Origin of the sequence: Hymenobacter glaciei (assembly GCF_039539585.1) — a bacterium.
GTDB lineage: Bacteria > Bacteroidota > Bacteroidia > Cytophagales > Hymenobacteraceae > Hymenobacter > Hymenobacter glaciei.
This window is the reverse complement of the sequence record NZ_BAABDK010000023.1, coordinates 57672-114186: the sequence shown is the minus strand read 5'-3', so window position 1 is coordinate 114186 and position 56515 is coordinate 57672. Positions and strand designations below refer to the sequence as shown.

The window sequence follows — 56515 nt, the reverse complement described above, 5'->3', positions numbered from 1 at the left end:
TGCCAAAAATCAGGCTGAGGCCGGTGAGCACGACGGCCACAATGAGCCGGTTTATGTTGAGGCGTTGGAGCATATGTTTGTTGAATGAGGAACGAGGAAGGAAGAATGAGGAACCGAAGGAAGGCGTCAGCCAATTGAGTTCGGCTAACGCATCAGCCTATTCTTCATTCCTCATTCTTCATTCAAATTAAGTGCCCCGCGCTACCACCGTGCCGAGCAGCGCGGCCAGTTCGTTGTCGAGCTCCTTGAGGCGCTTGATGTCGCCCAGGATTTCGAACATCTCCACGTCTTCGAGTGGGTGGCGCAGCTTTTCGAGGCATTGGTCGAGCTCGCGCTGCACGTGCACCTTGTTGAGGCGCAGCACGGCATTGTCGCAGGCCAACTGGGGCAAATCAACCTCGTTGAAGACGTATATTTCCTTGGTGCGCCAGTTCGGGCTGATTTCGTAGCGCTCGGTGGCCAGGTCGGTGATGAGCTGGCGGATGTCTTCGCGCTCGTTCTGGGCCAGCAGGCGGGCATCGGGGAAGCGCCCGGCCAGGAGCTCCTGCCGGCAGATTTCCCACATTTCGGCGTAAAGCGGCTTCTGGAGCGGGTACTCGCCGAGCTGGCCCATGAGGTAACCGGCCACGCTCACTTCGGGCTCTATTTCGCGGCCCGCGTACAGTACAAGTAAGCGCAGCACTTCGCGCTCGCACACCTGCAGCATGTCGGGCGTGTCGTCTTCCTCGGCTGCTTTGCCTGGGGAAGTCGCAAACGCCGCGCCCGCGCCCAAAATTTCTACAGTGGCCTCGTGGCCGCCGTACATCAGCATTTCGGCCTCTTCCTCGTCCGTCATCGGGCGCTGGGCCGGAGCCGAGCGCGGGTTGGAGCTGGGCGGAAAGCCGGTGTTGGCGCTGCCCGCGCCGTTGCCGTAGTTGCCGCGGTTATCGCCGCTGCCCCCACTGGGCTTGTTCTGCTGGCCGGGCGACTTGACAAGCTTATTATACTCGGTAATGAGCACCTGCTCATCGATGCCGAAGGTGGCCGAGGTCTGCTGCAAAAACACTTGGCGCTTGATAGCGTCGGGCACTTTGGCGATGCTGTGCAGCACGTCGCGGATGGCCTCGGCCTTCTTCACTGGGTCGTTGCTAGCCTCGCGGGCCACCAGCGTGGTTTTGAAGGTGATGAAGTCCTGGCTTTTGGTTTCGATGTACTCGGTGAAGCGCTGGTCGCCCACTTTGCGGATGTAGGAGTCGGGGTCGTCGCCGTCAGGAAATAGCACCACGCGCACGTTCAGGCCGCCTTCGAGCAGCAAGTCGGTGCCGCGCAAACTGGCTTTAATGCCCGCCGCGTCGCCGTCGTACAGCACCGTCACGTTATCAGAATACCGCTTGATGAGGCGAATCTGACCCTCCGTGAGCGAGGTACCCGACGAGGCCACCACGTTCTTGATGCCGCCCTGAAACAGCGACAACACATCTAAATAGCCTTCAACCAGGTAGCAAACTTCCTGCGTACGAATGGCCTGCCGGGCCTGAAACAGGCCATAAAGCACGTCCGACTTGTGGTAAATCTCCGACTCGGGCGAGTTGAGGTACTTCGCCATCTTGTCGTCGCGCTTCAGGGTGCGCGCCCCAAAGCCCACCACCCGGCCGCTGATGTTGTGAATCGGGAACATCACGCGACCCCGGAACCGGTCGTAGCGCCGGCCGGTGTCCTTGCCCTGGTCGTCGGTTTTGATGACGGTGAGGCCGGTTTTTTCGAGGTACTTCTTGTCGAAGCCAGCCGTTTCGGCGGCTTTCATCAGGTCGTCCCAGCTATCGAGCGAGTAGCCGAGCTCGAAAGTCTGGATGGTGTTCAGGTTCAGGCCGCGCTCCTTGAGGTAGCCGTAGCCGATGCTCATGCCTTCCTCCGAGTTCAGCAGCAGGCGGTGGAAGTGGTTTTTGGCGAAGTCGGAAACGATGAACTGGGAGTCCCGCTCGTTCTGCTCCAGCTGCTGCTGGGGCGTCTTTTCCTCTTCCTGAATCTCAATGGCGTACTTCTTGGCCAGGTATTTCAGAGCCTCCACGTAGCTGGTGCCCTCCACGTCCATCACAAATTGCACCACGCCGCCGGCCTTGCCGCAGCCAAAGCATTTGTACAGGCTCTTGGCCGGGTTTACGGAGAACGACGGGGACTTTTCGTTGTGGAACGGGCACGGGGCCCACAGATTTTGCCCCTTGCGCTTGAGCTGCACAAAGTCGCCGACGACTTCCACAATGTCGGCGGTCTGGATGATGTGGTCGACTAACTCTTTGGGTATGCGGGCCATGTAGCGCGTAGTATCGGGCTTTTTTCTATTTAGAACGTCATGCTGAGCGCAGCCGAAGCATCTCGCGTGCCGCCACTAATTCAATCGTTAGCTACGCCGACTTTCGGTTCTGCGGTTTTGATTACTACCACAAGCGAGATGCTTCGGCTGCGCTCAGCATGACGTTCTGGGTTTGCGCATGGCGCTAACGCAACAAATTTCGCCCTACTTTCTCCTACGTCCTACCTTTGCCCGGAATAAACTCCGCGCAAGATGCCCGCATACCGTCCCGAAGAAATTGAAAAGAAGTGGCAGGCCCACTGGAAAGCGCACCGCACCTTCCAGGCCCAGAACCACTCCGAGAAGCCCAAATACTACGTGCTCGACATGTTTCCCTACCCTTCCGGAGCGGGCCTGCACGTAGGACACCCGCTGGGCTACATTGCCTCCGATATCGTGACGCGCTACAAGCGCCTGCGCGGCTTCAACGTGCTCCATCCCATGGGTTTCGACTCGTTTGGCCTGCCCGCCGAACAGTACGCCATCCAGACCGGCCAGCATCCCGCGCTCACCACCGAAAAGAACATTGAAACCTACGTGCAGCAGCTCAGCAGCCTCGGTTTCAGCTACGACTGGAGCCGCGAAGTGCGCACCTCGGATGCCAGCTACTACAAGTGGACGCAGTGGATTTTCCTCAAGCTGTTCAACTCGTGGTACAACCTTGACACGAACAAGGCCGAGCCCCTCACCGAGCTCACCGCCCGCTTTGCCGCCAGCGGCAGCGACGGCATCCGCGCCGCTGGCGACGATGGCGACCGCCTCAGCTTCTCGGCCGGCCAGTGGCAGTTATTTACCGAAAAGCAGAAGCTGGCCGCCGTGCTCCCCTACCGCTTGGCCTACCAGCAGGATACCTTCGTGAACTGGTGCCCCGGCCTGGGCACGGTGCTCTCGAACGATGAAGTAAAGGACGGCCTGAGCGAGCGCGGCGGCTTCCCCGTCGAGCGCCGCCTCATGCCCCAGTGGAACCTGCGCATCACCGCCTACGCCGACCGCCTTCTGCAGGGCCTCGACCAGCTCGACTGGCCCGACGCTGTGAAGGAGATGCAGCGCAACTGGATTGGCAAAAGCATCGGGGCCGAAGTGACCTTCCCCGTATTGCCTGCCAGGGCTTCCGGGGCTGCTGGCCAGGTTTCCGACACTCCTGCCGCCGCTTCCGCTACTTCTGGCACGCCTTCCGACACTCCTGACGTGGCTTCCGAGGCCTCGAAAGCCACGTCAGGAGCCGCGCTGTCCTCGTCAGGTGGCTCGGAAATCAAAGTTTACACTACCCGCGTCGATACCATCTATGGGGCCACGTTCCTGGTTTTGGCTCCCGAGCATGAATTGGTCGATGTCATTACGACACCCGCCCAGCGAGCGGCTGTGGACGAGTACATCGCCGCCACCAAGCGCCGCTCGGAGCGCGACCGCATGACCGACGTGAAGGCTGTCTCCGGCGTCTTCACCGGCGCCTATGCTTTGAACCCGGTGAACAATGAGCCCGTGCAAATCTGGCTGGCCGACTACGTGCTGGCCGGCTACGGCACCGGCGCCGTGATGGCCGTGCCCAGCGGCGACCAGCGCGACTGGCTGTTCGCCACACATTTCGGCCTGCCCATCCCCGCCATTTCCGATGCCCAAAAGGACATCGACCAGCAGGCCGACCCCACCAAGGAAGGCCGCTACATCAACTCCGGCATCATCAACCGCCTCACCTACAAGGAAGCCACGCCCAAGCTCATCGCCTTCCTCGAAGAAAAGGGCCTGGGCAAAGGCAAGGTGAATTTCCGCCAGCGCGACGCCATTTTCGGCCGCCAGCGCTACTGGGGCGAGCCCATTCCTATTTACTACAAGGATGGCACGGCCTACGGTATCGCCGAAAGCGACCTGCCGCTGGTGCTGCCCGAAATCGACGAGTACAAGCCCACCGAAACCGGCGAGCCGCCCCTCGGCCGCGCCCAAAACTGGCTCTACCGCGACAAATACCCCTACGAGCTGAGCACCATGCCCGGCTGGGCGGGCTCGTCGTGGTACTACCTCCGCTACATGGACCCCACCAACGAAGCCCGCTTCGTGAGCGAGGAAGCCGAGCAGTACTGGGGCTCCGTGGACCTCTACATGGGTGGGGCCGAGCACGCCACCGGCCACTTGCTCTACGCCCGCTTCTGGTACCTGTTCCTGAAAGACCTGGGCCTCGTCAGCAGCGGTGAGCCCTTCCAGAAACTGATTAACCAGGGGATGATTCTGGGCCGGTCGAATTTCGTGTATCGTATTAACGGTACTAATAAATTTGTGACGCTGGGTAAAAAAGACCAGTATGAAACCACCGCTTTGCATGTCGATGTAAGCATTCTGGAAAATGACGTTCTCGACATGGAAGCCTTCCGTAAATGGCGTCCGGACTACAACGAAGCCGAGTTTATCACGGAAGACAACGGCACGTATGTCAGCGGGTGGGAAGTTGAAAAAATGTCGAAAGCCAAATTCAACGTCGTTAATCCCGACGTGCTGATTGGCAAATACGGCGCGGATGCTCTGCGCCTTTACGAGATGTTCCTCGGCCCGCTGGAGCAGTATAAGCCCTGGAACACCAACGGCATCAGCGGCGTGAGCGGCTTCCTCAAGAAACTCTGGCGCCTCTTCCACCCCGAAGACGGCCCCCTGGCCGTGACTGATGAGCCAGCCACTCCGGCCGAGCTCAAGGTGCTGCACCGCGCCATCCAGAAGGTGCAGGAAGACATCGAGAAGTTCAGTTTCAACACCTCCGTCAGCCTGTTCATGATTACTGTGAACGAGCTCACGGCCCTCAAGTGCCACAAGCGCGCCATCCTGGAGCCGCTGGTGCTGCTGGTGTCGCCCTACGCGCCGCACCTGGCCGAGGAGTTGTGGCAGGAGTTGGGCCACGAGGCCGGCAGCATCAGCCACGCCGGTTACCCCGAGTTCCGCGAAGAATTCCTGGTGGAAGACACCGTGGTGTACCCGCTGGCCATCAACGGCAAGGTGCGCGAGCAGATGCAGTTTGCCGCCGCCGCTACCGCCGCCGAGATTGAAACGGCCGTGCTGGCGTCGGATTTTCTGGCCAAGCACGGCGAAGGGAAGTCGGCTAAGAAGGTGATTGTGGTGCCCGGCCGTATGGTGAATGTGGTGGTGTAAATATTAATAAGCCCCAGCGGGGCAACATGTCGGTAGCTAAAACCTGTTTGTTCCGCTTCACAAAGCCCCAGCGGGGCGACATTCGTTGAACGAGTGTCGCCCCGCTGGGGCTTTTTCATTCTTTTTGCCTTGCTTACTACCGATATGTCGCCCCGCTGGGGCTCATGGTTGGGAAGTATACTTCATCTTTGCACGCACCAACCTTAGCATTTCATTCCGCTTTCTAATGCATCTTTTCACGTCCGGACGCCGGCTTCTTAGCCTATTCGCTGCATTCTTATTACTAAGCTTCACGAGCCGCGCCCAAACCACCGACGCGGCCGGCTCCTTGCTCACGCCCGAGCAGTTTCTCGGCTACAAGCTAGGTGCGCAGTTCACGCCCCACGCCGAGCTGTTGCGCTACGTGGCCCACATCACTGCCCATTCGCCCGGCCGCATGAAGCTGGTGCGCTACGGCAGCACCTACGAGAAGCGTCCGCTGGAAGTGGTGCAGATTGCCAACGCCGAAACCTTCGGCCGGCTCGAAGACGTCCGCCACAACAACCTGAAACTGGCGGGCCTGGAAAGCGGCAGCGGCCAGCGCCAGATGCCCGGCGTGTGCTGGCTGAGCTACAATGTGCACGGCAACGAGGCTGTGAGCTCCGAAGCCGTGATGCAGGTACTCTACGACCTGGCCAACCCGCAGGACCAGCAGATGCAGGACTGGCTGAAGAACACCGTTGTCATCGTCGACCCCTGCATCAACCCCGACGGCCACGACCGGTACGTGAACTGGTACAACCGCGTGCGCAACCAGTCGGTGAACGCCAGCCCCGATTCCTGGGAGCACCACGAGCCCTGGCCCGGCGGCCGCTACAACCACTACTACTTCGACCTGAACCGTGACTGGGCCTGGCAAACCCAGCAGGAAACCAAGCAGCGCATTGCCCTCTATAACCAGTGGCTCCCGGAGGTGCATGCCGACTTCCACGAGATGGGCCCGAACAACACCTACTACTTTTCGCCCGCCGCCAAGCCCTACCACGCCGACCTCACTGCGTGGCAGCGCAAGTTTCAGGGCGTGCTGGGCGACTACAACAAGGTGGCCTTCGACAAGAACAACTGGCTGTATTTCACCCGCGAAGTCTACGACCTGTACGCTCCTACTTACGGCGACACTTGGCCCAGCTTCAACGGCGCCATTGGGATGACGTATGAGCAGGGCGGCGGTGGCCCTGCTGGCGTAGCCTACGCCCGCCTCGACGGCGACACCCTTACGCTGGCCCAGCGCATAGCGCACCACCACGCCGCCAGCCGCGCCACCATTCAGGCCACCGCCGAGCGGCACGACGACCTGTTGCGCGAGTTTCAGACCTACTTCGCCAACGCGGCCAGCAAGCCCCAGGGCGAATTCAAGAGCTACGTGATGGCAGCAGGAAATGACCCAGGTCAGCTGCGCGCTTTTACGCAATACCTCGACCGCAACCAGATTCGCTACGGCTACGCCCCCAAGCGCACCAAAACGCGCGGTTTTAACTACACCACCGGCAAAACCGGCGACGTTACCATCGAGCCCCGCGACGTAGTTATCAGCATGTACCAGCCCAAATCGACGCTGGTGAAAGTGCTGTTCGAGCCCAAGTCCCAGCTCGAAGACTCCCTCACGTACGACATTACGTCCTGGGCGCTGCCTTATGCGTTTGGGCTGAAATCGTACGCCGTGGCCGGCCGCCTCGACGCCTCGGGCAGTACGCCTACCACTGCCACCGTGAAGGGTAGCGCCGCCACTGCCGACCGCCCTTACGCCTACCTGGCCCGCTGGAACAGCCTGCAGGATGTGCGCTTTCTCAGCCGCCTGCTGCAACAGAAAGTGAAGGTGCGCTACGCCGAAAAAGCGTTTGAGTCGGAAGGCCAGCAGTATGCGCCCGGCACGCTCATCATCACCCGCACCGGCAACGAAGGCCTTGGCAACCGTTTCGACCAACTAGTCCGCGCCCAGGCCGACTCGGCTGGCACCACGGTGATGGCCGTAAAATCAGGCTTCTCAACCTCGGGACGTGACTTGGGTTCCAGCTCGGTGCACTTCGTGAAGCAGCCCACGGTAGCTGTGGTCGCCGGCCCGGGCGTGGATGCTACCGCGTTTGGCGAGGTGTGGCACTTCTTCGAGCAGCAGCTTGGCTACCCTCTCACGGTGCTCGGTACCGACTACCTCAGCCGCGTGTCGCTGAACAAGTACGACGTGCTGATTCTGCCCAACGGCGGCTACAGCGACGTGTATAACGACCGCAACTTGGAGAACCTGAAAGCATGGGTGCGCGACGGCGGCCGCCTCATCGCCATGGAAGGCGCGGCTAAATTCCTGTCCAGCAAAAAGGACTTTTTGCTAAAGTCCAAAACCGCCGATTCTACCGCCATTAAGAAAGAACTGAAGGCCAACCCCTACCGCCTGCTTCGCCGCTACGGCGACGCCGAGCGTGAGGAAGCCGAAGACGCCGTGCAAGGCAGCATCTACCGCGTGCAGCTCGACAACACCCACCCGCTGGCCTTCGGCTACGGCGACACCTACTTCGCACTGGTGCGCAACCCGCTTAACTACAGCTTCCTCGGCAAAGGAGGCTGGAACGTGGGCGTCATCAAAAAGAATAGCTACTCGGCTGGTTTCACCGGCACCAAGGCCCGTAAGGAACTCACCGACACGTTTGTAGTCGGCGCGCAGGATTTGGGCCGCGGCACGGTGGTGTATCTCGGCGACAACCCGCTATTTCGCGCGTTCTGGCAAAGTGGCAAACTGATGTTTGGCAACGCTGTGTTCCTCGTTGGTCAATAAGCTTAGGTGCACGAAAAAAGCCCCGCTGGCATGGCCAGTGGGGCTTTTTTATTGTGTCAGCAGAACGATGAAAAGTCTTTCGTCTCTACATTTCGAGCGCCGCTTTCACGGCTTTTGGCAGCGAGGCTCGGACCAAGTTATACGAATGGTCAATCAACTCGCGCAGCTGGCTTTCCGGAGCGCCGGTACCAATGAGCACCGTGTTCCAGTGCTTCTTATTCATGTGGTAGCCGGGCAGCACGTAGTCGTGGGCCTCACGCAACTCGGCGGCGCGCTCGGGGTCGCACTTCAGGTTAATGCTGCCGAAGGTGTCGATATCGGTGAGGGCGAAAACTTTGCCGCCGACTTTGAAAACCAGCGTTTCCGGGCCAAAAGGCGTCTCTTCGGTCACGCCGGCTTTCAGCAGGCAATAATCCCGGAAATCCTCAATGTTCATTTCCGTCAGCCTAGAGCACGTAGCGGAATAGCATTACCACCAAACACACCATAAACATCGCCAAGCTGAGCTTATTGATGAAGTGCATGGTTTTCATGTTGAAGTTGTTCTTGCGGCTCGGGTCGTTTTTCCGGAAATAATAACCGAGGACCGGACCGAAGTTAAAAAGGTTTTTACCGTTCATGGCGGGGCAAATTTTAGTTCAGAAAGGTAACACCTGGGGGGGTGGAATGATTTGTTTTTCGGCTGAATTTCATCGATTATTAGGCCAATATTCCAGCTAGTTGCGCGTGCCGCTCCCGCCACTTCAGTTCCGTTGGCAGCTCAGCCGAGGCAAACTCCAAGTGTACCACCCGGCGCGGCCGGGCACCTTGGCTGCGGTTCGAAGCATGCAGCAGCAAGGGCTTCATTAGCATGGCGCCACCGGCCGGCACGGCGCAACTCGTGGCCGCTGGGGTCAGGCCAGCAATGTCGGTGGCCGGTATTACCCCGCGCCGGTGCGAGCCGGGCACCACCTTCAAGGCGCCGTTGGTGGCGTCGCAATCGTCGAGGTGAATGCGAATGGTGCACACGTTTTCGAGCACCCCTACCGGAGGCTGCACCGCGACGCCCTCGGCCTTGCTGGTCCAGGGGCCGAAACCGGGCAAATCGGCGCGTTGGTCCACGTTTATCATCAGGTCCTGGTGCCAGGCCACGAGCCAGTTCGAACCGGCCGGCTTGTCGAAGTAAATGGCCTTGGCTAAGTGGCAGCCGCCGGGAAACAGCTGGCCCAGCAGCTCCTGCAGATTCTTGGTGGCCAGCAGCGGCCACAAAGCCGGCACTTCGCCCAGTAAATTCCGAATGGCAAATACTTCCTGGCTGCGCCGAAAATTGGGGCCGCTCGCGGGCGCCGTTTCCACGGTGCGCAGCAGCGCGGCTACCTCCACTGGGGTATAGAGGGTGGGCAGCACGGCAAAGCCTTCGCTGGCAAATTGCGCCGCCATTGCGCCGCTGAGAATAGGAGCTCGCATAAGGCCACAAAGCTACATTCGCCTCTGCATCGGCCCACGCAACCCATCGGGGCACTTGCTGCCTTTAGTCACACCTGCTCTATTCCCATGGACCCACGCTTTACTGCCCTGCTCGGCGGCCTCACCCTTGCCTCCAGCCTTCCCGCGCAAGCCCAGAAGGCTTCCCCAGAAACGCAGGCCATTCAGCAAACCGTTACCACTTTCTTCGACGGCATGCGGCGGGGCGACAGCACGATGGTGCGCCGCACGCTGGCGCCCGGCGCGGTATTCCACGGTTTTGGTGGCAAGCCCGGCCAGCCGACCAAACTTGAAATCGAAAATATCAACGGTTTTCTGAAAGCCGTGGGCACCCCGCACGCCGAAATATGGGACGAGCGAGTGCAGTTTGAAAAGGTATTGATTGATGCCAACCTCGCCTGCGTCTGGGCTCCCTACGAGTTCTATTTAGGCAGCAAATTCAGCCACTGCGGCTACGACTCTTTCCAATTGGTGAAGCTGGCCGACGGCTGGAAAATAGCGCACATTATCGACACGCGCCGCAAGGAGAAATGTAAGTGATTTTTTAATCGCCATAAGCCATTATCCCGCACCCTGCAGCGTTTGCATGCTTTAAGATGTCCGTTAGATTCGATAATGAAGCGCGATTCAGCTCTTCTAGCTGTGAAATTTTTCGTTTCACCAATTCATTGGACCAACGAAAGTCTCCATAATAGTCCAGATGGCCTTCAATGACCTTCGCCACCTGCGCTTCTTCAAATTCCTCCCATTCAATTCCGCCAATGTATTTCAGCTTGGCAGTTGAATTATTTGGCTGATTGTCGGTAATCAAACTAAAATCAAGCATAAGGCCTCGCTTGACTACGCCCCCACTGGCTCCCCTAGTATTTCCTTTTCAATCCAGCGGCCATCCTCGCGCATGAGCTCGATGAGCTCATCCACGGCAGCTTCTTCGGGCACCGCTTTCTTGATGACTTCCTGGCCACGGTAGAGGGCAATTTTGCCCTTGCCCACGCCCACGTAACCGTAGTCGGCGTCGGCCATTTCGCCGGGGCCGTTCACGATGCATCCCATGATGCCGATTTTGATGCCCTTGAGGTGGTCGGTGCGCTGGCGAATCATGGCCGTGGTTTCCTGCAGGTCGAACAGGGTGCGGCCGCAGCTGGGGCAGCTGATGTACTCGGTCTTGCTCATGCGGGTGCGGGCCGCCTGCAGAATACCGAACGAGAGCTGGTTTAGCCCGTTGATGGTAGCAAGCCAGCTTTCCTGCGACTCCCCGTCCGGAAGGTCGCGGGTGCCCAGCACGATGCCGTCGCCCAGGCCGTCGATGAGCAGGCCGCCCACATCGGTGGCGGCGTCCAGCTGCGTTTGCTCGGCGGCTTGCAGCGGGTAGTCCCGCGCGATTACCACGGGGCAGTCGACGCGGTGTAGCATCAACTCAAAGAAGGCCCGCCGCAACTCGGGCATGGCGTGTGTGTTCGTCGTGAACAGCAACAGCACAATGTTCCGGTCCTGCCGCAGCTGCGCGAGCAGGGGCGCGTCCAGTGCGTCCAGCGACACTGCCAAAAAATTCAGTTGGGGGTGCAGGTCGGGGCGCGGTCCCGGGCCCAGATGAGTATCGGCCATGTAGCGGTCGGCCGTGATGAGCGGGAAGTGGTCGAGCCGGCGGCCGGCGTCGTTCCAGGCCGGGTAGTTCACGAGTTCCTTCAGGCCGTTGGGCAGCATGAACGGCACGGGACGCTCGCCGCTGTAGATGTAATCGGCGCCGAGGTCCGACATCTGAAATTTGTCCAGAAAGGCCGAATACAGGTGCCCGGCGGCGCGCAAGTCGGCATACTCCAGGCGGGGCAGGCGCGACACATCCGTGATAACCCGCGGCACGTTCTGCCCGCCAAAGTTGCCCACCTCATGGGTAGGCCGGCGGAAATACTGGAACGGGTTAATCGGTACTTCCCCCACCAGCGGCTTGATGGGCCGGGCCATGCCAGCGCGCCATGTGTAGCGGTCAATCAGCATGCGGGCCACCGGGGCTTCGGCCTCGGGCGCTTCGGTTAGGCTCACGCGCACGGTGTCGCCCAGGCCGTCTTCGAGCAGCGTGCCGATGCCCACGGCGCTCTTGATGCGGCCGTCTTCGGCCTCGCCGGCTTCGGTCACGCCCAGGTGCAGCGGGTACGGTTGCAGGCCTTCCTCGTCGAGCTTTTGCACTAGCAAACGGTAGGCCTGCACCATCACCTGCGTGTTGCTGGCCTTCATGCTCAGCACCACGTCGTAATAGTTTTCTTCCTCACAAAGCCGCAGAAACTCCAGCGCCGATTCCACCATGCCCAGCGGGGTATCGCCATAGCGGCTCAGGATACGGTCGCTCAGCGAGCCGTGGTTGGTACCGATGCGCATGGCGGTGCCGTACTGCTTGCAAATCTGGACCAACGGTCGGAATCGCTCGCGAATGCGGTCCACCTCGGCCGCGTAGGTGGCGTCGGTGTACTCTATTTCCTCGAATTTCTTTTTATCGGCGTAGTTGCCGGGGTTTACGCGCACTTTCTCCACGATGCGGGCAGCCAGCTCGGCGGCATTGGGCGTGAAGTGAATGTCGGCGATGAGCGGCACGTTGCAGCCGCGCTTGCGCAGCTCTTTCTTGATTTCCAGCAGGTTTTGGGCCTCCTTTATGCTGGGCGCGGTGATGCGCACGTATTCACAGCCAGCCTCCACCATGCGCAGGGTCTGCTCCACCGAGCCCATCGTATCCATCGTGTCGACGGTCGTCATGCTCTGCACGCGGATGGGAAAGTTGCCTCCCATGGGCAGGCCGCCAATGTTGACCACGCGGGATACGCGGCGCTTGTATTCGGTGAGGCTGGGGCAATACGTTTTGTTCATGAGCAAAAAACCAGGTGCGGCGGGCGAAAGTTGCGCGATTGCACAAAGGTAAAGCGTTAGCGGGCGGCGGGGTAGCACAGTAGCACAATACCCCGGCGCTGGCCATCATCTCCTTTGAGCACCAGTCCATTCTCAACAAGCTTAGCCGGTGGCCTGGTATTTCGTGCACTCACCCCAACAGTAGAAGGCTGCGAGAACGCCAGACCAGCAGGACGGTCTATTTTTACCAGACGATTGGCAATACTCCTTTAAACTCCGCCCACGTCGCATGAGTAACCCTTCTTATGATGCCGTCGTCGTTGGTTCGGGCCCGAATGGGCTGGCGGCGGCCATTGTGTTGCAACAGACGGGGTTGTCGGTGCTATTGCTGGAAGGGAAAAAGGAAATCGGCGGCGGCCTTCGCACGGCTGAGCTGACCCTGCCCGGCTTTCGCCACGACATCTGCTCGGCCATTCATCCGTTGGCGGCCGCTTCGCCTTTTTTCCAAACGTTGCCGCTGGCTCAATACGGCCTGGAGTACATCACGCCCCCGGTAGCCGCCGCGCACCCATTCGACGACGGCACTGCTGCCGTGGCGGCCTCGCTGGCCGATACCGCCCGTAGCCTTGGTGCAGATGCCAACGCCTACCAAGAGCTACTCGGCCCGCTCGTAGCCCGGTGGCCCGGCATCGCCAACGACGTGCTGGCCCCGCTGCACTTCCCCAAACATCCCATTGACATGGCCCGATTCGGACTGTCGGCGCTGCTGCCGGCTACCACGCTGGCGCGCCGCTTTGCCGGCGAAAAAGCCAAAGGGCTGCTGGCTGGCATGGCCGCCCACGCCATTCAGCCGCTGAGCAACCTGACTACCTCGGCCATTGCCCTAGTGCTGCTGATTGCGGCCCACCGCGGCGGCTGGCCCATGCCCCGAGGCGGCTCGCAGGCCATTGCCGATGCCCTGGCGGCGCATTTCGTGGCGCTGGGTGGCCGGATAGAAACCGGAACCTACGTGCGTTCACTGGCGCAATTGCCTTCGGCCAAAGCGGTGCTCCTCGACGTGACTCCGGCCCAGCTACTGCAGATGGCCGGACACAGCCTGTCTAGCATCTACCAGTGGCAGCTGCGACGCTACCGCTACGGCATGGGCGTATTCAAAGTAGACTGGGCGCTGGCTGAGCCCACACCTTTTACTGCCCCGGAATGTGCACAGGCTGGCACCGTGCACTTGGGCAACACGCTGAAAGAAATTGCCGCCAGTGAACGCGTCACGGCACGAGGGCAGCACGCCGCTAAGCCTTTCGTGCTGCTGGCTCAGCAAACGCTTTTCGACGCGACCCGCGCCCCGGCCGGCCGGCATACCGCCTGGGCCTACTGCCACGTTCCCAACGGCTCGCGCGTCGACATGGCCACCGCCATCGAGGGCCAGGTTGAACGCTTCGCGCCCGGTTTTCGCGAGCGTATTCTGGCCCGCCACACCTTCGACACGGCCCAAATGGAGGACTACAACCCCAACTACGTGGGCGGCGACATCAACGGCGGGCTGCTCGATATTGGCCAGTTATTCACACGCCCTGCTCTGCGGGCCTCCCCCTACCGCACCTCCCAGAGCGGGCTGTACTTATGCTCCTCGGCTACGCCGCCCGGCGGGGGCGTGCATGGCATGTGTGGCTACTATGCGGCCCGCCGCGCCCTGCGCGACGTATTTCGGCTGCCCGCGCCGCCACTGCAGGGGGAGTAAATCAGGACGGGGCGCAACCTACGGCTGGCCTTGCTTGTCTGTGAGGAACTTCACGCTGCACCTGCTCAGTCAATGCGACTATTAAAATTTCTCGTTCTAATTGGCAGCTTATGCTGTTCAGCGCCAGTATTTGCTCAACAGGTTACTGTCATCCGGTTTCCGGAGCTGCAGAAGCGGTTGGTGCGGCCCACCGATACGACGTACGTGGTGAACTTCTGGGCAACGTGGTGCGGCCCCTGCGTAAAAGAATTGCCCAATTTTGAACAGTTGCGCGTGGCCAATGCTGGCAAAAAGGTAAAGGTGTTGCTCGTGAGCCTCGACTACGCTTCGCAGGTTGACAAAAAGGTGAAACCATTCGTGAAGCAGCGCAGGCTGAAATCGGAAGTGGTGCTGCTGAACGAGCCCGACCCCAACGAGTGGATTGATAAAGTGGACGCGAAATGGTCGGGCGCACTTCCCTTCACGCTCATTTACAACAACAAAACCAAGCAGCGCGCCAGCTTCGAACGGGAGCTTTCGGCTGCCGAACTCACGGCGGCACTGAAGAAATTTCAGTAGCTGTTACCTTTCAGTATTCAACCATAACCATCTCCAGCCATGAAAAAAGCCCTGCCACTCCTCGCTTTCTGCCTTCTGTTGCTAAGCAGCTTCGTGTTGCGCCCGCTGGCCGACGGGTACAAAGTTGGTGACAAAGCCACTGATTTTAAGCTGAAAAACATCGACGGCAAAATGATGTCGTTGGCCGATAACAAGGCAGCCAAGGGCTACATCGTGGTATTTACCTGCAACACCTGCCCTTACGCCAAAGCCTACGAAAGCCGCATCATCGACCTGAATACCAAATACGCGCCGCTGGGCTACCCGGTGGTGGCCATCAACCCGAACGACCCGGCCGTGGCTCCCGGCGACTCATTTGCCGACATGCAGAAAAAGAAGTATGCCTTCCCCTATTTGCAGGATGAATCGCAGCAGGTAGCCAAAACCTACGGCGCGACCCGCACGCCCCATCTCTACGTGCTCACCAAGCAGGGCTCGGATTTCGTGGTTTCGTACATCGGAGCCATCGACGACAATTCGGAGGATGCCAAGCTGGCTAAAATCAAATACGTCGAGAATGCCATGACCGAAATTCTGGCCGGCAAGCCTGCTACCACCAATTCGACTAAGGCCATCGGCTGCACCATCAAGTGGAAGCGGGCGTAATCGAATCAGAAGACACTATTTGAAGGTCCTGTCAAGCTACTTCAAACAGCTTGGCAGGACGTTCTACTTTACGCCCCGTTGCTTACTTCCAGCACAATTTTACCGATGTGCGCGCTGCTTTCCATAAGCCCGTGCGCCGCCGCTGCTTCTGCCAGCGGAAATGTTTTGTAGATGACCGGCTTGAATTTGCCCGCGGCAATAAGTGGCCACACGTTTTCTTCTACAGCCGCTGCCAGCGCCGCCTTAAAATCGGCCGAACGGGGCCGCAGCGTGCTACCCGTGATACTTAGTCGCCGCCGCATCACCTCCAGCGCATTGAACTCGCCCTTGCAGCCCTGCATGGCGTTTACAAAAACCAACCGGCCGTCGTCTTTCAGCAGCCACAGGTTTTTGGTAATGTACTCGCCGCCTACCATGTCCAGAATAACGTCCACACCTTCAGCTTTCAGCACGTCCTCAAAATCCTGGGTTTTATAATTAATGGCCCAGTCGGCCCCCAGCTTTCGGCAGGCTTCGCATTTGGCATCGTCGCCGGCTGTAACGGCCACCTGGCTGCCCAAGGCCTTCGCTAGTTGAATAGCGGTGGTACCAATGCCGCTGCTGCCCCCGTGCACCAGCAGCGTTTCGCCGGGAAGCAAGCCGCCGCGCTGAAACACATTGTACCACACCGTAAACACCGTTTCGGGCAGCGCTGCGGCTTCGGTCATACTCAAGCCAGCGGGCACTGGCAGGCAATGGCGGGCATCAACCGTAGCGTATTCGGCGTAACCACCGGCGGGCAGTAGCGCGCACACCCTATCGCCGGGTTGCCACCGCGTCACCCCGGCACCGCAGGCTTCGACGGCGCCGGCTATTTCCAGCCCGGGCACCAGGCCACTTACATCACCGCTCCCCGCATACTTCCCCTGCCGCATCAGCACATCCGGCCGGTTTATACCAGCGGCATGCACCCGAACCAGGACCTCATGCGCCGCCGGCTGCGGCTTAGCAACCTGCCGAAGCTGCAGCACTTCCTGTCCACCAGGTTGCTGGATTACGATAGCATTCATTGGAAAGTAAAAAAAGAAACAGATTTATGCAACGCAATTAAGTACTCGTTCGAAAGTAAACGAGTAAAAGAACGTCATACAGAGCGCAGCGAAGCATCTCGCGTGCAGCGGTAAATCAATCGTTTGACAACGCGAGCGAGATGCTTCGCTGCGCTCTGCATGACGGTTACTTTTGCTTGAGAACTTAAGCCAACAACCAAGCCCTACATGCGAAACGGCCCCAAAGGGCCGTTTCGATTTCCACTTTGTGCAGCAGCCTATTTAGTGGCTGCTTCGCGCAGCTGCTTGAGCTCGCGCTCCAAATCCAACGTTCGAAACATCACCTTCGCTTCCAGGTCCGAGTACGCGAGTTCGAGCTGCTCGCGCAACTGGCGCTGTTCCTGTATATCCGTACAGGTGCCAAACCAGGCGATAATCTGGCCGTTCTCGTCGCGTCGCGGCAGGGCCTGGCCCAAAAACCACCGGTACGAGCCATCCTTAGCTTTGAAACGGTATTCAATGCTATAATCGTCGCCGGTAGCCAACGAATGGCCCCACACCTGGCGGGCACGGGCCTGGTCATCGGGATGCAACAGGTTGTTCCACATATCGGAGCCCACACTGTCGGCCAGCACATACCCGGTGAAATCCGTCCAGCGCTGATTAAAATAGGTGTGGAAGCCGTTTGAGTCGGTTATCCATACCAACTGCGGAATGACATCGGCCAGAAAAGTAAACTGTTCGGGACCAACCAAACCTTCGCCAACATTGGCCGGCAACTTCACTTCTTGTGCGGGGAGGGAATCGCTCACAAATATTTTATAAGGAGGAGAGAAATTAGTTGGCGCGGTTCAGCTGAAGCTCCATTCCGGAAGCAAAGTACAGGTTGAGCTGACTGTGCAGGCCATCGGCCGAGCGGCGCAGGCGCGTAACAAGGGCGCGCGTGGCCTCGTTGGGCAACTCAAAATTCAGGTAGGGGCGGTTCAACATCTCGTCGCGCATTACCTGCCAGTAGCCGGTCTGGCCTGGGCTTGTTGCGGTGGCCCGGGTTTCCAGCTTACCAGGGGCCAGCACAAACTCGTCGGCCTGCGCTAACGGACTGAAAGGGTCGTTTTGGTTGAGCACGCGGTTGGCAACCTGCCATTCGCCATCGAAGTAATCGTCGGGCGAGTATTGTAAGTTTATATCCAGCAGCAAATCTGACATGAGTAGGTAAAAGCAAAGCGGGGCAGCTCGTGCAAGTGCGCAACAGCGCATAAAAGCCCGCCTTTGTTGTTGCAAGCGCCAGTGAGGTTATAAACCACCCGGCTTTTCTGCATCTTTTTTAACTCCTTCCGCCGTCAATACGTTCCTCAGGAATGGCCTTTCATGGCTCTAAAGCACGTCCTTTTATGAAAAAACCACCTTTCCTGCCCTCGCTGGCTGGCATCGCCGGCGTCGCCCGCCTAACGGGTCTGGCGGCCTGGCAAACCGGCCGATTGTTCCGACAGCTGGCGGCCCGCGCGCTCGATGCGGTGCAGGACGTGCTGCGCGCCGAAGTCGAAAAAGGAAACCTAAAGCTGGTGGCCGATTTCCTGGCCGACAAAGCCCTGCCTGCCGCCCGCGTACTCCTCATCGAGCAAATGACCGTGCGCCTCTTGCTACGCCTGGGCCTGCGCGGGGCATTGGCGTCCAACGTCGTGGGCTGGGTGCTGCCCTTCGTATTAGAAAAGCTAATAGTTGCCGGCAACAAAAGTGGCCTGTTTGATAAGTTAAAGGCCAACCCGACGGTAAGCGAAGCCTTGGGGAAGCTCGACGAGCTGCGCAGTGCTGCCTGGAAAATGCTGGTGCCCGACCCCGGCAGCAGCGTCGAAGTACTAGCGGATGAGCTTGCAACTCCTCGCCTGCCATTACTATTGGCAGAAACCACATCTGCATCCAAAAAGCGTATAAAAAAGCCTTCTGAGACACCGCAATAGGCCTTGTAACAGGTAAATAAAGGGCTGAATTTCCCGCAATCGATTGCGGAGCAAAACCAAAAAAAGGCGCCCCACTGAGGCACCTCTTTCCCAATCGGGGCGCGGCGAGAATTCCCACCCAACACCGGACCCGATTCCGTCCCGAGGGAGTACTAGCGGCTGAACAACAGCTCGCGGTACTTCACCAAGGGCCAGTCCTCGTCGGCCACCATGCGCTCCAGCTTGTCAACTGCGCGCCGGATGGGCTCGAATTTTGGTTTTACCTCTTCGCAATACGCAAGGGCTAACTCGCGGGCATCGCTGATTTTATTTGCTTTTTTGCGCGCCTCAGTCATTTCGTCCACCGTGTTTTTGATGGTCGAGACGTGACGCGAAATGTCCTTAATCATGTCCAGCGTGGTCTGGCTGTGCTCGTCGTCGAGGCCCAGGTCGCGGAGGCCGCGCACGTTGTTGATGAGTTTGGTCTGATAGGCCAGCGCGGTTGGGATGACGTGGTTCACGGCCAGGTCGCCCATCACGCGGCTTTCAATCTGAATTTTCTTCTGATATTCTTCCAGCAGAATCTCGTGGCGGGCGTGTAGCTCCACGTGCGAGAAGATGCCGTGGCGCGCAAACAGCTCGGCGGCGTCGGTACGTACCAGCGCATCCAGCGCCTGGGGCGTGGTAGCTATGTTGTTGAGGCCGCGGCTGGCCGCTTCTTCCTTCCACTCGTCGGAGTAGCCGTTGCCTTCGAAGCGAATGTTCTTCGAGCTGATAACGTACTCGCGCAGCACTTCCACAATGGCCACTTCCTTTTTCTTGCCCTGCTCGATGAGCACATCAACGGCAGCCTTAAAGTCGATAAGCTGGTCGGCAACGATGGTGTTGAGCACCGTCATGGCCGAAGAGCAGTTGGCCGACGAACCCACCGCACGCAGCTCGAACTTGTTGCCAGTGAAGGCGAAGGGCGAAGTCCGGTTGCGGTCGGTGTTGTCGAGCAGAATGGGCGGAATCTTGTCGATGCCCAGCTTCAGGTAAATATTGTCGCCTTTGTCGAGCGGCAGCTTGGCGGTGCGCTCCAGCTCATCGAGCACGGAGTCCAGCATCGAACCCAGGAACACCGACATGATGGCCGGCGGAGCCTCGTTGGCCCCCAAGCGGTGGTCGTTGCTGGCCGAGGCAATGCTGGCGCGCAGCAGGTCGGCGTGCGTGTGCACGGCCTTGATGGTGGTGATGAGGAACGCCAGGAACTGGAGGTTCTCTTTGGGGCGGCGGCCGGGCGCGAGCAGGTTCACCCCGGTATCGGTGCTCATTGCCCAGTTGTTGTGCTTACCGCTGCCATTCACGCCAGCAAAGGGCTTCTCATGCAGCAGGACTTTGAAGTTATGACGGTCAGCTACGCGGGCCATCACGTCCATCAGCAGCTGGTTGTGGTCAACGGCCAGGTTGGCGTCCTCAAACGTGGGGGCGCACTCGAACTGGTTCGGGGCTACCTCGTTGTGGCGGGTGCGCAGCGGAATGCCGAGCAGGTTGGCCTCTTCCTCAAACTCCAGCATGAAGCCGTGCACGCGGGCCGGAATGGAGCCGAAGTAATGGTCGTCGAGCTGCTGGCCTTTGGCCGGGCTGTGGCCAAACAGGGTACGGCCGGTGAGTACAAGGTCGGGGCGCGCATCGTGCAGGGCTTTATCAACCAGGAAGTATTCCTGCTCGATGCCCAGCGTGGTGTTAACGCGCGAAACGTCTTTGTCGAAGTAATGGCAAACGTCAATGGCGGCTTTCTCGAGCACGGCCAGCGACTTCAGCAACGGGGCTTTGTAGTCGAGGGCTTCGCCGGTGTAGGCCACGAAAATCGTGGGAATGCACAGCGTCTTGGCCCCTACCGTTTCGATGATGAAAGCGGGCGATGTGGGGTCCCAGGCGGTATAGCCACGGGCCTCAAAGGTGTTGCGAATGCCGCCGTTCGGAAACGACGAAGCATCGGGCTCCTGCTGCACGAGGGCCGAGCCCTTGAAATTCTCAATCGGCCGACCATCGGAGTTCAGGTCGAAGAATGAGTCGTGCTTCTCGGCAGTGGCGCCGGTGAGGGGCTGGAACCAGTGGGTGTAGTGCGTCGCACCTTTAGCCATTGCCCAGGTCTTCATGGCCGAAGCCACGGCGTCGGCTACGTTGCGCTCTACAGTCGCGCCTTGTTTGGTAGCAGCTTGTAACTTTTTGAAGTAGTCGCCGGGCATGGTGGCGCGCATGGCCTCCAGGTTGAACACGTTCTGCCCAAAGGTTTCGGAGCGGCGCTTGCCAGCCTCCACCGTAATGGGGTAACGCTGATTGACTAATTCGAGAGCTTTAAAACGCAGGATGGCCATGTAAAAAGGAACCGGGTTGAAATGCCAGAAGCAGATTGATATGGCAAAGATAGAGCAGAAAAGCATTTTCCCGAATATCTACCTAAATTTTTCAAGCTGTTTTCAGAAATTACCACCATTTATCACCATACCCCCTTTGGAAAACGACGTCTTCTAGAGAATTCAAGGCAAATCCTGCAAACGGTTGCCCTATCCTTAATGACCAAGGCTCCCATTCAGCTAATTACCTTTGAGCCGTGAAAAACCGCTTTGCGTTTCAGCCGCGCTACTTTTTTTTCTGGCTCCTCTTTTTTGGATTGGGCAGAGCCCTTTTTCTAGGTTATCAGCATGTGCCGGCTGCTAAACTTCCCGCTGCCACGCTATTGGCTACCTTTTGGTATGGCTTGCGGCTCGATGCCTCGGCGGTAGCTTATGTGTGCCTGATACCATTTTTGCTGCTGACGCTGGGCAGCTTGTGGCCCCGGCTGCCTATGCGCAGTCTATTGTTGGGCTATTCGGTATTGGTAGGCCTTGTGCTATCGGCACTAATAATTGCCGACCTTGAATTATACCGCGCCTGGGGCTTCCGGCTCGACGACACGCCGCTTCAGTACCTAAACTCGCCTCAGGAAATGGCGGCTTCGGCCGGCGGTGCGCCGCTAGGGCTGCTACTGGCGGCGTTTCTGGTACTAGCCGGTGGCGGCTGGCTCTTGTATAAAGGAGTGGTGGGGCGGCTGGCACCGCTACCCGCTTGGTTTGGGCGTGGGCGCGCAGCACTGGCGTGCCTGCTGTACCTGGCGCTGCTGGTAGTGCCTTTGCGAGGGGGCACGCAGCAAATTCCCATCAACCAGAGCGACGTGTATTTTTCGCGCACCGCATTCGCCAACCATGCCGCCTTAAACGTGCCCTGGAACCTGATGAGTGCGATGGTGCTGCGCAGCGAGGAACACCCGCCCCAGCCATTCATGCCCGACAGCACCGCCCGTCGGCTGGTAGCTACCCTATACCCGCTGGCAGTGGGCAAACCCGCTCCAGCTGATTCGACAACCAGCATTCTGGCCGAGGCGCGACCCAACGTACTGTTCATCATTCTGGAAAGCTTTACCAGCAAATTTGTGGGTAGCGTGGGCGGCGAGCAGGGCGTAACGCCGGTGCTCGATAGCCTGGCGCGCACCGGCGTGCTGTTCGACCACATGTATGCGGCCGGCGACCGCAGCCAAAAGGGCCTGGTGTCGCTGCTATCGGGCTATCCCAACCAGCCTACCACCAGCATCATTAAGTTTCCGCGCAAAACCGAGCACTTGCCGCATTTGTGCCGCTCGTTGGCTGCTGCGGGCTACCGTTCGCACTATTACTACGGCGGCGAGCTGGCTTTCGCCAACATGAAAAGCTACTTGCAAACCGCCGGCTACGAGCACCTCACCGAGCGCGGAGACTTTGCGCAGGGCGACCAGAACTCAAAATGGGGCGCGCACGACGGTGTGCTTTTCGACCGCATACTCGGGGACTTACGCCAGCAGCCCACGCCATTTTTCGTTACGGCTTTTACCCTGAGCAGCCACGAGCCCTTCGACGTGCCCATGAAGAAGCACTTTCCCGGGACAGATGAGGTGAGCCTATTTCGCAACTCGGTGTATTATACCGACCAGGAACTGGGCCGCTTTCTGCGGGCCGCGCAGCGCGAGCCCTGGTACGCACATACGCTCTTGGTGCTGGTAGCCGACCATGGGCACATCCAGCCCGGCAATTCCTCCAACCAGAGTCCCGACAAATTTCGCATTCCGCTGCTGCTGGCCGGCGGCGCGCTACGGCCAGCAGCGCGCGGACAAGTGGTGCATACCATCGCCTCGCAAACCGACGTCGCCGCAACCCTATTGCACCAGCTAAAACTCCCGGCCACCAGCTATGTGTGGAGCCGCGACCTGCTGGCCCCGCGCCCAAACCCGGTCGCTTATTACTGCTTTAATAACGGGTTTGGGGTGGTTTCGCCCCAGGGTTCGCTGGTGCTCGACAACGTGAGCCGTGAAGTGTGGGACCGTACCCCCACTGCAACTGACTGGCAGCTGCACTTCGGACAGGCCATGCAGCAACTCACCCTGGCAGACTTTGCCCGGAAGTAAGCGCGGTTAGATTCGGGCACGCGGGGCCGCTGCCGTACCTTTACGCCCAATATGCCTACTCCTCAATCCGTCGCCTTATATACGCTCGGCTGCAAACTCAATTTTTCCGAAACCTCGGCCATTGGCCGGCAGTTTGAGGAAAAGGGGTTTGCCAAAGTTCCCTTCGAAGCCGGGGCCGACCTCTATGTTATCAATACCTGCTCGGTTACAGACCATGCCGACCGCAAGTGCCGCAAGGTGGTACAGCAGGCCCTTAAGCATAATCCCGATGCCTTTGTAGCCATCGTAGGCTGCTATGCCCAGCTCAAACCACAGGAAATTGCCACTATCCCGGGCGTAAGCGCGGTGTTGGGTGCTTCCGAAAAATTTCAGCTAGTCGATATCCTGGCCGACTTCAAAAAGCCCGCGCCCGGCCAACCCGGGGCCGTGCACGCCTCGCCCATCAGCGAAGCGACGGAGTTTGTGGCCGCGCACTCGTTTGGCGACCGTACCCGTACCTTCCTGAAAGTGCAGGACGGTTGCGACTACTCCTGCTCGTTCTGCACCATTCCGCTGGCGCGGGGCGGTAGCCGCTCGGGCAGTGTGGCCAGCGTGGTAGTCCGGGCCGAGGAACTGGCTGCCACCGGCGTGCAGGAAATTGTGCTCACGGGAGTGAATTTGGGCGATTTTGGCCTGCAAGGCCCCGAGCGCGAGCGTCTGGAAGACTTTACCCAGCTGGTGCAAGCCCTCGATGAGGTGACCGGTATTCGCCGCTTCCGCATCAGCAGCTGCGAGCCCAACCTGCTCACTGACGGGGTGCTTGAAACCGTGGCAGCTTCGGCGCGCTTCATGCCGCATTTCCACATCCCGCTGCAGAGCGGCTCAGACAAAATTCTGGGTTTGATGCGGCGGCGCTACCGCCGGGCGCTTTACGCTGGCCGGGTGGCCCGCATCAAGGAGCTCATGCCGCACGCCTGCATTGGTGTAGATGTTATTGTGGGCTTTCCCGGCGAAACCGACGCTGATTTTCTGGACACCTATAACTTCCTCAACGAGTTGCCCATTAGTTACCTGCACGTGTTTCCGTACTCGGAACGGCCCGATACGCTGGCGCCAACCCTGCCCGGCCGCGTGCCCGACCGTGTGCGCCATGAGCGCACGACTCAATTGCGCAGCTTGTCTGAAAAGAAAAAGCGCTTCTTCTACGAGCAGCACCTGGGCCTCGAAACTGAAGTGCTGTTTGAAGACGACGTAACCGATGGCCGAATGGAAGGCTTTACGCCTAACTACATTCGGGTAGCGGTGAAATACGACCCCCTGCTGATAGGCGAGCGCAAAACCCTACGCCTCACTGCCGTGACTCCCCAAGGCCTGATGGAAGCCGAAGAAATAGGCATTTTCGTCTGAGACCCGGGCTAAACCATGCCTTGCCGGGCCATAGCCAGCATTTCGCGCAGCATTTGCTGCTGTTCGAGCAGGTGCTGGTTGCGAAGCTCAGCCAAGGCCAGCTGATGCTGGAGGTGCTGGGCATGAATGGCCGCCGCAATGTAGCCGTCGGGGTTGGGCGTTGCGGGCGCTGTTGCAGGTGCTCCAATTGGAGCAGTGGCTACTGATTGAATTGGCTGAACTGGGACAGCAGTAGTTTCTACCGGCGCATTTATCGGAGGTAGCTCTGCACTTGGTTCAGCCGGAGCAAATGCCGCATCCTGATGGGCACCCGGAGTAGGAACGGGCCGGAAAGGACGTACGGGTCGCTGCGTTGAAACTGATGGCATGTCCACTTCCTTTTTTGCGCTTTGCGACATGTCGAAAATGGGCAGTTGAGTTGGTGGGCTACTTTGCGAAACAATTGATTCGTCAACACCTGATGCTGGTGCAACGGGCAGAGAAACGTGGGCGGCTGGGGTGCCAGCTGCAGCGGAGGCCAGGGCCAGGGTAGCGGCAATTTCCTCGGGATGCAGCCTCGTAACGGTAGGGCGCCGGGCAACCCTGTGGGCTACATCCGACAAGTCAATAGGCTCGAAATTGGGCTCTGAAGCACTGGGCTCTGATTGAACAACGGGAGCAGCTACACTGCCATTATTGCCAACCAGCATAGGCCCCCGCCCGAGCAGCAGCCAATCGCGGGACACATTTGGGTAAATCTCAAACACCTTGCACATCAAATCGAAACCTGGCTTGTTACGCCCATCAATCAGGTGCTGTACAACACTCGCGGTTTTGCCCAGTGAGATTGCAAAGCTGTTTTTAGTGAGCCCAAATTGCTGGATGAGCTGAGCAAAACGCTGGTCGATGGACCCAGCGGAAACAACAGGAACGGAAGCGGCCATGGCATTTACACAAATGAGTGCTTGTGCAAATGTATAACTTTATCGCACCACTACCCTGCTACCGCGCAGCAGGCGTATTTTTTTGCACCAATTCGGCCAGGCGGCCCTGTGCCTGCAGCCTAGCATACGGAAAGCGGTAGGTTTCTTCTGGTACGTCGGCCAGGGTTGCGGCTTGCTGGTTGGTTGGGTACAGCAGTACCAGTGCATGCGGGGTGAGCGCAAACTCCTGCAACGATACCGCCGGAGCACCGCCAGCAAAATCTACCTGTCGCTTGGTGGCATTCCAGTGCAGGGTTTGGGCCAGTGCCGCGCGGCCCGGGTGTTTGCGGGTAGCGCTGTCGGCCAGAAACTCGCCCATGCGGCGGTTCACCGCGGTTTCGAGCCGGTGAGCAAGTTGGGCAGGCGGGTCGGCAACAAGGGCACTTAGTGGCAGCCGCTGGCCACTGCTCAGGTCGAATACCAGGTAGCGCTGCTGCTCGTAGCTGGGCGTGCCCCGGAATTCCATCGACAACTTAACCGAAAGTAAGTAGCCTTGATTAAGCAACACCTGAAACCTTGACCCGGTGAGGCAGCAATCGGTGGTGGCCACCTGCCGCAATTGCTTGGACAGTGAAGCAGTGGTATCGACCGGGGTTTTCGCCAGGGCCAATACTGCCCGGGCAATGGTACGGTTGATGCGCTGGCTGGCGGCTTCATCCGCGAGGCGCACCTGCGGCAAACTAAACTGCGCACCCTTGCCTGCTCCCAGCACGGCATAGGTTTCTGCCCGGCCCGGCCCGGGTACCTGCGCAACTCCCTGCAGTTGGGTTCCAGCGACCAATGCAGCCACGCACACCCCATACAGCAACCCCTGTCGTGTACCCGTAAACGTCATAAGCAGATAGCGGAAATGAATGACAGTATAGCCACCGACACGTTAATTCAAGCGTTTTTCCTGGCCTACTCGTAGCGCAGCGAATCGATGGGGTCGAGGGCAGCGGCTTTGCTGGCGGGATAATACCCGGAGGCCATGCCTACTCCTACACAAATAATGAGGCCCACCACTATCCAGCCCCAGGGCACCAGAAAGGCCCCCGAGCCCACAAAGCTGGCCACGCCGTTGCCGCCCAGCACGCCCAGCAGGATGCCCAACGAGCCGCCCAGTACGCAGATAACAACGGCCTCAATCAGAAACTGGAGCCGGATTTGCTGCGCCGTGGCTCCCAGCGCCTTGCGAATGCCGATTTCGCGGGTTCGCTCGGTCACCGACACGAGCATGATGTTCATGAGGGCAATGCTGGCTCCGAGCAGCGTAACGAAAGCAATGATGCTACCGCCGGCCTTCATTTTGCCCGAGAGCGAATCGAGCGTGGCCGCCAGCGACTCGCTGCTTTCCACCACGAAGCTGTCTTCCTGGCCCAGTTTGTCGTGACGCACGGCACGCATGATGCCGGTTGCCTCCCCCATCACAAAGTCCAGGGTGCCGGGCTTATCGGTGGCGGTTTTCACGTCGTAGGTAAGGGCGCGCTGGCGGGGCAGCTGGTTGCCGGCCTCCAAGGGCAGCAGGGCCAGGCGGTCGGCCCCGCCGCCGCCGGCCCCGCTGCCACTTTTTTCGAGCAGGCCCACAATCAGAAAGCGGCGGCCCAGGGCGCTCACGTAGTGGCCCACAGGTGGTACTTTCGGGAAGAGTTTCTGGCGAATTTCATCGCCCACAATCAATACGTTGGCACCACTGTTTAGCTCAGACTGCGAAAAAATGCGCCCCGCAGCCAGGTTATAGCCCTGGATTTTCAGGTAGTTTTCGTCGCCGGCTATTACCTGCATGTTGGGATTGGTTTTGATGCCGTTGGCTTTCATCTCGACGGCGCCCGCAATAAAGGCTGAAAGCCCCACCTGGGCCTGGTCGCCAATGGCGGCCTTGTATTGCTTGGCTTGCAGAAAGTCGATGGGTGGATAACTCTTAGCCTGCACCCCGCCGCGCTGGTAGCGGTTGGCATACCCCTTGGCGTGCAGCTCAAACGAGTTGGCTCCGAGGCTGGCAAAGGTGTCGGAAAGCGAATTTTTCATCGCATCAATGCCCGTAAGGATGCCCACCAGCGCAAACAGGCCAATGCTCAGAATCATCGCCGTGAGGATGGTGCGCAGCAAATTTGCCCGAATGGAGCGGAAGGCTTCGCGGACGTTTTCAAAGGGACTCATGGGCAAGCAGGGAAATGGCGCGCAACCGGCGCAGCACGAATGGCCGCGCCAAACAGGCTTGGCCGGAACGAAAGTAAGCGGAGAAAACGCCCCGGCACAAGGCAGCACGTGCAGGCAGCGTACCAGCTAAAGGCTGCGCCACACACCAATGGTTGCGCGCCCGGGCAGTCCAAAGTTCGGCGGGCCAGCCGTAACTTGAACCACCGCCGCCGCAACCTCGTTGGAGCGGGGCAACTCTTTGTGTTAAAAAACGATGCTGCTGAAACGTATTGTGCTGTTTTTGCTTGTGGCCGGCGCTGGCCTGGCGGCTGCGCCAGCCGCCCGCGCCAACCACGTCCTCATCCCGATGGATAATACCCAGAAGGAGTGCCTGAAGGCTTATGGGGTGGCCTTTTGGCTGCTCCAGCGCGAGGTACCTGTCGACTGGCTACTGAACTATCGCGGCGGAGCCTTCGCCTTCGAAACCGTGGCTGGGGCCGAGAACGAGCTGGCCGTGCGCGGCGTGAGCTACCAGGTTATCAGCGAAGCCCAGTACACGGGCATTCTCCAGGAAATCTCCGAGCCGAATGCCAACATGGACGTGATGAAGTTGGAGAAAGTGCCCAAAATTGCGGTGTACACGCCCAAGGGCAAGCAGCCCTGGGACGACGCTGTGACGATGGTGCTCGCGTATGCGGAAATCCCCTACACCCAGATTTACGACGACGAGGTGCTGAAGGGCGAGCTACCAAAGTACGACTGGCTGCACCTGCACCACGAAGACTTTACCGGCGAGTACGGCAAGTTCTACGCCACCTACCGCAACTACCCGTGGTACCAGCAACAGGTGCGCGATGCCGAAGCTGCTGCCAAACGCAACAGCTTCACGAAAGTGAGCGTGATGAAAGGCACGGTGGCCACCAAGATGCAGGAATTCATCGCCGGCGGTGGCTTCCTGTTTGCCATGTGCTCGGCCACCGACAGCTACGACATTGCGCTGGCCGGGCTAGGCATCGACATGGTGGAAACCATGTACGACGGCGACCCGTCGGACCCTACTGCGCAATCCAAGCTCAACTACAACCGCTGCCTGGCTTTCCAGAACTTTCAGCTCGAACGCAACCCTTACGAGTACGAGTACTCCAACATCGACATGCAGCCCCGCGAGCGTGGCCTGGGCGAGCAGAACGACTATTTTTCGCTTTTCACCTACTCGGCCAAGTACGACCCGGTGCCCACCATGCTCTGCCAGAACCACGACAAAACCATTCATGGCTTTATGGGCCAGACCACGGCTTTCCGCAAAAGCCTGATTAAGTCGGATGTGATTGTGATGGGCGAAACCAAGCAGACCGGCGAGGCCCGGTACATCCACGGCACGCTGGGCAAGGGCACCTGGACTTTTTATGGGGGCCACGACCCCGAAGACTACCAGCACCTGGTGGGCGAAGAACCTACTGATTTGGCCCTGCACCCCAACTCTCCCGGCTACCGCCTCATCTTAAACAACATCTTGTTTCCAGCGGCAAAAAAGAAGAAGCAGAAAACCTAACCACTGCTCCCCACTCAGCCCCGACTACGCCAGTAGCCGGGGCTTTTTTTGAACCAAGGGCCAGCAAACCTTCCTATGGATTTGTTGCAAAATTTTGGCTTGTGGAATTTTTCTGGTTCGCAGAAAATTCATACCTTTAAGAACCTTAATTGAGGACTAACGGCATTTTATGCAATTTAAAATTATACTGGCCTTTTTATTCTGGGGAAAGCTATTGCTCGTGCAGGCGCAGGCACCTGCCCCGCCGGTTGATTCGTTGCGCCCGGTGCTGCAGGCCCATCATCAGGGTCGCGCCATGGCCCTCCGCATTGCCGTGCCCTCGGTATTGGTGGGCGTGGGCGTGCTAGCCCATAGCCCTCACTTCAACCAGACCATGTACCAGGCCAAGCTCGACATGCAAGCCGAGACCCAGGCAGCCTTTGGTACCCTTGATGCTCACGGTGTGGATGACTATTCGCGGCACGTACCCCTGGCCATAGCTTATGGGTTGATGGCTACCGGGCACCGCGGCGCACGCCCAGCCGTGAGCTTTACCCTCATCTACCTGCTGGCCCACGAGTTAGACGCAGGCATCGTGAGCAACCTCAAGCGGCTGAGCGCCGAGCCCCGCCCCTACGACCCCCGCGACCTCACGTCTTTTCCGTCGTCGCACACGTCCCAGGCTTTCCTTACGGCCACGCTGCTGCACGAGCAGTATGGCCGCCAGTACCCGTTAGTGAGCGTAGTGGGCTACACCGTGGCTGTGGCCACCGGCACCATGCGCGTGCTTGGCAACAAGCACTGGGCCACCGACGTGCTGGCCGGGGCGGGCATCGGCTTTCTATCAGCCGAAACCGTGTGGCACGTGTACCCAGCCCTCGTGAAGTTGTTACCGAACAAATTGGGCCAAAAGCTACTGGTAGTGCCTACCTATTCGGCCGGACAGGGCGGCGGCTTTGCGCTGGCGCTTCAACTCTAAGCAGACTAACGCGCTAGCCGCGGGGTAGGGCCGGCAGTGAGCGTGGCGGTGGTGCACCAGCTAGTGGGCAGCACGGTATTGTTGGCCCGCAGTGCCGTAATAACCCGAGCCGGCACGGTGCTCGTGACGGAGGCCGGCCGCATCGAGATAACGGCCATGGGCACCCGGTGACGTAGAGCGGGCACTTTTGCGGCAATGGGAATGGCCCACTCCAGCACGACCAACGATTCGGCTTCGTCAGAATCAGATTCGATGTAGCTTGGGCGATGGGGGTCGACGTTTGGCATATAGCTGCAGAAAATATGGGGTCAAGTCAGATAGTGCGGAGCAGGGTCAGTAAATATTGCGAATAATTAGCAATTTCCGGCATGCATAGGGCGGTAATTTCCGGGACCTGCGCTAACCCTGCCACCGCTTCTGGGGTTATCTTTGTAGCCCGCCAGTTTCAGGCGTGTTTCTCTGCCCATGACCATTACCCCAGAAGCCGTTCTCAAAGCCCTGAGCTACGTTGAAGAGCCCGACCTGGGGCAGGACCTCGTCACGCTCAACATGATTGAGAACATCGAGATTACCGGCCTCACCGTCGCCTTCACCGTGGTGCTCACCACGCCCGCCTGTCCCCTCAAGCAGCTTATTCACGACGCTTGCGAGCGCGCCATCCACACCATGGTTAGCCCCGAGGCCAACGTGGTGATTACGATGACCTCGCGGGTGACCACGCTGCGCAACAACCGCGGCGACTTGCTGCCCGGCGTCAAGAACATTATTGCCATTGCTTCGGGCAAAGGTGGGGTGGGCAAAAGCACTGTCGCAGCCAACCTGGCGGTGGCATTGGCGGCCACCGGCGCCAAAGTTGGCTTAGTCGATGCCGACATTTCCGGCCCCAGCATGCCGGTGATGTTCAACGTGGAAAACGAGGCGCCGCATGTGTTTCAGGGCCCCAATGGGAAGAACCTGATTCAGCCCATCGAGAAATACGGGGTGAAGCTGATGAGCATTGGTTTCCTGGCCCCGGCCGAAAGCGCCATTGTGTGGCGTGGGCCCATGGCCTCGTCCGCGCTCAAGCAGTTCATTACGGAAGTAGACTGGGGCGAGCTCGACTACCTGCTGCTCGACTTACCACCCGGCACTTCCGACATCCATCTCACGCTGGTGCAGACCGTGCCCGTGACCGGAGCCGTAATCGTGACCACGCCGCAAAAAGTGGCCCTGGCCGATGCCCAGAAGGGTTTACAGATGTTCCGCCAACCGCAAATCAACGTACCCGTGCTTGGCGTGGTTGAGAACATGGCTTGGTTTACGCCAGCCGAGCTGCCCGACAACAAGTACTTTATTTTTGGCGAAAACGGCGGCCGCGAGCTGGCTGCCCGGCACGACGTGCCGCTGCTGGGCCAGTTGCCGCTGGTGCAGAGCATCCGCGAAAATGGCGACCAAGGCCAGCCCGCCGTGCTCGACGCCGAATCGGCAGTTGGCAAGCTCTTCGCTGACCTGGCTGAGGCCGTAGCCCGTCAGGTAAGTATCCGCAACAACGTGGCCCCAAAAACGGCGGTCGTGCAGATGAATTCTTAATCTACCGTGGAAAAAGCAACCCCCGCCCCTACTTTCGACCACCCTCTGATGCCGCGCATCGAGGCCGCTCTGGACAGCCTGCGCCCTTACTTGGCCACCGATGGAGGCAATGTGCGGGTAGCCAATATCACCCCCGAAGGCGTGCTTCAGCTCGAATGGGAAGGGGCCTGCGGGGCCTGCCCCATGTCGCCAATGACCCGGGCTGGCCTGGAGGACACGGTTAAAAAAGCGGTACCGGAAATCACGGCTGTGGAAGCTCGGTAGCCCTTACTAACTATTTGACCGAATGCATTGAACGTCATGCTGCGCCTAGCCGAAGCATGACGTTCTTTTTAACACCTTTCCTTCAAACCCTCCCAAACCATCCTGCCCTCCCTGCTCTATGCCCAACGCGCTGAACTCACCCGCCCTCCGCTCCTGGATTGACATTCTTCCCGACAATGACTTTCCCATCCAGAACCTGCCGTTCGGGGTGTTCGAAACCGAGGAGCGCGGGCCGCGCTTGGCAGTGGCCATTGGCGGCTACGTGCTCGATTTGTATGCCGCCAGCCAATTGGGCTTTTTCTCCGACCTCACCGAACTGGGCGATGCGCAGCCCAAAGTGTTTCGCCGCCGGTCGCTTAATGCTTTTTTGCGCTTGGGCCGGCCGGCCTGGCGGGCCGTACGCCAGCGCGTGAGCGAGCTGCTGCGACACGACGAGCCCCGCCTGCGCGACCACGAAGAGGCCGTACGCGAGTGCTTATTGCGCCAAACGGAAGTGCAGATGCTGCGCCCTGTGAAGCCCGCCAACTACACCGACTTCTACAGCAGCATCGAGCACGCGACCAACGTGGGCATCATGTTCCGCGACCCGGCCAATGCGCTGTTGCCCAACTGGCGCTGGCTGCCCATTGGCTACCACGGGCGCACCAGCAGCATTGTAGCGTCGGGCACCCCCATCCGGCGGCCCAATGGCCAGCGCAAAGGCCCCGATGAAGCGGAACCCACGTTCGGCCCCAGCCGTCAGCTTGACTTCGAACTCGAAATGGCCTTTGTGGTCGGCACGGGCAGTTCGCTGGGCTCGCCGGTGGCAATTGGCAACGCCGAGGAGCACATCTTCGGCCTCTGCCTGTTCAACGACTGGAGTGCGCGCGACCTGCAAAGCTGGGAATATGTGCCGTTGGGGCCGTTCCTGGGCAAGAATTTTGGCAGTAGCTTAGCCCCCTGGGTAGTCACGCTCGATGCGCTGGAACCGTTCCGCGTGCCTGGCCCGGCGCAGGAGCCAGCCCCACTGCCCTACCTCGCGCAGCACGGCGAACACAATTTCGACGTGCACCTCGAAGTGGCCCTCACCCCCGAAGGCGGCCCCGAAACCACCATCAGCCGCAGTAATTTTGGCCTCATGTACTGGAGCATGGCTCAGCAGCTGGCCCACCACACATCCAACGGCTGCAACCTCGAAGCCGGCGACCTCTATGCTTCTGGTACCATCTCGGGCACTACACCCGACTCGCTGGGCTCGATGCTGGAACTAGCCTGGCGCGGCACCCGCCCTTTGCCCCTGGCCGATGGCTCAGAACGCAAGTTCCTGCTTGACGGCGATACCGTGACCATGCGCGGGCACGCTACTAAGGACGGTGTGCGCATCGGCTTTGGCGAAGTGCGTGGCACGGTGATGCCCGCACTATAACGCTCGTTGCAATGCACCACAACAAAAAGCCCCACCGTTTTCACGGCGGGGCTTTTTTATCACGAAATACAAAGGGTATTTTTTAGGGATTCTTGGTGGTAGTCGCTCCATTGGCAGCAGGAGGCATCGTCGGTGGCACCTGATGCACTACGACTACAAAGGGAAATTCGCCTTTCATCATGCTGTACAGCGTTACGTCGAAATCAGCACCCTGATAGCGAACAGCTTCGCAGCTGGGACAGGTTACGGGTTGAGGCGTGAGCTTCCGGCTTTTGAGTTCGGAGCGCAGGTCGCGCACACAGCTTGCCTGTGCGGTTTTCAGCACTACGTCTTGGCCCGGGCGCTGGGGGCGCACCACCAAGCGGGCCGTAGGAGTTGATGTGCCCGATGGCGTATAGGTCCAGCTGGCTTCTTTGGCCGTGGGCGCGGATGCCATATATGCCCATTCAAACGAGAGATGGTCCGTGACCACTTTACCCGATGACTGAGCAGTAGGGTCGGCTCCGATGGCCAACAGGTCGGTTAAGGCAACGCATTGCGCGTGGGCAGCTGGTGCTAAAAAAGCTGCGATTGCCAGGCAAATAAGAGTAAAATAAGCGCGCATTGGGATAAATAAGATAGGCAAAGGTCGCCGATTCAGACCAACAGACAAAAAGCCGGCCGAAATACTTCTGCGGTATGCCGTGAAGTTAAAAATACACTACTGTGTAAAATGCCGTTTCTGGCTCATCGGGACGCCTGGCAGGTCCAACGGCCCAATAATGTGCCCGAATGTCTATTACGACTAAGGCATCCACAGCAATACATTTTTTCGAAATGCTTTTATTTTCCTAAAACAAAGACCCTTGCTCACCCAACGAGGCAGCCGGCGGTGCCATCCCACTGGTATTATTGCCTGGAACCGGGCCCGACGCCTCCAGGGTAAGGTCGGGTAACAAGGCCATCAACTCAGCTTCGGAGATAATGGGCACTTTGAATCCCAGTGCTTTTTCACGCTTCGCAGGGCCCATGTTGTCGCCGGCCACCAGGTAGCTCAGTTTTTTGCTGATGGAACCCGTGATTTTACCGCCGTTGGAAATAATGAGCTGTTGCAGCTCTTCCCGACTGTGGTGCTCGAATACGCCGGAGATGACGAACGTGAGCCCAGCCAAACGGTCGGAAGCCGGCACGGGCGCTTCGCCGGTTACTTCCAGTTGCACGCCGGCTTGGCGCAGGCGCTCCACCAGTTCGCGGTTTTCAGGTTGCTGAAACCAGTGCGCAGCGGCTACGGCAATAACGCCGCCGACCTCGGGCACTGCGGCCATTTCATCGGCCGTAGCATTCATCAGGGCATCCATGCTGCGGTAATGGGCGGCCAGCTTCTGGGCCACGGTTTCGCCCACGTAGCGAATACCCAAGCCAAACAGCACACGCGGAAACGGCACCTGCTTGCTCGCCTCGATGCCGGCAATGAGGTTGTCGATGCTCTTTTCGCCGAGGCGCTCCAAGGTCACAAGCTCGGGCCGCCGGACGGGCAGGTCGTAAATGTCGGCCGGGGTTTTCACCAAGCCCAACTCGAAAAACCGGCCCACGGTCTCGGCTCCCAGCCCATCAATATTCAACGCCTTGCGGCTCACGTAGTGCTCGAGCCGGGCCTTGAGCTGGGGCGGGCAGCCGCGCTCGTTTGGGCAGCGGAAATGGGCTTCGCCTTCGGGCCGCACCAGTGGCGTGCCACAGGATGGGCACGCCGTAGGGTACCGAATGGGCACGGCATCGGCAGGCCGGGCAGCCAAGTCGACGCCGGTTATTTTAGGAATGATTTCGCCGCCTTTCTCTACGTACACCAAGTCGCCGAGGCGCAGGTCGAGCAGTTCAATCTGGTTGGCGTTGTGCAGGGTAGCCCGCTTCACGACGGTGCCAGCCAGCGGCACGGGGGTGAGCACGGCCACCGGCGTGACGGCCCCGGTGCGGCCCACGTTGTAGAGCACCTCGTTGAGCCGGGTGCGGGCGGCCTCGGCGGGGTACTTGTAGGCAATGGCCCAGCGGGGGCTTTTGGCTGTGTAGCCCAGCTGGTCCTGCTGGCGCAGGTTATCGACTTTGATGACAATGCCATCGGTCGCCACCGGCAAATCGAAGCGCTTTTTCGCCCAATAATGCACAAACTCCAACACCTCGTCGATGTTGGAAGCCCGCCGCCAAGTATCGGAAACGGGCAGGCCGTACTGGGTCAGCGCTTCGAGGGCGGCGCTGTGGGTGGGAAAATGCCGGCCCGGCGTGAGCAGCGAATACGCGAGGAAGCGCAGTTTGCGCGCCGCCACCTGCGCCGAGTTCTGCAGCTTGAGGGTGCCGCTGGCGGCATTGCGCGGGTTGGCCAGCAGGGCTTCCCCGTTTTGCTCGCGCTCGGCGTTCAGCTCATCGAAAACCGGCAGGGGCATAAATACTTCGCCGCGCACTTCGAAGTCGTCGGGCTGGTTGGGGCCGGGGCGCAGGGCCAGCGGCAGGGTTTTGATGGTGCGCACGTTGGCCGTGACTACATCGCCGCGGGTACCGTCGCCGCGCGTCACGCCCTGCGTTAGCTGGCCGTGCTCGTAATGCAGGCTCATGGCAACGCCGTCAATTTTCAGCTCGCAGACGTAGGCATAGGGCGCACCTTCCAGGCCGCGCTGCACCCGCTCGTCAAATTCGCGCAGGTCATCTTCAGAATACGTATTGCCAAGGCTGAGCATGGGAAATCGGTGCACCGCCGTCGGAAACTGCTTGGTGATGGTGCCACCCACCCGGCGGGTGGGCGAATTGGGCAAGGCCAACTCCGGGTGTGCTGCTTCCAGTGCCTGCAGCTCGGCCAACATCTGGTCGAAGTCCTGGTCGCTAACCTCCGAGCTATCAAGCTGGTAATATTGGTGGTTGAGGTGGTGAAGCCGCTCGGCGAGGGCCTGCATCTGGGACTGTATGGTGGAATTATTGGGCATGGTGGTGGTACCGGAAGCGGCACTAGGGTAGGCAATCAAACGAAGTACGCAAACTACGGCGGCTCATTAAAACTTATTGGGGCACAAAAAAAGCCACCCTACCGGGCGGCTTTTGCAGTGGTTTCAGTTTCAGTGGCTAAGCGCTAGTTCAAGACGCGCACGCCATCGGCCATAAAGGTGAGCTGCTGTTCGTCCTGCGTGATGGCGGCAATTTCCTGGTCGGTTTTGCCACCGTCTTTGGCGTAGTGCTGCAGTTCGGCTTTGGGCACGGTGCTGCGGTAGGCCCAGCCACTAACCACAACTTCGTGGCCGCTCAGGTCTTTGGGCACGAAAAAGGCGTAATCGCGGAAGCGTACGCGCATTTCCTTGCCGTCGGCGGTGGGCAGGGTCATCCAGCAGCCTTTGGCCTGGCACACGGCCGATGCTTTGCCTACCAGCTTCACCTGGGCAGAATCCTGCTTGCCAAGGGCAACGGGCAGTGCACTCATGGGCAACGCACCGGCTTGCATAATGGCCGTGCCATAGGTTTGGCCGGGTGTTGCGGGGGCCACAGCGGCCGCGCTGCCTTCTTCGGCTTCTTCTCCTTCGGTGGCCGGCGCCATTGCACCCGCGCCCTTGGGCACATCCGCATTGTGGCCGTTCACCTCCTGCTGGCCCTGCTCAATGGGCAGCACCGGGTTGATGGGAGCCGAAGGAAAGAGGCGGAAATACGCCAGTATCAGGATGAGGACGACAACGAATGAAAGCAGAAACTTCATGGGGTGGGGGGAAAAAGAGGTGCTCTGGGGAGCGCAGGTGGGATTAATTATTGATTTATTGACTGATGACAACTGCCTTACCCAATTTCTGCGAGTAAGCCATGCGGCGCTCGGCACCGCCCGCGCCGGTGTAGTCGAAGCCTACGGCGGTGGGGTCTTCGCGCAAAGTCATCCAGGTTTTGGTATCGACTTCGGCAGGCTGCTCAGCGCCGCTGGGTATAGCGGGTTGCGTGAAGTGGCCAGGAGCAAAAAACGTGTTCATGCCCTGAAGAATGGCGATTTCCTGGTCGCGCACACTCGAAGAGCGGGCCAGGGTTGCATCGGCGTGCGCGAGCAAAGCGCGGGCCGGCAGTACCTCGTGGCGTATGGTGTCGCCCATGTTATTGAGGACAATAAGGTGGGCTTGGCCGGTCAGCACCCGCTCGCCGCGCAGCTGCAGCATGAAGTTGTCGTTGCTGTTGGGGTCGGAGAATGAATGCGTAGCGCGCACCGTGTTGAGCACGGTTTTGCCGTTGATGCGGGTGCGGCTGCCGGCTGCCGGCGGCGTGTAGGTCGCACGCGGGTCTTTGGTCGACGTGCTCGCCTCACGCTCGGTGTTGATACACGACGTGAGTTGGAGGATGAAGCTGGCCGACAGCAGGACCAGGCTGGAAAACTTGAGAATAGGGGCTTTCATATAGAAGAAAAACGAGGGCCACTCAGGCGCCGGTCGTGCGAAGGTATGAGAGAAATAGAAGGGGGGAATATCGCCGTTGCTGAAAGTTGCGGGGGAATACGAACCAGTCCTGCACTTTCAGGAATGGACGTTCTACGCAGAAAGCCCAGGCATTGGTTTATATGCGCTGCAAACGCCCCAGTAGCCGGAGTAAAATGCGGTAAGGTCCTTTCTTCAAAAAAGGCCTACTTCAACCCCACATGTCCAGCGCGGCAGCTCGGGCCAGGCCGCATAGCTGCTCGCAAAAGCAGAGCTGGGCCGGTAACGCCCCACCAGCGCGTAGCGGTCGAAACCCAGCCGTGCGCCCACAACGCTTCCAAACCGATGGAGGTAAGGCAAACCATATTCGGTGGTTTCAACTGAATTAATGCCGGCTGCCGGCACATCCTCGGTGGTGTGGCGGGTGCCGGCAGCCCAGGTACCGCCAGCCAGCAAGTCGAGGTAGCTGCCCACCACATTGCCCCGACGGCCGTAGTTGAAGCGCAGCGCTACTTCAGTAGCCAGCTGGTGGATGCCCAGGTATTCGTGCTGATGCAACGTGGAGCTGGGCACCAGTTTGCCGGCTTCCTGGGCCAGCTCGTAGCGCAGGTAACCGTAATTCAGGTCGCCACACAGCGCCACAGAATTGCTCAGGCGCCGCTTCAGCCGGCCACCCACCCGGGCCTCTGCCGAGGTAAAGCCGTAACGCAGCTTCGCGCCGGTTTGGCCCGGGCCAGCTGCCAGCCCCAGGGCCAGGTAGCCGTGGACAAACCAGCGGCGGTTGGGGCCGAAAGTGGTTTTCACGGTGTCGTTGGCCACGTCGGCCTGCACCAGCACCTGCTGCGCACGCACCGCAAACGGGGCTCCGACTAGTAGTGCCCCAACCACGGCCCATTGCCGCAACGGAGCCAAGCGCCCGCTAAGAAAAATGTTCAGGGCCCTCATTCCGAATAGGTGGCGGTGTAGCCTTTGAAGTGAACGCGCAGCACGTCGCCGTTGCGCAGCAGCCGGCGTGGCACCTGCACCACTAGGCGCTGGGTCACGGCGCGGGTTTCGTAGCGGCGCAGCACGCCGCGTCGGTCGGCGAGGTTCCAGTAGAGGTAGGCCGGGTAATTGGGCTCGGGTAGCACCAGCGGCGGGGCGTCGGCGGGCAATGGCTTCTCCTGCCCTACCGGCGGGGCGCTGTTGGTGGCGTTCGCTGGTTTGGCGGGGGTAATGGCGGCCGGGACCGGACTCGGCGCCGGGTCATCGGCCAGCAGTGGCAAATCGATGGCGGGAGTGCGGGCAGCTTCCGGCCGAATAATTACCGCGACCAGGGTGTCGTGGGGCACGAAATCGAAGGTAGCCGTGGTAAAAGACGCGGTGCCGGTTGTGGTCCGTGCCAGCCGGGGCCGGCCGTAGCCGTGGGCGTAATCGAAATACGGATACAGCTCACCGGCTTGTTCGAGTAGGGCAAACAGCTGCATGGCCGTGAACTGGCGCTGGCGCTGCCACAACGCGGCTGCCAGCCCAGCCACCAACGGGGCGGCAAACGAAGTGCCTTCGAGGCGCTCGTAGTGGCCGCCAGGGGTAGTGGTAAGCACCACGCCAAAGGCAACTAGGTTGGGCTTGCGGCGGCGGTCGGCGGTGGGCCCGTAGGAACTGAAGTCGACGTGCAGGCCGGTTTCGGGGTCGAGCCCACCGATGGCCAGGGCCGAGTCGGCATCGGCCGGCGTGCCGATGCGCACCCAATCGTCGTCGCCGTCGTTGCCAGCGGCGCTCACCACCAGCAGGCCTTTGCGAGCGGCCAGGTTGGCGGCACGGGCAATCAGGCTGCGGCGGCCGTCCATCTGCTCGGGGAAATAGCGCTGCTCGGTATAAGCCAGCGAAGAGTTGATGATATCGGCCCCGAGGCGGTCGGCCCACTCCACGGCGGCCAGCCAAGCTTCTTCTTCGGCGTAACGCTCGCGATGCAGCTGCTCGGTGCGGGCCAGCAGGTATTCGGCGGCGGGGGCCAAACCCAGCGCCGGGCCGGGCGCGCCGCCCGGGTTGGGGGGCAGGCGGCCAGCCAGGCAGCCCATTACCTCGGTGCCGTGGCTGCCCCCAACAAATACATTGTCCTGGTTGCGCAGAAAATCGTGGGTGGCCACAATACGCTTGCTGTTCACCAGCTCGGCAAAAGCCGGATGCTCGGGCAGCCCCCGAAAGCCCACGTCGAATACTGCAATGCGCAGCCCTTGCCCCTGCAGGCCAGCTGTGCGCAGAGTTGCGCCATCAAGATGGGCTACCTGGCGGCGGGCCAGCAGGTAGTCATTGGCCGAAATAGTTTCTTTGTCGCCGTCAGCTTCAGCAGTTCTCACTTTAAAAGCTATGCTGGTCGTTTCTTGCTCAGAAGTTGCTGCCGCTATTTGCGCATCACGCATCGGCCAGCGCTGCACGGAGGCCACACCCGGCAAGCAGCGCACAGCGGCGACCTGGGCCGGCGTGGCGCGGCAGCTAACGGCATTGAACCAGCGACTCACCAGGGTTACGGTGTCGACCTGGGCTATGATGGCAGCCACGTAATCAGTCCGCACGGGCAGGTCAGTGGCCTCGAAGGCGGGCAAATGCTGGCGGCGGCGGCGGGCGCGGGCCTCCGGCGAGAAGTAGCGGGCCGGGTTAAAGGCCACGCCTTTCTTATCACTCATGGTCACCCAATAACGCTCAATGGGTTGCGTAGCACTAGGCAGCGGACTGGCAGCCCGGGCCTGCCCTGCTACCGGCCCGGCTGAGTGCAGCACCACTAGGGCGAGACCCGCAGCCCAGCTCAAAGACTCCAGCCGCCGCCAGGTGATAGTAAGGAAGGAAAAGAAGCGCATAGAATTTTGCCAAAGGTAACCTCAACCGGAGAGCTCCGTTTTAAGACTGGACCATTTTGAGGTCTAAGTGCCTTTTTTACTTCTCTTTCTCACTCATGAATTTTCGCTTCTTCCCCACCCTAATGGTTAGCGCCACGCTGTTGGGCCTGCCGGGCTGCAACCAAAAAGAAATTGCCGCCCTGCAACAGCAGAACGCCGACCTCACCAAATCGCGCGACCAGCTAACGCTAGAAAAAACCGCCCTTGCCGCCGACAAAGCCCGCAACGAGGACGCCCTGCGCGGCTCGCTCCTCACCAAAAGCCAGCAGGTAAACCAGTTAAACCAGAACCTGGGCGATGCCGAAACGGACATCCGTAACAAAAACGCCGACTTGCAGAGTAAAGACGCCGACCTGCAAAGCAAAAACGCCCGCATTGCCGACCTGCAAAATGCGCTGATTCAGAAAGACGCTGCGACTAAAGCCCTGCGCCAGCGCGTGTCGGATGCCCTGCTGGGCTTCAACGCCCAGGATTTGCAGGTGAGCGTGAAGAATGGCAAAGTGTACGTGTCGCTGTCGGAACAATTGCTGTTCAAATCGGGCTCGACCAAAGTAGACCCCAAAGGCCAGGATGCGTTGCGCAAGCTGGCCGTGGCTCTCAAAGACAACAAAGATGTGAACGTGCTGGTGGAAGGCCACACCGACAATGTGCCCATTAAGGGGGCCACTGCCAGCGGCGCGCGCGACAACTGGGACCTGAGCGTGATGCGCGCCACCGAAATCACCCGCCTGCTGACTACCGCCGGCATGGACCCAGGCCAAGTGACGCCCTCGGGCCGGGCCGAATTTCTGCCCCTGGCTCCTAACGACACGCCCGCCAACAAGGCCCTCAACCGCCGCACCGACATCATTCTGACGCCGAAGCTGGACGAGCTGTTTTCGATTTTAGGACAGAACTAGCTGTAGACAATAAGAAAAACGGCCCTCTCTGCTTGCGCAGGGAGGGCCGTTTTCCTTTACGAAATATCAGGTTTTACAACCCGTATTTGCTCAGCAGGTAAATGAGGCTGGCCATGCCAGCGCCGCCCAGCTCCAGCTCGCGGCGGTTCACCTTATCGAAGGTGTCGGCAGCGGTGTGGTGGATGTCGAAGTAGCGCTGCGAGTCGCACTTATAGCCAATGAGGGCTTTGGGGTGCACGGCGGCCTCCAGGGGCTCGATGTCGGTGCCGGAGTGGCCGGGCAGCATATCAGCGGCGTGGTAGGGCCGAAACAACGGGGCCCAGCGCGCAATTTTAGCTACCGTGGCCGGTTCAGCCTCCAGGGTGAAGCCGCGTGGGGTGAAACCGCCACCGTCGCTCTCGATAGCAGCCACGTGAAATTCTTTGTTCTGCTGGGCCAGGCGGGCGTACTCGATGCCGCCCCGGTTGCCGTTTTCCTCGTTCATAAACAGCACCGCCCGGATGGTGCGCTCGGGCTTAAAGCCAGCGGCGCGCAGCAGCCGCAGGGCCTCCATGCTTTGCACGCAGCCGGTACCGTCGTCGTGGGCACCCTGGGCCAGGTCCCACGAGTCGAGGTGGCCGCCCACCGTGATGATTTCATTGGGAAATTTGCTGCCCTTGATTTCGCCTACTACGTTGTAGCTTTTCTCGTCGGGCAGCGTGGTGCATTCCATTTCCAGCTCAAACTGCAGTTCGGGGTTCGCCTTAAGCAGCAGGCTGAGGCGGTCGGCCGCATTGGTGCTGAGGGCCGCCCCGGGCACCTTGGGCACGGTCTCGTTATAACGCATGGTGCCGGTATGCGGGAAGTCGTCGCGGGAGCTGGTCATCGAGCGGACCAGGGCGCCCACGGCGCCGCGTTTGGCCGCCTCAATAGCGCCCATTGCCCGCTGGTCGACGGCGCCGCCGTAAGCCGAACCGGGCTCGATAAGGGCGTCGTTGAACGGCCGGTTGTAGAACACGAACTTGCCTTTCACGGCCTCGTCGGGCAGGTTTTTTACCTCTTCCAGGCTGTGTACTTCCACCACGCCGGCCTTCAGCTTGCCGCCGGTGCCCACCGAGCCGCCCAGGGCGCAAACGGGCACTTTGATGCCCTTGTCTTTATTACCCACGATTTCGCCCCGCTCCTTGCCGCCGCGCACCCAGTGGGGCACCATAACCTCCTGCAGATACACGCGGTCGAAACCGGCTTTTTCCATGGTGGCCTTGCCCCACTCCACGGCTTGCTGGGCCTGGGGCGAGCCCGACAGCCGCGGCCCGATGGTGCCGGTGAGGTAGCGCAGGTTCTCGTAGCTCTCGCCCCGCAGCAGGGCCTCATCAAAGAGGCGGCGCATGGCCAGCGAATCGGTGCGGTCGGGCCGGGCGGCCGTGGCGTACACTGCGGGCTTGCCAGCAGGCTTCGCTTTTTTACGAGCCTGAGCTTGCGCGGCGGGCGCGGCCAGCAGCAGCGCGGCACCCGCGCCCAACAACATATTTTTCAGCATAATTGACATAGCGGGTCAGCAAAGAAGCCGGGTAGCAAGTACCGCAGCCGGGCGAAAGTACAGCCGCCGACGGTGTTTGGGCCCATTCGGAAGGCCGAATGCACGCAAACACCGCCGGCGGCCGGGGTATTGAGGAAAGTAGTTAGCCGTTATTTCACAGCTTTGGCCTGCGCCTTGGCCTGAATCTTCATTTCCTTTTCCTTGGCCCTTTGCAGGCGGGCAGCCACCGGCTCGCGGCGCTCGGCGCCGTAGCCACGGGTTTCCACGGTCGGCTGCATGCCTTCGGCCACCCGGACGGTGAACAGGTAGTCGTATTCGTAATCTTTGATTTCATCGACCGGTGGAACGCCGCCGAAGTCGTCGATGAGCGAGAGTACCGTGTTGGAATGGCCCACAATAACCACCGACTTACCCGCAAACTCTTTCAGGACGCGGTCGGCCAGGTCGCGACCGCGCTTGGGGTCGTAGGTCTGGGGCTCCTGCTTCAGCGCAGCGGCTAGCGGGGCCAGGGTGGCGCGGGTGCGCTTGGTGTCGGTCGTGAACAGGGCAGCCGGCTGGCGCTTGGCCAGCATCTGGCTCAGGGCCTGGGCGCGGGTGCGGCCTGCGGCCGAGAGCTCGGGGTCGGGATTGTTGGCCACGGTGGTGTCTTTCTCGGCGTGCCGCAGGATGTAAACCGTGGTGATGAGCGGCTTGATTTTCGTCTTGCCTTTCTGGCGCGCGGCTGGGGATTGAGCCCGGCTGGCAACGCTGGCGAGCAACACTAGCAGCACGCAAAGGGCTGATAATCGGGTAAGCAAGTTATTCATAGTGTGGAAAGGGTGTGAGCAAAAAGAGAACGTGTCAGCAATTTAAGGTTTTTTTTCGGGTCCGGCAGGCTGTTAAACCAGAAATTGTGGCGGTGTCTTCATCTACTGTTCAGGATTGGCTGTCGTATGTTGTGCTGGTATCGCCGCCCGGCCTGGCCCTTCCTTTTCATCCCGTTCCTCCCATCCCATGCACGTTCTGCTTATCGAAGACGAAAAAAGCCTGCACCAGGAAATGCGCCAGTTTCTGCTGCAGGCCCAGTACCTGGTCGACTCGGCTTACACCTACGCGGAGGCCTCGGAAAAACTCTACGTGAGCAGCTACGACTTCGTGCTGCTGGACCTGGGTCTGCCCGGCGGCGATGGGCTCGACCTGCTGAAGGAGGCCCGCTTGAACGACAAACAAGAGGCCTCGTTCATCATCCTCACCGCTCGCGGGGCCCTCGACGACCGCATCCGCGGCCTCGACCTGGGGGCCGACGACTACCTGCCCAAGCCCTTCTCGCTGCTCGAACTCACCAGCCGCATGCAGGCCATCACGCGGCGCAAGTTCAACCTCAAGCGCCCCGAAATTGCCTTCGGCACCGGCTTCAGCATGGATGCCAACGCCCGCATTGTGCGCCACGACGGCCAGGAGGTGCCCCTCACCAAGAAGGAGTTCGACCTGCTCCATTACCTGCTGCTGCACCGCGGGCGGGTACTTACCCGCTTGCAGTTGGGCGAGCACCTGTGGGGCAACGTGCTCGAAGACGATTCCGATTCGAACTACATCGACGTGCACATCAAAAACGTGCGCAAGAAGCTGGCCCAATTCGCTTCCGCCGATTTTCTGGAGACCGTACGCGGCATTGGCTACCGGGCGGCGGAGTAGCGCATTCATCCGGCGTAAAGCAGCAGGGTCGTCTGTACGTATTAGACCATTACTTATGCGTCTCGAAGCCAAGCTGGCCCTGTTCAACGCCCTTTCCAAGCTGCTGCTGGTGCTGCTCGGGGCGCTGGTGATTCCGCCTATTGTGCAGCGGGTGGCGGTGGCGCACACGGATTTGCACCTGCGCGACAAGAAGCAGCACGTGCTGGCCCTCATTGCCCGCGACGGCCTGCAGGCCTTTGAACGCGGCGAGCGGGCCGAGACGTACGCCGACTACAACATCTTCAAGCAGGAATACATCAGCCTCACTCCCTTGCCGGCGAGCAAGTCGCTGCCCCCCGAGCGCATTTTTGAGGAGCCCCGGCAAGTAGACCAGGAAGTGGAGGACTTTCGCATTCTGAGCTTTGCACGGCCGGCCGGGGCCGCGGGCCAGCCCGCATTCCGGGTCGAAATAGGCTCGTCGCTCGAAACGGTGGAGCTGCTTACTGGCACGCTGCGCAACCTGGCGCTGTGGGTACTGGTGACAGCCTCGCTGCTTACCGTGGTGTCCGACGCGGCCTTTGCGCACTACCTGCTGGAGCCCCTGCGCGAGCTGATGCTGCGCAAGCTGCGCGGCATCCGCCAGCCGTCGGACTTCGATTTTGAGACGATTGTAACCGACACCACCGACTTCCAACGACTCGACGACCGGCTGAATTCGCTGATGCGGCAGGTGCAGTCGGCCTTCGCCAAGGAGCGCGAGTTTATGAGCAACGTGAGCCACGAGCTGCTCACACCGGCCAGCATCCTGCAATCGCGCTTCGAAAACATGCTGCAGGACCCCACCCTGCCCGAGGCCCACGCCCAGCAGATTGTGGAGTCGCAGCGGACGCTTTACCGCCTGCGCGACACCGTGCGCACCCTCCTGCTCATCGCCAACATCGAAAACGAGCAGTACCTGCGCAACGAAGCCGTGCGCCTCTCCACCGTGGTAGCCGATGTAGCCGAGGAGCTTGACGACCGCCGCCAGCAGCGCGACATCGCCCTGGAAGTAGCCCTGACCGGCCCCGATGAGCGCACGCACGCCAACGCCAGCCTGCTGCACACGCTGCTGCGCAACCTTCTCTCCAATGCCATCAAGTACAACCGCGAGGGCGGGCGCATTCGGGTAACCGGGCACGCGACGCCCAACGGCGGCTACACGCTGCGGGTTGAGGACACCGGCCCCGGCATTGCCGCCGAAAACCTGCCGTTTCTATTCGACCGGTTCCGGCGCTTTCAGGGCACAGCGCCCAACTTGCCCGAAGGCTACGGCCTGGGCCTGCCCATTGCCCAAACCATTGCCACCTTCCACGGGGCCACGCTGCGGGCCGAATCGGAGTTGGGCCAGGGCACCAGTTTCATCCTCGATTTCCAGCCCTCGGTGAAGTTGGTGGCGGGGTTCATGCCGGCTTCATAGTTAGCGCGGTAGTTTCGGGCATTGATTCTTCAGCCCGTGCGCATTCATCTTAGGCTCTTGTTCATTGGCCTGCTGCTGGTATTGGTCATCGCGCTCGGCACCGAAGTAGCCGCGCTGCACCACCATCAGTGGCCTACTCCGGGCCAGCCCGTTTTGCCCGTTGTGGTACGCAAGTCGTCGGTGGCACCTACGCCGCACAAAACGGTGCACACCGTGCGGCACCGGGCGGGTTAGTGGTTAGTGGTTAGTGGTTAGTGGTTAAAAAGAACGTCATGCAGAGCGCAGCCGAAGCATCTCGCGTGCAATAGTAAATGAATTTCTACCCCACGCGAGATGCTTCGCTGCGCTCTGCATGACGGGCAGGCGCTTTTCTACAAACGCCTTAATTTTGGTTCGCCACGCCGTAGTCTTCCGAGGCAATGGGCTGGGGTGGTGAGGCAGCAGCGCCAGCCTCAGGCAGCGGCAGCGCCCACTGCTGGCTGAGGTGCGCGAGGCCGTGGGTTGCAGTGAGGTCGAACTGGCAGGGTACGATGGACACGAAGTTGTTGGCCAGGGCCCATTCGTCGGTGTCGGTGCCGGGGTCGAGGTTTTCGAAGGTGCCCATCAGCCAGTAGTATGGGCGCTGATAGGGGTCGAGGCGGCGGTCGAATTTTTCGGCCCATTTGGCGCGGGCCTGGCGGGCCAGGCGCAGGCCGGCAATGGGCGTATCCGAATTCTTGGGGATGTTTACGTTCAGGGCCGTGCCGGCGGGCACGCCGTTTTCGAGGGCGTGGCGGCATACCTGCGCCACCCACTCGGTGGTGTGCGAGAAGTCAGCATTCGGTCCGTACTCGCAAAGCGAGAAGCCGATGGCGGGCAGCCCTTCAATAGCCGCCTCGATGGCCGCTGACATGGTGCCCGAGTACAGCACGTTCACCGAAGCGTTGGAGCCGTGGTTGATGCCCGACACGACGAGGTCGGGAGTACGGTCCTGCAGGATGTAGTGCTTGGCGATTTTGACGCAGTCGGCCGGGGTACCCGAGCATTCGTAGGCTTCGACGTCGGGGCCAAAAACCGGGTTTTTGTTGAGGCGCAGGGCGCTGCCAATGGTGATGGCGTGGCCCATGCCCGACTGCGGCGAATCGGGGGCAACCACCACAACTTCGGCGCCCAGGGCCAGCATGGTTTCGACAAGGTGGCGAATGCCGGGGGCGGTGATGCCGTCGTCATTGGAAACGAGAATAAGTGGGCGAGCCATTGCGATGATAAGAATACAGGTAGTGAAACAAGCGGGAAGCAAAGGTAGAGCATGGCTCCAGAGCCCTATCGCCCAGTAGTACGCTTCAGCGGCTATGGGCGGCTACCACCCGGGCCAGGGGCGTACCGGGCAGCACGTAGGAGCGCAGGGCCGCGTAGGGAATGGTGATGTCCACCCCTTCAATAACATGGGGTGCGCCTAAATCGCCGAGTGAGTAATATACCCCCTTATCGTTCAACCCCAGGCTAGGCACCTGCTCCACCACATAAGGCTTAGGCTCCTCATCGGTCGTATTATAAGCAACAAAGTCTTTGCCCGTAGAATCAGCCATTAAGTACTTCGTGAGCAGTTGGCGGAAGGCCCGTTCCTTTCCGGGGCGAAGCCATTGCTTGACTTCACAAAGTTTGCCCGTGGCCAGGTCGTAGGTGAGGGGATAATTATTAGTCTGGGGATACGCCCCGCCCGAGTCGGTGGACTCTGATACGAGGAGGGAAAGCACGCCGTTGGCGTTGTAATTGACCGAGGAACTAGCGGATGAACTGTACTGCGTGTCCTCGTCCTCGCCGCCACATTGCAGTTGCTGCAACTCCTGCTGCACCAGGGCCCGGCGCTGAGCGGGGGGCGGGCACTGCAGTTTCTGGATGGCCGGCCGCAGGGTATCGGGCCCCAGCAAATGCAGGAACTGCAAGTCAACGTCCAGCGACCGGGAATTACCGGCGGCGTCCTGGCAGTCCGGCTTGGAGGCACTTTCGGTCAGGTACTGGAAGCTCACGGACTGCACGAAGGCCGCGGCGGGTGAGGCAGTGGGTAGAGTAGCGGGCAGGGGCTTTGGAGCCGGACGGGCGGGGTGCGCCGCCGCCGGAGAACGGGCCGCCGGGGAGTTGCAGCCCGCCACACCAAGCAACACGCCCAGGCAGAACATTGGCAAAATCGAATACTTCATGCTGCGAAACTACGCCGTTCTTTTGCACCCATGTTTACCGTTCTGCTCAGCTCGCTCATGGCCCTCGCTCCCACCCCTGCCGCCCCGGCGCCCGCCTGGCGCACGCCTTTCGAAAACGACAAAGCCGGCAATACCACGGCCACCTACGCCGAGTGCATCGCCTACTACCAGAAGCTGGCTGCGGCTTACCCGGCCCAGATGCACCTGGCCGAAGCCGGCCCCACCGACAGCGGCCAGCCCCTGCACGAAGTGGTGCTGAGTGCTGACGGCGACACCAACCCGGCCAGTATCCGCCGCAAAAACCGCCGGGTGCTGTTCATTCAAAACGGCATTCACCCAGGCGAGCCCGAGGGCATCGACGCGAGCATGATGCTGACCCGCGACCTGCTGCAACAGCCCAAGCTGCGCAAGCTGCTCGAACACGTCACCATCGTACTGGTGCCCGTGTACAACATCGACGGCATGCTGAACCGCAACTCGACCAGCCGCGTGAACCAGAACGGGCCCGAGGCCTACGGCTTTCGGGGCAACGCCCGCCACCTCGATTTGAACCGCGACTACATCAAACAGGACTCGCGCAATGCTTGCTCGTTTGCGCAGCTGTTTCAGAAATGGCAACCCGATGTCTTCGTGGAAACCCACACTTCGAACGGCGCCGACTACCAGTATACCATCACGCTGATTGCCACCCAGCATAGCAAGCTGGCCCCGGCGCTGGGCCAGTACCTGCAAGCCGAGATGCTGCCCGCACTCTACAAAGGCATGGACCAGAAAAAGTGGCCCATGACGCCCTACGTCGATTTTGAAGGCGAAACGCCCGAGAGCGGGCTGCGGGCTTTCCTGGAGTCGCCGCGCTACAGTACGGGCTACGCGGCCCTGTTCAACACCATCGGCTTCATGCCCGAAACGCACATGCTGAAGGCTTTCGCGCCGCGCGTGCATTCCACGTATGACTTCCTGCTGACCATGCTCGAAACCGTGGACCGGCAGGCGCCCGCGCTGGCCGCCGCCCGCGCTGCCGCGGTAGCGGCCCAGGCCACCCAGGCTGAATTCCCGCTGGCCTGGACCATCGACGAGAGCCAGCACGAAACCGTGCAGTTCCGGGGCTACGAGGGCAAGCACAAACCCAGCGCCGTGAGCGGGCAGCCCCGCCTCTACTACGACCGCGCCGCGCCTTACACCCGGCCCGTGCCCTACTACAACACCGCCAAAAGCACCGCCACGGCCCGCCGCCCCACCGCCTACATCATTCCCCAGGCCTGGGCCGACGTGGCCGAGCGCCTGCGCCGCGCCGGGGCCACCCTCGAGCCGCTAACCCACGACGTGTCCGTACCGGTTGAAGTGTATTACTTCACCGACTTCAAAACGACGCCCAAGTCCTACGAGGGCCATTACCTGCACAGCCAGGTGCAATTGCGCACCGCTACCGAAACCCTCACCTACCTGGCCGGCGACTGGGTGGTGTACCTGAACGCCACCGCCCCCAGCCGCTACGTCGTGGAAACGCTGGAGCCCCAGGCCACCGACTCCTTCTTCGCGTGGGGGTTCTTCGACAGCGTGCTGCAACAGAAGGAGCATTTCTCCGATTACGTGTTCGAAGACCTCGCCGCCGACCTGCTGGCCCAAGACGCGAGCCTGCGCGAGCGGCTGGAAAAGCTGAAAGCCGCCAACCCGGCCTTCGCCACCAACGGCCCCGCCCAACTCGAATGGGTGTACCAGAACTCGGCCTACCACGAGCCGGGCCACAACCGCTACCCGGTGGCGCGGTGGCTGGGCACGGGCCGCGTAGGCGAGTAGCGGTCGTCAGCACATTATACAAGCTGAACTATGTCGGGGCGGGGTCGTACCCGCCCGTCGGTGAACGATGCCAGTGTGTTTTGTTCACCGACGGGCGGGGGCAGGTCCCGCCCCTACCTCCTGCTGCAGGCAATCGACATTCGTCTGCCCCTAATCATTTTGCGCAAACGTTTGTAACATTTCCAATGTAATCGATTGCCCGATTTCATGAGTGAGCACTCACCTTTTCTGTAATTTTATTTTTAAAGCGACTTATTTGTTATCAATACAATTGCAAACGTTTGTATTGCGCGATAATATTATAATTATCTAAAATATCACTTCAGCAAATTGGCCGACGCCAGCACGTGCGGATTTTGAACTTTGCAGAGATATAGCTCAGCTAATACCTTGCAGCATTTCTCACCAAAATTCCCACCAACATGAAAGCATTGCTTAGCGGTACCAGCCGCGCAGCTTTGGCCGTTGCCCTGCTCGCGCTCGGCGGCTGTGCCAAGGAAAACCTCAACCCAAATGCCGGTGCGCCGGCTCCGATAGCGCCCACTGCAGCGAACGCCACCGTGGCCAACGGGGTGATGATGCAGGGCTTCTACTGGAACACGCCCATCAGCACGCCCGCCGGCACCTGGTGGCAGAACCTGGGCAGCAAAGCCACCGAGCTGAGCCAGGCCGGCATCACGGCCGTGTGGCTGCCGCCGGCCTACAAAGGCTCGGGCGCGCAGGACGTGGGCTACGGCGTGTACGACCGGTACGACCTGGGCGAGTTCAACCAGAAGGGCACCGTGGCCACGCGCTACGGCACCATTGGGCAGCTGCAAAGCGCCATTGGGGCGCTGCACGGGCAGGGCGTGCAGGTGTACGAGGACATGGTGATGAACCACTTCACCTCGGCCGACGCGCAGGAGCTCGCCAACGGCCAGTACAACGTGTACACCAGCTTCACCTACCCCGGCCGCAACAACACCTACAGCAGCTACCAGTGGCACTGGCAGAACTTCACCGCTACGCAGCAGGCGCCCAACAACGGCTGGTACCAGTGGAAAGCCTACGACTTTCAGCCCTACGCCAACGGCGACGCCTACGACAACCTGCTGGGTTCGGAAGTGCAGTACAACAACAACGCCTCGAACGTGAACGAGACCATCAACTGGGGCAACTGGATGACGGCCAAGCTCGGGCTCGATGGCTACCGCCTCGACGCGACCAAGCACATGTACACGCCCTTCGTGAACCAGTGGCTCGATGCGGTGAAGGGCACTTCGGGCCGCTTCGCGGTGAGCGAGGCCTGGTTCCGCAACCTCGGCGACATGAACAACTACGCCGCCAGCACCGGCGGCCGCACCAGCCTGTTCGACGTGCCGCTGCACTACCTGTTCAACGACATGAGCAACGGCAACGGCGCCTGGGACATGCGCGGGCTGCAGTTTGCCGGCTTCACCGAGGCCAACGGCGCGCTGTCGGTGAGCTTCGTGGACAACCACGACACCGACCAGCAGGGCGGCGCGCTCTACTCGCCGGTTTCCAACCTGAAGATGCTGGCCTACGCCTACATCCTCACCCGCCACAAGGGCTACCCTTGCGTGTTCTACCGCGACTACTACGAGTACGGCCTGGGTGCCCAGCTTAAAAAGCTCATGGCCATCCGCAAGGCCAATGCCTACGGCGCGGCCGCCGAGTACACCAGCACCAACGACGCCAACGTGTACGCCTACTCGCGCGCCGGCGACAGCACCCACAAGGGCCTGCTGATGCTGCTGAACGATGGCAGCAGCGCGGCCAGCAAGGGCATCACCACGCCCTTCGCCAACGCCACCCTCACCGATGCCACCGGCAACAACGGCGGCACCATCACCACCAACGCCAGCGGGTACGCGGTGTTTCCGGTGGGCGCCCGCTCCTACGCGGTGTGGGTACCGGGCGGTGGCACCACCACCCCGCCGGCTACCGGCACCACGGCCGTGGCCTTCAACGTGACGTACAGCGGCACCGTGAGCGGCCAGGATGTGTACGTGCTGGGCAGCACCGCCCAGCTCGGCGCCTGGAACACGGCCAACGCCATCAAGCTCAGCGGCGCGGCCTACCCCGTGTGGAAAGGCACCATCAACTTGACCAGCGGCACCTCGGTGCAGTTCAAGTACATCCGCAAGGACGCGGCCGGCAACGTGCTGTACGAGGGCGGCTCGAACCGCACCTTCACGCCCAGCGGCACCAGCATGACGCGCAACGACACCTGGCAGTAAGCCCCACCCTGCTGCCTTGTCCTTACCCAAAACGGCGGTTGTTGCTCCGGTCCGACCGCCCTAGGCGGTCCGACCGGTTGTTGGCGGGGCAAAATCGGGGGTTCTTCAACCGGTCGGACCGCCTAGGGCGGTCGGACCGTACCGGTCAAGTGCCGCAGCAGCTGGCAACGACACCTGGCAGTAAGCCCCACCCTGCTGCCTGGGCCGCTGCAACGGCCCGAACATGAAAAAGGCGACCCCGGTGGGGTCGCCTTTTTTTGTGCTGACGCGAAAGGTCCCTCTCTATGCGGTCAGCGTGGGCCGATGGGCCGTGACGGCCGTTTGGGCTGCCGTGAGCACGGCAATCTGGCTGTCTATCTGGTCGGCGTCCACGTCGGAGAGGTAGGCGGGCGCGCCGGTCAGGGCGGTGGTGGCCAGGGCCAGGCGGTCGCGCTGGGCGGTGGCCGTGATGAGGGCCCCCTGGGCGCGGCGCAGCTCGACGGGCGTGAGGCCGGTGCGGGCGGCCTCGGCGGTGTAATGGGCCACGTCGTCGGTGGCTTTGGCCAGGCGGGCGGCCGTGGTGGTGGCCCGGGTTTCGGCCAGCCCGTCGGCGTAGGTGGTGTTGTAGTCGTGGTGCTGGTAGGTAGCCAGCTCGGCGGCGAGGCCCTTCAGGGCTTCGTCGCACTCGGCGCGGGTAGTGAGGGTGGCAAGGGAAGCAGCCATAATAGGGAAAGGGGGTTGAAAGGGTTGAAATGATGCGGCCAAAGAACGGCGGCCACCTCATTATCGTATCATAGTCATTAGACTATTTTTGGGAAAACCCGCCCTATTTTGGGACGCTCCCCTGCCCGGTCAGCAGCCCGGCCAGGGCGGCCGCTTCGGCTTCCAAGGCAGCAGCTCGGATATCGGCGAGGTGCCATCGGGCCAACTCCTCGGGTGGCAGGGCCAGCAGGCGCAAGGCCAGCCAGGCGTGCGCATAGCGCAGGCGCACGGCTTCGGGCGTGGCAGGAGTTTCTTCGGCGGCGATGGGCGGGGGCAGGGTGGCGCGCAGGCCCGGCAGCGCCCGAGCCCAGCGGGCGGCAATACTGGCTTGGCCGGGCAGGCCTCGCACGGCCCAACGCAGGTTGGCGGCCTCGTGCAGGCAGGCGGCGCGGCGGGCTTCGAGGGGGCCGGGGTCGAAGGGGCCGGGTGGCGGGGTGGCGGGCAAAGGCACGGTATCCTCAGCCATTTGCTGGGTGAAGGGGGCCAGGCGCTCGCTCACCTCCAGAGTCAGGGCGCGGCGGCCGGCTTCAATATGGCCCACCAGCGAATCGGCCACGCCCAGCAGAGCGGCTAGCTCGTGCTGCCGCAAGCCGTAGTAGGCCCGCACCTGTCCCAGCAGGCTGTTGGAAAACTTGGCGGAACGGCCCATAACGGAAAGTATGTAGGAAAAAAAGGACGAGCAGGAAAATAACCCACACCAAATGTAGGATATTTTTCTGCTCGTCCTTTTTTTCCTACACCTTTGCCATTAGTCGACTCTTATGACAAAAACTACTCCTTTATTGCTTCTCTACGTAGTAGGGCCATTGTTCCCGAAATCCCCCATGAAAACCAACCTACTGAATTTACGCCTCCCCGTTCTGGCCCTTACTCTGATTCTGGCTGCCTGCCAAAAGGAAGCGGTTAGTCCTACACCGGGCCCAGGTAGTGGCCCCATCACCCCTCGTCCTCCGCTCCCTGAGCACCTGACGCTGGGCAACCCCAGCGGCGCCGCCGCCGACCCGAATCAGCCGAGCAATTATCTTCTGCTCAAGTCGCAGTATGCGCTGAGCTACCACCGCGACCGCGGCATCCCGAACTGGGTGAGCTGGCACCTGAGTTCCGACTGGCGAGGCAGTGCCGCTCGTCAGGACGACTTCCGGCCCGACCCCACCCTGCCCGCCGGCTGGTACCAGGTCCAATCCAATAGCTACACGGGCTCGGGCTTTGACCGAGGGCACAACTGCCCTTCCGCCGACCGCACCAATACAGTAGCCGATAACTCGATGACCTTCCTGATGACGAACATGATGCCCCAGGCTCCCCGCAATAATCAGCAAACCTGGGCGAACCTGGAGGATTACTCCCGGACCTTCCTCGCTTCCGGCAACGAGGTCTACGTTATCTGCGGGAGCTACGGCCGCGGTGGCACCGGCACCAACGGCTACCTGGAAACCCTCGACCAGGGGCGCGTCACCGTTCCCGCCCGCTGCTGGAAAGTCGTGGTCATTATTCCTACGGGCACGGAAGACGCCACCCGCGTGACAACCGGCACCCGCGTCATTGCTATTGACACCCCGAACGACAATTCCATCAGTACGACCTGGGGCACTTACCGGACCAGCGTCGACGCCATCGAAGCCGCTACGGGCCTCGACCTGCTGTCGGTGGTGCCCGCATCCATTCAGCAAACCATCGAAGCGCGCACCGACTCAGGACCTACCTCCTGAAGGCTCATTTAGCTCTCCAAGTAACGGCACTAAAAACGGCCCGGAAACTCTGCGTTTCCGGGCCGTTTTGCCACTCGTCGAAACCCTCCAGAATACGAGCGTTTTTTGGATACCAAGGAGTTTACGAAACTCATCCCCTTTGGGCATTTCGCAAACGTTGATTCGTAGACGAGTTTCTTAAACTCGCCTGGCACTGCAGTAGCTTGTGGGCCACCTGATATCGGGCCGCTGCTGGTGTTCAGCGAAAGGAGCCTTTAGGGCGTCGCAGGTTTCAGGCTTTCTTTTCGCTGTTTCGCGCCATCATGAGCAAGCCAAGCCCCAATGTCACAGCCAGACCTGTCCAAGTAAGGGTGGTGCCCATCGACCGGCGTGCGGCTTGCGCCTCCGGGGTCCGCTTATCGTTCGGACGTGGGTGGTCGACTCCGTATACTAAGCCAATTCCCATACCACTTAAGAAAATGCCGAGTATGGCGATAGCAAGGCAAACCGCTTTTTTATGTGTTGGCTTCATGGTACACAACAGGTAAGAAGGGAAAATGAGAAATAAAGCAAAGGTGTCACCTCTTCAGGCATTCCCAACACCTACTTCCAAGTATAAGGCTGGGGGTGAGCAGAAAATCGCCAAGTCTAATTGGGATTGTTTTCCTAAATCAAAAATGCTAGCAACACGCCACAATGTGTTCAAGAAAACGGTGGCAAGGTAAACAGGCTCCGTTTGATGAAAGAAGCGTTACTTAAGCCTTTAAAGTATAATTCCGACCTTAGGCTATGCATGGAGTAATCATTTCCTTGCCAGGATACGCAGTGCAGGAGGTCGCAGCATTTTTGCGCGAGAAACTGATGGGTGCTTCAGCCCAATCGGAAAACATCCACTTTGCAGGAATCATCCTTGATGTCCTCGATTGCAGCGACGCTTTAGACTACACGCGGACGTTTATGAAGGAGCACAAGCTGCAGGAAGTGGGCAAGTACGACGCCTACGTCGACGCATTCGATTTGACCACTATGGTCACGATAGATTGTGCCTTCGACTCCCTGTTCTACCGGAATTTCTTGCCCATTGCTGAACTAGTAGCTCTCGGACTCAGTCGCCATTTCCAAGGATTTGCGTTGGTCGAGCTTGAAGGGGCCGACGAGCAGCACGCCTTGTATGAGAAGGGCGTACGGGTTAAACCACACGATAGCCATGAGAGTAAGCAAAATGAAGTTTAGCCAAACGGTAGCAAGGTAAACGCGCTCCGTTTGACGAAACGAGCCTAATCTTGGTTAGAAATGAAACGCAGCGGTATAAAGCACGTGGCGGGGAGCAGGGTTTGGAATCGTCGGGCCATACGCCATGTATTCAGCTTTTATCCGGAAGCACCGTGTAGGAGGCTGTTGCGGCAGGGTCGATGGATAGGCAATGACAAGGGTTTCCCGGCGCTTCTGCGACGACACGTAGGGCGTAGAGTATCCATAGGGTGGGTTAACCCGATGAAGCACGTTTTCCAGTACTTGGCCCCATTCGCCGGCTGAAGTCTGCATTTCTAAGCTGTATTTGTAGACAAAATTGCGCTTGCATGAACGCGTAACCACGAGTTCTGCCCGATGCTTCGCGGCATCTACGCGCCCAATACTCAGCGTCAGGCATCTGTTTGGCTCCCCGGCCAAGCATATAAACATGCAAACGAGAAGGGTGAGGTTCATAACGAGGGCGGGCAAATTGACTTTTAAAAAGGTCTTTCTTCATTAAAGTATCCGCGTCGGACCGTTCAATAAAAGGGTCCTGCCTTAGAGGCGCTCCGTTTGGGGATACAAAGGGTTAGTTTAGCAAGGTAAACCGTACCCACTCGTCCGTGTATGCCCTTTCGCCTGCTCTTGTTCTGCTTGCTTTTACCCTGCCTCAGCTGGGGGCAAACCC

The 56515-nt window shown here is 60.2% G+C and carries 51 protein-coding genes (2 of these 51 only partly in view); 23 read left to right on the top strand and 28 right to left on the bottom strand.

All coding sequences use genetic code 11. From position 1 onward, the window contains the following. Positions 1–73 carry the beginning of a potassium channel family protein gene (locus ABD837_RS15090; protein WP_345056083.1) on the bottom strand. 983 nt of this gene lie to the left of the window's left edge, so the window shows 73 of its 1056 coding nt (coding positions 1–73); the start codon lies at positions 71–73; the stop codon falls past the left edge of the window. A gap of 114 nt (positions 74–187) precedes the next feature. Continuing rightward, positions 188–2290, bottom strand: coding sequence for a DNA primase (dnaG, locus tag ABD837_RS15085; protein WP_345056081.1), 2103 nt, complete (start codon positions 2288–2290; stop codon positions 188–190). Positions 2291–2542: 252 nt separating this feature from the next. On the opposite strand from dnaG, the gene ABD837_RS15080 reads away from it, so the two are divergent. Further along, a complete protein-coding gene (locus ABD837_RS15080) occupies positions 2543–5461 on the top strand; it encodes a leucine--tRNA ligase (RefSeq protein WP_345056079.1) in 2919 nt (972 codons plus the stop codon). A 226-nt stretch (positions 5462–5687) separates the two neighbouring features. Continuing rightward, positions 5688–8267 (top strand): M14 family metallopeptidase, encoded by a 2580-nt coding sequence (locus ABD837_RS15075; RefSeq protein WP_345056077.1) that lies wholly within the window; start codon positions 5688–5690, stop codon positions 8265–8267. 85 nt (positions 8268–8352) lie between these two features. On the opposite strand, the gene ABD837_RS15070 is transcribed toward ABD837_RS15075, so the two are convergent. The 3 genes from ABD837_RS15070 to ABD837_RS15060 form a co-directional block, all read right to left on the bottom strand. After that, positions 8353–8703, bottom strand: a complete 351-nt coding sequence (locus tag ABD837_RS15070) for an MmcQ/YjbR family DNA-binding protein (protein ID WP_345056075.1) — start codon at positions 8701–8703, stop codon at positions 8353–8355. Positions 8704–8713: 10 nt separating this feature from the next. After that, entirely contained in the window at positions 8714–8887 is a 174-nt protein-coding gene (locus tag ABD837_RS15065) for a DUF6728 family protein (protein WP_345056073.1), read from the bottom strand. Between the two features lie 79 nt (positions 8888–8966). Continuing rightward, positions 8967–9713 (bottom strand): phytanoyl-CoA dioxygenase family protein, encoded by a 747-nt coding sequence (locus ABD837_RS15060; RefSeq protein ID WP_345056071.1) that lies wholly within the window; start codon positions 9711–9713, stop codon positions 8967–8969. Positions 9714–9800: 87 nt separating this feature from the next. Here ABD837_RS15060 and ABD837_RS15055 point away from each other — a divergent pair, with 87 nt between their 5' ends. Next, positions 9801–10271, top strand: coding sequence for a nuclear transport factor 2 family protein (locus ABD837_RS15055; protein WP_345056069.1), 471 nt, complete (start codon positions 9801–9803; stop codon positions 10269–10271). A 4-nt stretch (positions 10272–10275) separates the two neighbouring features. Here ABD837_RS15055 and ABD837_RS15050 read toward each other — a convergent pair whose 3' ends face one another. Together ABD837_RS15050 and ispG are read right to left on the bottom strand one after the other, a co-directional pair. Next, complete coding sequence (locus ABD837_RS15050) at positions 10276–10557, bottom strand: hypothetical protein (RefSeq protein WP_345056067.1); 282 nt, start codon at positions 10555–10557, stop codon at positions 10276–10278. Between the two features lie 14 nt (positions 10558–10571). Then, a complete protein-coding gene (gene ispG, locus ABD837_RS15045) occupies positions 10572–12587 on the bottom strand; it encodes a (E)-4-hydroxy-3-methylbut-2-enyl-diphosphate synthase (protein ID WP_345056065.1) in 2016 nt (671 codons plus the stop codon). A gap of 268 nt (positions 12588–12855) precedes the next feature. Between ispG and ABD837_RS15040 the strand changes: the two genes are divergently transcribed. From ABD837_RS15040 to ABD837_RS15030, 3 genes are all read left to right on the top strand, one after another. Then, on the top strand, positions 12856–14304 hold the full coding sequence (locus ABD837_RS15040; protein ID WP_345056063.1) for a phytoene desaturase family protein: 1449 nt from the start codon (positions 12856–12858) through the stop codon (positions 14302–14304). A 72-nt stretch (positions 14305–14376) separates the two neighbouring features. After that, complete coding sequence (locus tag ABD837_RS15035) at positions 14377–14862, top strand: TlpA disulfide reductase family protein (protein ID WP_345056061.1); 486 nt, start codon at positions 14377–14379, stop codon at positions 14860–14862. 39 nt (positions 14863–14901) lie between these two features. Beyond that, positions 14902–15507 (top strand): thioredoxin family protein, encoded by a 606-nt coding sequence (locus ABD837_RS15030; RefSeq protein ID WP_345056059.1) that lies wholly within the window; start codon positions 14902–14904, stop codon positions 15505–15507. 68 nt (positions 15508–15575) lie between these two features. Here the strand turns inward: ABD837_RS15030 and ABD837_RS15025 are convergent, their stop codons facing one another. From ABD837_RS15025 to ABD837_RS15015, 3 genes are all read right to left on the bottom strand, one after another. After that, positions 15576–16556: an NAD(P)H-quinone oxidoreductase gene (locus tag ABD837_RS15025; protein WP_345056057.1), complete on the bottom strand. Its 981-nt coding sequence runs from the start codon at positions 16554–16556 to the stop codon at positions 15576–15578. Between the two features lie 257 nt (positions 16557–16813). Beyond that, positions 16814–17347, bottom strand: coding sequence for a PAS domain-containing protein (locus ABD837_RS15020; protein ID WP_345056055.1), 534 nt, complete (start codon positions 17345–17347; stop codon positions 16814–16816). 25 nt (positions 17348–17372) lie between these two features. Beyond that, entirely contained in the window at positions 17373–17741 is a 369-nt protein-coding gene (locus ABD837_RS15015) for a hypothetical protein (RefSeq protein ID WP_345056053.1), read from the bottom strand. Positions 17742–17926: 185 nt separating this feature from the next. Between ABD837_RS15015 and ABD837_RS15010 the strand changes: the two genes are divergently transcribed. Then, positions 17927–18493 (top strand): hypothetical protein, encoded by a 567-nt coding sequence (locus tag ABD837_RS15010; RefSeq protein WP_345056051.1) that lies wholly within the window; start codon positions 17927–17929, stop codon positions 18491–18493. Between the two features lie 152 nt (positions 18494–18645). Here ABD837_RS15010 and ABD837_RS15005 read toward each other — a convergent pair whose 3' ends face one another. After that, positions 18646–20832, bottom strand: a complete 2187-nt coding sequence (locus ABD837_RS15005; RefSeq protein WP_345056049.1) for a glutamine synthetase III family protein — start codon at positions 20830–20832, stop codon at positions 18646–18648. A 362-nt stretch (positions 20833–21194) separates the two neighbouring features. Between ABD837_RS15005 and ABD837_RS15000 the strand changes: the two genes are divergently transcribed. Both ABD837_RS15000 and mtaB read left to right on the top strand, forming a co-directional pair. Continuing rightward, a complete protein-coding gene (locus tag ABD837_RS15000; protein ID WP_345056048.1) occupies positions 21195–22931 on the top strand; it encodes an LTA synthase family protein in 1737 nt (578 codons plus the stop codon). A 51-nt stretch (positions 22932–22982) separates the two neighbouring features. Next, a complete protein-coding gene (gene mtaB / locus ABD837_RS14995; protein WP_345056047.1) occupies positions 22983–24317 on the top strand; it encodes a tRNA (N(6)-L-threonylcarbamoyladenosine(37)-C(2))-methylthiotransferase MtaB in 1335 nt (444 codons plus the stop codon). Between the two features lie 8 nt (positions 24318–24325). On the opposite strand, the gene ABD837_RS14990 is transcribed toward mtaB, so the two are convergent. The 3 genes from ABD837_RS14990 to ABD837_RS14980 all read right to left on the bottom strand — a co-directional run bounded on the left by ABD837_RS14990 (position 24326) and on the right by ABD837_RS14980 (position 27418). Beyond that, positions 24326–24715 carry a hypothetical protein gene (locus tag ABD837_RS14990; protein WP_345056045.1) on the bottom strand — a complete coding sequence of 130 codons (390 nt, stop codon included), beginning with the start codon at positions 24713–24715 and terminating at the stop codon, positions 24326–24328. A gap of 583 nt (positions 24716–25298) precedes the next feature. Then, the gene (locus ABD837_RS14985) at positions 25299–26114 is read right to left on the bottom strand and encodes a hypothetical protein (RefSeq protein WP_345056043.1); all 816 of its coding nucleotides are present in this window, start codon (positions 26112–26114) and stop codon (positions 25299–25301) included. Positions 26115–26179: 65 nt separating this feature from the next. Further along, a complete protein-coding gene (locus ABD837_RS14980; protein ID WP_345056042.1) occupies positions 26180–27418 on the bottom strand; it encodes an ABC transporter permease in 1239 nt (412 codons plus the stop codon). A gap of 253 nt (positions 27419–27671) precedes the next feature. Here ABD837_RS14980 and ABD837_RS14975 point away from each other — a divergent pair, with 253 nt between their 5' ends. Together ABD837_RS14975 and ABD837_RS14970 are read left to right on the top strand one after the other, a co-directional pair. Further along, the gene (locus ABD837_RS14975; protein ID WP_345056040.1) at positions 27672–28949 is read left to right on the top strand and encodes an asparagine synthetase B; all 1278 of its coding nucleotides are present in this window, start codon (positions 27672–27674) and stop codon (positions 28947–28949) included. Between the two features lie 169 nt (positions 28950–29118). Continuing rightward, a complete protein-coding gene (locus ABD837_RS14970; protein WP_345056038.1) occupies positions 29119–29907 on the top strand; it encodes a phosphatase PAP2 family protein in 789 nt (262 codons plus the stop codon). 5 nt (positions 29908–29912) lie between these two features. Here the strand turns inward: ABD837_RS14970 and ABD837_RS14965 are convergent, their stop codons facing one another. Beyond that, on the bottom strand, positions 29913–30194 hold the full coding sequence (locus ABD837_RS14965; RefSeq protein WP_345056036.1) for a hypothetical protein: 282 nt from the start codon (positions 30192–30194) through the stop codon (positions 29913–29915). A gap of 178 nt (positions 30195–30372) precedes the next feature. On the opposite strand from ABD837_RS14965, the gene ABD837_RS14960 reads away from it, so the two are divergent. The 3 genes from ABD837_RS14960 to fahA all read left to right on the top strand — a co-directional run bounded on the left by ABD837_RS14960 (position 30373) and on the right by fahA (position 33145). Then, a complete protein-coding gene (locus ABD837_RS14960; RefSeq protein WP_345056034.1) occupies positions 30373–31476 on the top strand; it encodes an Mrp/NBP35 family ATP-binding protein in 1104 nt (367 codons plus the stop codon). 48 nt (positions 31477–31524) lie between these two features. Next, positions 31525–31740 carry a NifU family protein gene (locus tag ABD837_RS14955; protein ID WP_068195361.1) on the top strand — a complete coding sequence of 72 codons (216 nt, stop codon included), beginning with the start codon at positions 31525–31527 and terminating at the stop codon, positions 31738–31740. A 118-nt stretch (positions 31741–31858) separates the two neighbouring features. Continuing rightward, positions 31859–33145 carry a fumarylacetoacetase gene (gene fahA, locus ABD837_RS14950; RefSeq protein WP_345056032.1) on the top strand — a complete coding sequence of 429 codons (1287 nt, stop codon included), beginning with the start codon at positions 31859–31861 and terminating at the stop codon, positions 33143–33145. An 82-nt stretch (positions 33146–33227) separates the two neighbouring features. Here the strand turns inward: fahA and ABD837_RS14945 are convergent, their stop codons facing one another. The 6 genes from ABD837_RS14945 to ABD837_RS14920 all read right to left on the bottom strand — a co-directional run bounded on the left by ABD837_RS14945 (position 33228) and on the right by ABD837_RS14920 (position 40382). Continuing rightward, positions 33228–33749 (bottom strand): hypothetical protein, encoded by a 522-nt coding sequence (locus ABD837_RS14945; protein WP_345056030.1) that lies wholly within the window; start codon positions 33747–33749, stop codon positions 33228–33230. A gap of 226 nt (positions 33750–33975) precedes the next feature. Then, positions 33976–36093: an NAD-dependent DNA ligase LigA gene (gene ligA / locus ABD837_RS14940; RefSeq protein ID WP_345056028.1), complete on the bottom strand. Its 2118-nt coding sequence runs from the start codon at positions 36091–36093 to the stop codon at positions 33976–33978. A gap of 143 nt (positions 36094–36236) precedes the next feature. Then, the gene (locus tag ABD837_RS14935) at positions 36237–36851 is read right to left on the bottom strand and encodes a DUF4920 domain-containing protein (RefSeq protein ID WP_345056026.1); all 615 of its coding nucleotides are present in this window, start codon (positions 36849–36851) and stop codon (positions 36237–36239) included. Positions 36852–36906: 55 nt separating this feature from the next. After that, the gene (locus ABD837_RS14930; RefSeq protein ID WP_345056024.1) at positions 36907–37527 is read right to left on the bottom strand and encodes a hypothetical protein; all 621 of its coding nucleotides are present in this window, start codon (positions 37525–37527) and stop codon (positions 36907–36909) included. Between the two features lie 213 nt (positions 37528–37740). Further along, on the bottom strand, positions 37741–38490 hold the full coding sequence (locus ABD837_RS14925; RefSeq protein WP_345056022.1) for a hypothetical protein: 750 nt from the start codon (positions 38488–38490) through the stop codon (positions 37741–37743). After that, positions 38487–40382, bottom strand: a complete 1896-nt coding sequence (locus tag ABD837_RS14920) for a S8 family serine peptidase (protein ID WP_345056020.1) — start codon at positions 40380–40382, stop codon at positions 38487–38489. The genes ABD837_RS14925 and ABD837_RS14920 overlap by 4 nt, the downstream gene beginning before the upstream one ends. A 95-nt stretch (positions 40383–40477) precedes the next feature. Between ABD837_RS14920 and ABD837_RS14915 the strand changes: the two genes are divergently transcribed. Next, the gene (locus ABD837_RS14915; protein ID WP_345056018.1) at positions 40478–41320 is read left to right on the top strand and encodes an OmpA family protein; all 843 of its coding nucleotides are present in this window, start codon (positions 40478–40480) and stop codon (positions 41318–41320) included. Between the two features lie 73 nt (positions 41321–41393). Here ABD837_RS14915 and ABD837_RS14910 read toward each other — a convergent pair whose 3' ends face one another. Both ABD837_RS14910 and ABD837_RS14905 read right to left on the bottom strand, forming a co-directional pair. After that, positions 41394–42848 carry a M20/M25/M40 family metallo-hydrolase gene (locus tag ABD837_RS14910; RefSeq protein ID WP_345056016.1) on the bottom strand — a complete coding sequence of 485 codons (1455 nt, stop codon included), beginning with the start codon at positions 42846–42848 and terminating at the stop codon, positions 41394–41396. Positions 42849–42988: 140 nt separating this feature from the next. Then, positions 42989–43645, bottom strand: a complete 657-nt coding sequence (locus ABD837_RS14905; protein ID WP_345056014.1) for a histidine phosphatase family protein — start codon at positions 43643–43645, stop codon at positions 42989–42991. Between the two features lie 187 nt (positions 43646–43832). On the opposite strand from ABD837_RS14905, the gene ABD837_RS14900 reads away from it, so the two are divergent. From ABD837_RS14900 to ABD837_RS14890, 3 genes are read left to right on the top strand one after another with little or no spacing between them, the layout of a single operon-like run. Next, on the top strand, positions 43833–44513 hold the full coding sequence (locus ABD837_RS14900; RefSeq protein ID WP_345056012.1) for a response regulator transcription factor: 681 nt from the start codon (positions 43833–43835) through the stop codon (positions 44511–44513). Positions 44514–44568: 55 nt separating this feature from the next. Next, entirely contained in the window at positions 44569–45948 is a 1380-nt protein-coding gene (locus ABD837_RS14895) for a sensor histidine kinase (RefSeq protein ID WP_345056010.1), read from the top strand. A 57-nt stretch (positions 45949–46005) separates the two neighbouring features. Further along, positions 46006–46182: a hypothetical protein gene (locus ABD837_RS14890; RefSeq protein ID WP_345056008.1), complete on the top strand. Its 177-nt coding sequence runs from the start codon at positions 46006–46008 to the stop codon at positions 46180–46182. Between the two features lie 148 nt (positions 46183–46330). Here the strand turns inward: ABD837_RS14890 and surE are convergent, their stop codons facing one another. Both surE and ABD837_RS14880 read right to left on the bottom strand, forming a co-directional pair. Further along, positions 46331–47185: a 5'/3'-nucleotidase SurE gene (gene surE / locus ABD837_RS14885; protein WP_345056006.1), complete on the bottom strand. Its 855-nt coding sequence runs from the start codon at positions 47183–47185 to the stop codon at positions 46331–46333. A gap of 85 nt (positions 47186–47270) precedes the next feature. After that, positions 47271–48128 carry a hypothetical protein gene (locus tag ABD837_RS14880; protein ID WP_345056004.1) on the bottom strand — a complete coding sequence of 286 codons (858 nt, stop codon included), beginning with the start codon at positions 48126–48128 and terminating at the stop codon, positions 47271–47273. Positions 48129–48158: 30 nt separating this feature from the next. Here ABD837_RS14880 and ABD837_RS14875 point away from each other — a divergent pair, with 30 nt between their 5' ends. Continuing rightward, positions 48159–49925 carry a M14 family metallopeptidase gene (locus tag ABD837_RS14875; protein WP_345056002.1) on the top strand — a complete coding sequence of 589 codons (1767 nt, stop codon included), beginning with the start codon at positions 48159–48161 and terminating at the stop codon, positions 49923–49925. Between the two features lie 422 nt (positions 49926–50347). Further along, positions 50348–52165, top strand: coding sequence for an alpha-amylase (locus ABD837_RS14870; protein ID WP_345056000.1), 1818 nt, complete (start codon positions 50348–50350; stop codon positions 52163–52165). A gap of 282 nt (positions 52166–52447) precedes the next feature. On the opposite strand, the gene ABD837_RS14865 is transcribed toward ABD837_RS14870, so the two are convergent. Beyond that, a complete protein-coding gene (locus ABD837_RS14865; protein WP_345055999.1) occupies positions 52448–52867 on the bottom strand; it encodes a hypothetical protein in 420 nt (139 codons plus the stop codon). A 103-nt stretch (positions 52868–52970) separates the two neighbouring features. Beyond that, entirely contained in the window at positions 52971–53555 is a 585-nt protein-coding gene (locus ABD837_RS14860) for a helix-turn-helix transcriptional regulator (protein ID WP_345055997.1), read from the bottom strand. 175 nt (positions 53556–53730) lie between these two features. Here ABD837_RS14860 and ABD837_RS14855 point away from each other — a divergent pair, with 175 nt between their 5' ends. Then, entirely contained in the window at positions 53731–54615 is an 885-nt protein-coding gene (locus tag ABD837_RS14855) for a DNA/RNA non-specific endonuclease (RefSeq protein WP_345055995.1), read from the top strand. 768 nt (positions 54616–55383) lie between these two features. Next, positions 55384–55827, top strand: a complete 444-nt coding sequence (locus ABD837_RS14850; protein WP_345055993.1) for a hypothetical protein — start codon at positions 55384–55386, stop codon at positions 55825–55827. A gap of 54 nt (positions 55828–55881) precedes the next feature. Here the strand turns inward: ABD837_RS14850 and ABD837_RS14845 are convergent, their stop codons facing one another. After that, positions 55882–56301 (bottom strand): hypothetical protein, encoded by a 420-nt coding sequence (locus ABD837_RS14845; protein WP_345055991.1) that lies wholly within the window; start codon positions 56299–56301, stop codon positions 55882–55884. 153 nt (positions 56302–56454) lie between these two features. On the opposite strand from ABD837_RS14845, the gene ABD837_RS14840 reads away from it, so the two are divergent. Then, positions 56455–56515, top strand: partial view of a tetratricopeptide repeat protein gene (locus tag ABD837_RS14840; protein ID WP_345055989.1) — the 5' end (the start) only. 692 nt of this gene lie beyond the right edge of the window; the window shows 61 of its 753 coding nt (coding positions 1–61); it begins with the start codon at positions 56455–56457; the stop codon falls past the right edge of the window.

What these genes read in the sequence shown, in the direction of transcription:
- ABD837_RS14845 (WP_345055991.1), bottom strand. Translation starts at nt 56,301, where the DNA reads ATGAACCTCACCCTTCTCGTTTGCATGTTTATATGCTTGGCCGGGGAG.
- ABD837_RS15050 (WP_345056067.1), bottom strand. Translation starts at nt 10,557, where the DNA reads ATGCTTGATTTTAGTTTGATTACCGACAATCAGCCAAATAATTCAACT.
- ABD837_RS15015 (WP_345056053.1), bottom strand. Translation starts at nt 17,741, where the DNA reads ATGTCAGATTTGCTGCTGGATATAAACTTACAATACTCGCCCGACGAT.
- ABD837_RS15070 (WP_345056075.1), bottom strand. Translation starts at nt 8,703, where the DNA reads ATGAACATTGAGGATTTCCGGGATTATTGCCTGCTGAAAGCCGGCGTG.
- ABD837_RS14875 (WP_345056002.1), top strand. Translation starts at nt 48,159, where the DNA reads ATGTTTACCGTTCTGCTCAGCTCGCTCATGGCCCTCGCTCCCACCCCT.
- ABD837_RS14990 (WP_345056045.1), bottom strand. Translation starts at nt 24,715, where the DNA reads ATGTCGCAAAGCGCAAAAAAGGAAGTGGACATGCCATCAGTTTCAACG.
- ABD837_RS14910 (WP_345056016.1), bottom strand. Translation starts at nt 42,848, where the DNA reads ATGTCAATTATGCTGAAAAATATGTTGTTGGGCGCGGGTGCCGCGCTG.
- ABD837_RS14915 (WP_345056018.1), top strand. Translation starts at nt 40,478, where the DNA reads ATGAATTTTCGCTTCTTCCCCACCCTAATGGTTAGCGCCACGCTGTTG.
- ligA (WP_345056028.1), bottom strand. Translation starts at nt 36,093, where the DNA reads ATGCCCAATAATTCCACCATACAGTCCCAGATGCAGGCCCTCGCCGAG.
- ABD837_RS15005 (WP_345056049.1), bottom strand. Translation starts at nt 20,832, where the DNA reads ATGGCCATCCTGCGTTTTAAAGCTCTCGAATTAGTCAATCAGCGTTAC.
- ABD837_RS14905 (WP_345056014.1), bottom strand. Translation starts at nt 43,645, where the DNA reads ATGAATAACTTGCTTACCCGATTATCAGCCCTTTGCGTGCTGCTAGTG.
- ABD837_RS14870 (WP_345056000.1), top strand. Translation starts at nt 50,348, where the DNA reads ATGAAAGCATTGCTTAGCGGTACCAGCCGCGCAGCTTTGGCCGTTGCC.
- ABD837_RS14975 (WP_345056040.1), top strand. Translation starts at nt 27,672, where the DNA reads ATGCTGCTGAAACGTATTGTGCTGTTTTTGCTTGTGGCCGGCGCTGGC.
- ABD837_RS15040 (WP_345056063.1), top strand. Translation starts at nt 12,856, where the DNA reads ATGAGTAACCCTTCTTATGATGCCGTCGTCGTTGGTTCGGGCCCGAAT.
- ABD837_RS14980 (WP_345056042.1), bottom strand. Translation starts at nt 27,418, where the DNA reads ATGAGTCCCTTTGAAAACGTCCGCGAAGCCTTCCGCTCCATTCGGGCA.
- ABD837_RS15075 (WP_345056077.1), top strand. Translation starts at nt 5,688, where the DNA reads ATGCATCTTTTCACGTCCGGACGCCGGCTTCTTAGCCTATTCGCTGCA.
- ABD837_RS14855 (WP_345055995.1), top strand. Translation starts at nt 53,731, where the DNA reads ATGAAAACCAACCTACTGAATTTACGCCTCCCCGTTCTGGCCCTTACT.
- ABD837_RS15035 (WP_345056061.1), top strand. Translation starts at nt 14,377, where the DNA reads ATGCGACTATTAAAATTTCTCGTTCTAATTGGCAGCTTATGCTGTTCA.
- ispG (WP_345056065.1), bottom strand. Translation starts at nt 12,587, where the DNA reads ATGAACAAAACGTATTGCCCCAGCCTCACCGAATACAAGCGCCGCGTA.
- ABD837_RS15055 (WP_345056069.1), top strand. Translation starts at nt 9,801, where the DNA reads ATGGACCCACGCTTTACTGCCCTGCTCGGCGGCCTCACCCTTGCCTCC.
- ABD837_RS15010 (WP_345056051.1), top strand. Translation starts at nt 17,927, where the DNA reads ATGAAAAAACCACCTTTCCTGCCCTCGCTGGCTGGCATCGCCGGCGTC.
- ABD837_RS14880 (WP_345056004.1), bottom strand. Translation starts at nt 48,128, where the DNA reads ATGAAGTATTCGATTTTGCCAATGTTCTGCCTGGGCGTGTTGCTTGGT.
- ABD837_RS14955 (WP_068195361.1), top strand. Translation starts at nt 31,525, where the DNA reads ATGCCGCGCATCGAGGCCGCTCTGGACAGCCTGCGCCCTTACTTGGCC.
- ABD837_RS15065 (WP_345056073.1), bottom strand. Translation starts at nt 8,887, where the DNA reads ATGAACGGTAAAAACCTTTTTAACTTCGGTCCGGTCCTCGGTTATTAT.
- ABD837_RS14865 (WP_345055999.1), bottom strand. Translation starts at nt 52,867, where the DNA reads ATGGCTGCTTCCCTTGCCACCCTCACTACCCGCGCCGAGTGCGACGAA.
- ABD837_RS15060 (WP_345056071.1), bottom strand. Translation starts at nt 9,713, where the DNA reads ATGCGAGCTCCTATTCTCAGCGGCGCAATGGCGGCGCAATTTGCCAGC.
- ABD837_RS14945 (WP_345056030.1), bottom strand. Translation starts at nt 33,749, where the DNA reads ATGCGCGCTTATTTTACTCTTATTTGCCTGGCAATCGCAGCTTTTTTA.
- ABD837_RS14930 (WP_345056024.1), bottom strand. Translation starts at nt 37,527, where the DNA reads ATGAAAGCCCCTATTCTCAAGTTTTCCAGCCTGGTCCTGCTGTCGGCC.
- ABD837_RS14860 (WP_345055997.1), bottom strand. Translation starts at nt 53,555, where the DNA reads ATGGGCCGTTCCGCCAAGTTTTCCAACAGCCTGCTGGGACAGGTGCGG.
- ABD837_RS14895 (WP_345056010.1), top strand. Translation starts at nt 44,569, where the DNA reads ATGCGTCTCGAAGCCAAGCTGGCCCTGTTCAACGCCCTTTCCAAGCTG.
- ABD837_RS14900 (WP_345056012.1), top strand. Translation starts at nt 43,833, where the DNA reads ATGCACGTTCTGCTTATCGAAGACGAAAAAAGCCTGCACCAGGAAATG.
- ABD837_RS15080 (WP_345056079.1), top strand. Translation starts at nt 2,543, where the DNA reads ATGCCCGCATACCGTCCCGAAGAAATTGAAAAGAAGTGGCAGGCCCAC.
- ABD837_RS14925 (WP_345056022.1), bottom strand. Translation starts at nt 38,490, where the DNA reads ATGAGGGCCCTGAACATTTTTCTTAGCGGGCGCTTGGCTCCGTTGCGG.
- ABD837_RS14850 (WP_345055993.1), top strand. Translation starts at nt 55,384, where the DNA reads ATGCATGGAGTAATCATTTCCTTGCCAGGATACGCAGTGCAGGAGGTC.
- ABD837_RS15025 (WP_345056057.1), bottom strand. Translation starts at nt 16,556, where the DNA reads ATGAATGCTATCGTAATCCAGCAACCTGGTGGACAGGAAGTGCTGCAG.
- fahA (WP_345056032.1), top strand. Translation starts at nt 31,859, where the DNA reads ATGCCCAACGCGCTGAACTCACCCGCCCTCCGCTCCTGGATTGACATT.
- ABD837_RS14935 (WP_345056026.1), bottom strand. Translation starts at nt 36,851, where the DNA reads ATGAAGTTTCTGCTTTCATTCGTTGTCGTCCTCATCCTGATACTGGCG.
- ABD837_RS14970 (WP_345056038.1), top strand. Translation starts at nt 29,119, where the DNA reads ATGCAATTTAAAATTATACTGGCCTTTTTATTCTGGGGAAAGCTATTG.
- dnaG (WP_345056081.1), bottom strand. Translation starts at nt 2,290, where the DNA reads ATGGCCCGCATACCCAAAGAGTTAGTCGACCACATCATCCAGACCGCC.
- ABD837_RS15030 (WP_345056059.1), top strand. Translation starts at nt 14,902, where the DNA reads ATGAAAAAAGCCCTGCCACTCCTCGCTTTCTGCCTTCTGTTGCTAAGC.
- ABD837_RS14985 (WP_345056043.1), bottom strand. Translation starts at nt 26,114, where the DNA reads ATGACGTTTACGGGTACACGACAGGGGTTGCTGTATGGGGTGTGCGTG.
- ABD837_RS14920 (WP_345056020.1), bottom strand. Translation starts at nt 40,382, where the DNA reads ATGCGCTTCTTTTCCTTCCTTACTATCACCTGGCGGCGGCTGGAGTCT.
- ABD837_RS14960 (WP_345056034.1), top strand. Translation starts at nt 30,373, where the DNA reads ATGACCATTACCCCAGAAGCCGTTCTCAAAGCCCTGAGCTACGTTGAA.
- surE (WP_345056006.1), bottom strand. Translation starts at nt 47,185, where the DNA reads ATGGCTCGCCCACTTATTCTCGTTTCCAATGACGACGGCATCACCGCC.
- ABD837_RS14965 (WP_345056036.1), bottom strand. Translation starts at nt 30,194, where the DNA reads ATGCCAAACGTCGACCCCCATCGCCCAAGCTACATCGAATCTGATTCT.
- mtaB (WP_345056047.1), top strand. Translation starts at nt 22,983, where the DNA reads ATGCCTACTCCTCAATCCGTCGCCTTATATACGCTCGGCTGCAAACTC.